Here is a 57,671-nt window from a genome sequence, read left to right as displayed (position 1 = left end):
GGCGGCCGGGCGCGGGGCCCCTCCCCAAGGGCGGCCTCGCGCGGGTTGCCCTCACAGCGGTGTGGCGGAAGGACTGCGGGAGCAGCCCCTTGTCGCACCCGGAGGGCGGCAGCTGGAATCCACAGATCGGAGAGTGGTCCCAGCAGGTCTCGGCGGGAGATTCACGGCTCGGGGGGCTGGGAGCCATCGTTCTGTACCTGTTCAGGCTAGGAGGCGGAGACGGTGAGCGGTAGGTGGCCCGGCGAATGTCAGCCGTTCGGGGAGCTGGTGGCGCTGCGGCTGGTGAGGGAGTAGTTCCGCACACCTAACCTGGTAAGCGGCGTGGGGCTGTCGATGGGACGTCCTTCGTGGGTCTGCACGCTTTCCTTACTGATGCCTGGTCGTGGCTGAACTACAAGCCCTCTATGGCTTCTGCGCTCGACCGGCGGCCCCACCGGGTGTTGTCTCCGGAGGCGTACGCCTCCTGGGTTCCTGACGATGCGGTCCGGCGGCTGGCCGCGTACAAGCTGCTCGCGGCCTACGACTCGAACCAGGCGGGCGAACTCGCGACCCTCACCGGCAACGAGGCTGCGTCCGAGCGGCGTGAGTTCGGTGATCCGGCAACGTTCGTGGATACGGCGTTGGCGCATCTGCTGGGGAAGTCGCAGCAGATCACGGTCCCCGGTGCTGAACACGCCGGCGACGAAGACGCACCGCCGGAGGCAGTGGCGGCGGCCGACGCCCAAGAGCGGCTGCGGAGCTGGGCAGAGGCGGAGCTGCTGCCGTTGCGGATGCAGACCGCTGAGCGGAAAGCTGTGCTGCTGGGTGACGGGGTGTACCTGCTGGCGTGGGACCCGGTGAAGGGGCGGGTGCGGCTGAAGACGTACGACCCCGGGTTCTACTTCCCTGTCCTCGATGACGACGCCGATCCGGGCGACTACCCGAACCGGGTGCATCTGGCCTGGGAGATACCCGAGGACCCCAGGCGGGGCGTGAAGGCCAGGGTGCGGCGGATCACGTACGAGCTGGGTCCGCTCGATGTTGCCCTCCGGGTCGTGCAGGACAAGGACGGCCGTAGCCGTCGGGTCGCGGTGGAGACCAGCGAGGGCATCATGCTCTCCCCCGGTGACGTCTACCGGCCGGAGACCAACCGCATCGAGCGCACCTATCCGTGGACACCGGATCAGGTTTCGGCGACCACCTGCTACCTCACCGATGCCGAGTGGGACGTGGACGACCTGCGTCACGGGCAGTCCCTTGATGATCTGCCGCTGGAGAAGGCCCGGTTCCGCACCCGGGTTGACGGTGAAGTTCTTCACCGCTTGGACGTGCGTCTGGACTTCATCCCCGTCGTCCACATCAGCAACACCGTCGCGGACGGGGAGCACTTCGGGCAGTCGTCGCTGGCGAAGGTCATGCAGGCCCTTGATGAGCTGGCGGAGACCGACACCGACTCGGCGCGCGCCTCCGCGACCACCGGGGCGCCGATCATCGGACTTGCCGGGGCGCGCGCGGAGGTCGACCGGGTCACCGGCCGCCCGAAGCCACTGTCCGTGGAGCCGGGCACTGTGTTCCAGCTGGCCGACGGGGGCCGTATGGATGTCCTCGACACCTCGGGGCAGCTCGCTGAGCTGCGGGCGCGGGTAGAGGAGATCCGAGACAGGGCTGCCGTCAACGCCCGTCTGCCTGCGGTGAGCTTGGGGACGGTGGACCCGTCGAAGGTGCCCAGCGGGTACGCGCTTCAGCTGTCGCTCGGCCCTCTGGACTCCCTGGTGGACACACTGCGTCTGGCACGGGCCCACAAGTACAGCCTGCTGTTGAAGATGGTGCAGCGCATCCATCAGGCCGGGCAGGCCCCGGGCTGGCCTGTCGGCGGGTGCTTTCCGGCGCGCCTCGTGTTCGGCCCGCATACCCCGACGGACCGCACGGCCGTCCTGGACGAGGTCGTGAAGGGCGTCACCGCAGGGGTGTTCTCCCTGGAGACCGGCATCCGGATGTTGCAGGATGCGGGCTATCCCATCGAAGACGCGAGGGGAGAGGCCCAGCGCATCGTGCGCCTGCGTGGGGCCGAGTCTCGTGACACGCCCGCTGGAGGCGTCGCTACAAAGTCCGGCACCCGATCCGTCAGGGACGTGGAGGTCACCGAAGAGGCACGTACGGCGGAGGTCAGCCCTTCTGCCTCCTCGTCGTCTTGATGTCTTCCAGCTGGTCGTCGATGGAGCGGTACAGGTCGCTCTCGTCACGGGTGAGGCAGTTCCCACCGCCCCACTGGGACACGTCGGTGCCAAGGTCGATGCAGGCGGTGATCGCGCAGCACCCGCCGACGTCGTTGTACTCGGGGCCGAGGAGTTTCCCTTGCTTCTCTGTCCGTCCGGCGGCCAGCCGTGTACCGCCTTCGCCGAAGAGGACGGTTTCATCCCCGGAGGGCTCTGCGCGGATGCAGGAACCGATGCACTCGGACCGCGCAGGGCAAGGGTGCCAACCGATCACGGGGAAGGTTCAGGCCCGGTTCGGGGTGAAGTCCTGAGCCAGCACTTCAGAAGTAGAATGGTGCCCGTAACCGCTCTCCTGCGCGTGGCCGGATGCCGCGGTGAAACTTCCCATAATGGCAGCTGCGGCCAGCGCGATAGCCGCCACGGTCCTCTGCAGATTCATCAAGTTCCCCCGTGGATCGGATGAGCACGTCCTGCAGATCTTGGCAGCAATCCCGACGGCTGACAACGGCTGTCGGGTACGGCGAGCACCGTCGAAACATCCCTGGCCGTACACGCTGCGATTACCTCGCACGCATAGGAGACCGGGAAGCCCCACAAAGGGGTCGAGATGGCATTGAAGCAGCACATCCGGCACCCCGAGCCCGCCTGAGCCTTCCTGCTCCACCCCGTAGGGCGCATGCCCCCTCTGGGTTCGGATGAAGTGGTTGGCGGGTCCTCCGCACATTCAGGTGGCGACGTTTCAGGACCGGTGTTCAAGTGCTGGAGCAGCCGCAGCCTTGGCGTCCGTAGACTCACTCGTGGCGCGGGGCCATCGTGGGAGCAGCACTCTTTTGATGACCCGCAGCCTGCCCGCCCCGCACACCGTGCTCGGCTACCGCCGTGACGGGCGCCCCATCTTCCCGGTCCTCGGTGCTTCGCCTGAGGACGAGTCCAACGACGAGCACACCGTCACGCTCACCCAGGCGAAGCTGAACACCCTCCTCGCCCGCGAGAAGGACCAGGGCGGCCGGGCCGCACTGCGCACCCTGGCCGACAAGCTCGGCTTCCCCAGCACCACCGACCTGACCGAGTACGTGACCGGGCAGCGGCAGGCCGAGCAGGAGCAGCTGACCGAATCCCAGCGGCGCGAGCAACTTCTTGTGGAACGGGAGAAGACTGCCGTCGCCCGGGAGGCGCAGGCCCTGTCTCGGGAGAGGGATGCAGCCCGTCGTGCTCTGCTCGCCGGCGTCGGTGCGCTGGGCCGTGACCTCGACGACGCGGTGGCGCTCCTGCGGGTATCTGACGACGCCGACGAGACAGCGGTGGGTGAGGCGGTAGCGGACCTGAAGTCCCGTCGCCCGGAGCTGTTCGGCCCGGCACAGCCCGGTTCTCCCGTCCTCCCGGCGGCCCCTGGTGGTGCCCCTGCTTCGGTGCCGCCTGCGCGTCCGGGTGCGGTGGACCGCAAGCCGGGTGCGGCCGGTGTGGAGATGGCCCGCCGCCGGGGCCTGCTTCCCGCCAACGACTGATCTGACCAACGCTTTTGGGGACCACGCCCCGCCTCTTCTCGTGGACGACGCCACCGCCCGGTGAGTGTGTGCAGCTTCAAGCACCACCAGGAGACGCGGCGTGATCCAGCCGTACACGACCTCCGTGACGGTGACCGCTGACCGGGACTGGCTCGCCTCCCGGCACGGCACCGACAGCACGGAGACCATCACCCTTGATCTGAACAAGTTCACCAAGGGCACCCACTACGTCGAGCCGTCGCCGGGCAACATCCACGGCTTCGTTCGCTCCGGTGTCCCGGTCGGCCGCATCACTACGTCGGGCCTGTACGGGGTCTACGACCCGGCGGCCACCGACGGGCGCGCTGTGCTCGCCGGTCTGGTATACGCCGAGGCCGCGTACACGCCGGGCACGACGAAGGTCCCGGCTGCCCTGTTCTGGCACGGCACGGCCAAGGTCCAGAAGATCCCCGGCGGCATCGACCCGTCGAAGATCGTCGCCAATCCGGCAGGTGCGCAGATCCGCTTCCTGGCGGTGGGCGCGTGAGCATCGCCGACCTCCTGAAGAACGTGTCCGTCGCCGACCTGACGGCGTACGCGCGGGCCGTGCCCACCCCGGCCGACTTCCTCCTGACCAAGTCGGTGTTCGCGGAGACCCGCGTCAAGGACGTGAAGTGGCGGGTGCGGCAGTCGAAGCGGCGCGTGAACACGGCGTCCTACCGTGCCTACGACACGAGCGTGCCGTTCGCGAAGCGCCAGGTCGAGACCACCCAGACCGAGGGCACCCTCCCGGCCCTGGGCCAGAAGCTCCTGGTCGGCGAGATGGAGCAGCTGCTCCTCGACGCGTCGCGGGGTGCGGACGACGACCGGCTGGTGGAACTCCTCTACGACGACACCGAACGGCACGTCGAGGCGATCCGCTCCCGCCTCGAACTCGCCGCCGGAGACGTCCTGGCGGATGGCAAGTTCTCCCTCCAGGGGGAGAACGGTCTGACCGTCGAGGTCGACTACGGGGTGCCGTCGGCGAACATGCCGACCGCGCCGAAGCCGTGGTCGGCCGTGGACGCGGACCCGATCGCGGACGAACTGCGGTGGATCGAGTACCTCGACTCCATCGGCGCACCGGCCCCCGAACAGGTCCTCACCAGCCGCAAGGCGTACTCGCACCTGGCGTCGAACTCGGCGTACCGGGCGGCATATTACGGCACCCCGGTGGGCGGTCAGACGCCGACGGCGACGCTGAACCCGGAGCAGGTGAACTCGGTGCGCGGTACGTACGGTCTGCCGCCGGTGACCCTGTACAAGGCGCAGGTGTGGCAGGACGACGTGTCCAAGCGGGTCCTGCCCGAGGACCGGTGGATCATGCTGCCCCCGGACCGGGCGAAGTGGGGTCAGACCCAGTACGGCACCACCGCCGAGTCCCTGGCCCTCTCCCGGGGGACGAACCCGCAGATCGAGCGGCAGGAAGCCCCGGGCATCGTCATCACCCGTGATGTACAGGACGACCCGGTGCAGGTATGGACGAAGGGCGCCGCCGCGGCGATGCCGGTCCTGTACTCCCCGGACTGCCACATCACCGCGACCGTCCTGTGAGCGCCGCCGTCCGCGCACTCGGCACCCTAGCCTGCGCTGTGCACGTCCTGGAGCCGGTCGAGCGCGTCCCCGTGGTGCTCCTGCCGGGCACGGAAGTGAAGGACCCGGCGGTCGCCGAGCAGATCACCAACCCGCGTTGCTGGGAGTCGGGCGTACCGCCCGCCCCGAAGGCAGCCCCCAGTACGTCCGCCCGGAAGGCGAAGACCGCCTAGGACCGACCCCCGCACGGCGGGGAGCAACCGACACCGGATGCTCCCCGCCGTCACCCTTCCCACCTCATCTGGAACCCCTTGTGAACAGCGACGTACAGAGCTGGCTTGTCTCCCAGCTCGGCCCCGATACCGACCTCACCGACCTCGCTCACCGATACGACCGGCTGCACTCCGCCCGCGCGGTCGCCCTGGAGGTGCTGCACGAGCGGATCGCAGCCCTACTCGCCGAACCGCTGAAGGTCACCGTCAACGGGGTCGTCACGATCGACAACTCCGCCAACGTGACCGCCCTCGAACGACGTGCCACCCAGCTCCTCAGCGAACCGGCTCCCGATGACGTGCCGTCCGGCGGCCACGACCTGGTGGCGGCCATCCAGCTGTGCGCGAGGCCCCGCCGATGACCTTGCCCGCCCATCACCCGCAGAGCTGGCAGAACACCTACCCGACCCCGCCACCGGTCTTCCCTGTCGGCCGGACGCTGGGGTGGCTGGCCGCCTACGCGGGGGCGCTCGTGGGCGCGAATGCCCTGACTGCTTCGTACGGGATGATCCCGGTCGGGTTCGGGCAGACGGCGACCGCCGGAACGGTCCTCGCCGGGGTCGCGCTCATGGTCCGCAACACCCTTCAGGACCTCTTGGGGCGTCGCGGTGTCATGACAGCGGTCCTCATCGGCTCTCTGCTGTCCGCCCTGGTCGCCCCACCTGCCCTGGCGTTCGCGAGCGCGGCGTCCGTGCTCGTCGCCGAGAGCGCGGACATGAGCCTGTACACCCCGCTGCGGCGACGCGGCTGGGTGCGGGCAGTGGTCCCCGCTACCCTCCTCGGCGCATTCCTCGACACCCTCGTGTTCCTCACGATTGCCGGGTTCCCCGTCTGGGCCGCTGTGCCGGGGCAGATGACCGGCAAGGCGTGGGCTGTCGCCGTTCCCGTGCTGCTGGTGCTGCTCTGCCGCAGCGTGGGCCCGCGTGCGGGTCGGGTGCGCCGCCTGGCACGGAACTGGGTGTCACGCTCATGAGCGCAGGCGCCTGGTGCTGTACCTGAGCACCCCTTCCAGCCCGGCCGTCCGGGAGGCGATGGCCGCCGGCCTCCTGGGGTGGATGAACACTCCCCGGCAGGGCAACCGGCTCCCGCCCGGGGTGGTGTGGGCTGCCGACAACGGGCGCTTCGGGAAGGGCTGGCCCGGCTACGACAAGTGGCTGGGCTGGCTGGAGCGGCATGCGGACCGCGCCCAGTGGTGTCTGTTCGCGGTCGCCCCGGACGTTCCCATGGACGCTGAAGCCACCCTGGCCGAGTCGCTGCCGTGGCTGCCTCGCATCCGTGCGCTCGGTTACCCCGCCGCGTTCGCCGCGCAGGACGGTGCCGAGGATACGCCACTGCCCAGGGACGACTTCGATGTGCTGTTCTTGGCGGGCAGCACCACATGGAAGCTCGGCCAGGCAGCCGCCACACTCGTCGCGGAGGCGGTCCGCCGGGGGAAGAAGGTCCACATGGGCCGGGTCAACTCCGGGCGCCGCTTCCAGTACGCGCAGGGGCTGGGCTGCGCTTCCAGCGACGGGACGTTCATCGCGTTCGCCCCCAAAACCAACCTGTCCAGGTGTCTTCGCTGGGCCGACCGCAGCTCCGTGGCACCGTGAAATCGTCGGGCTGAGTCACTGCTCGGCGTCGCGACTGTCCGGAGGGGCGACCTGCTGCCAGTCCTCGTAGGGCTTCGTCACGAACAGTCCCCGTACGACGCTTCGGGTGAGGACGACGGCGCCCTCGCCATACTCCGGCAGCTCAGCGACGGCTTCGGCTGCCGAGTCGTAGGAGAACTGCTTGCCCTTTGCGTTCTGGATGACCCACTCTCTGTCATCGCTCACGCCGACTCCAGTAGGCACCGACATCAGCACCACACCTCCTTGATTGGAGCTTTTCGCATTTTTTATCTCAAAAGCCCCACGGGAGATCCACTGTACTGCACCACGAACAGAGGGAAAACGCACCATGCCCCGCCCCTCAGATGACCGAGGGGCGGGGCATATCCAGCAGCACCAAGAAGCAGCCAGCAGCTCAGTTGATTGGATGTTGCACACGCTACGGCACCCAAGGCAACGCCTCTGCTGACCAAAGGGAAGATTTCCCCTGTGGATTGATCCAGCACCCCATTTCCGGTCGATTCCGCGGACTCGGCACCGACTCTTTCTTGCCCGCCGTTAATGCTCGTTCGGTCTAGGGCGGTCAAGTCCATGCAGCCGAGGCGGGATTTCGCTGTCGCCGCTCTGCGGCACATGCTCTTGGCGGAAACGGGAGGCACGGGAGCTTCCTCACGAGCTGTTTCGGACGGTGGGTCCCTGCGGCAGGCCGTCTGGCGCTGTCCCCGATTCGCAGGCACTGGTCATTCTTGCCTTTGCCACATCCTGGGGGTCAGCGCCCAACCGCGCAGCGATGTCGATCAAAGGAGGAGTCTCGCCAGTACGCTTGAGGTCGCACAGTAGGTAGACCAAGAACAGGGCGCACTCTGGGTCTCCCAAGGCAATCCCCTGATGGCAGTACGCCTCAGCCTCGGGATACTGCTCCAGGTCGGTGGCTACGTAGGCACAGCGCAGTGCCGCATCGGTGTCTCCCGCAACCAACGCTGCCTGGTAATAGCGCAGTGCTTCGGGCAGGCGGTGTTCTTCTTCGAGCCAGGCTGCGTAGCGATAGGACGCATCTTCGTCATCTGCTTCGAGGGCAATATGGAATGCGGCTTCCACCACGCGCGGGGATCTATCTCCGGCGCTGAGGTGGCGTGCGTATCCGGTGCGCGCTCCGGACAAGCCGAGCCTGATTGCTTCCTGCCACTGGCTAGCGGCCGCGGTGTGTTCTCCCGTCTCATCGAGGAGTTCGGCCAGGACTGCGGTGAGTTCGTGTTGGCCGTCAGACACTGCGATACGCAGCCAGCGGAGTGCCTCAGCCAGGTGCTCCTGTCTCCAGAACAATCGGCCGAGGTTGCCCGCGGCCAGTCTGTCGCCTTCTAGGTAGGCGCGAGTGAGGAGCTGCACGGCTTCATCGACGCGGCCGGGGATCTCTTCGAGCAGCAGAGCCAGGTCGTTGAGGGTCTTGGGGTCGCCGTCTTCGACCGCTTTGCGGTACCAGTACTCCGCCTCGACCCGATCATCACGCTCATCGGCCAGCAGGTTCGCAAGGTGCCGGGCCAGATAGAGACGGCCTGCAGCCAGCCGCTTCCTGAGGAGGGTTTCCGCCTCGTCCACGCGTCCGCTGAAGCGCAGGAGGACGGAGAGATGCTCGTCGGCGTTCCAATCCTCGCCCTGGTCGAGGGAGGCCCGCAACAGCCTTTCCGCCTCCTCTGGTCGTTCTTCCCACTCCATCAAAGCGGCTGCATACTCCACTCCTGCACCCAGCACACCGAGGGCCATCGCCTCCAGGTACAGCTCTCTGGCCTCCTCTCGGCGGCCTTCGCACGCAAGCTGCTCGGCACGTCGCCACGCCTCGTAACTACTCACCGATCACTCATTCCCGTGTGCTGTCGAAACGACTGTTCAGAACCTTCCACCGCCGCCACGTCGGTTGGGATTCTCCGGGATGTTTCTTCTACCACCATGCCTATCCCCCTTTTCGTGTTTGCCCTTTGTCCTCTGACCCTCGCCTCGGTGCCCCTTCCTGTTCGCCTGGTTCAGGGGCTTCTTGGCCTTTCTGGCCCCCTTCCCTGCCTTGCTGGCAAGTGTGGCGACCCTGATGACCACGATGATGGCGCACCAAGGGCATTGGCCACCGAGGTCGGTCTGATTCACAGGCTCATGGCGGACATAGTCGTAGCGGTTGGCGCTGCCGCCGGGGACGGGGTCGGTCTGGAGGAAGCGGCCGAGTGTGGGTTGGTAGAGGCGGGCTCCCATGAGGAGTTGGCCGGCGGGGGTGCGGCTAGAGCGTTGTTTGCTGCCGAGGTACCCGTAGGTGGTGCTGCCCTGGTCGGGGTGGGGGATGCCGAAGGGGTCGTAGCCGGTGACCAGGGCTGTGCTGGTGTTGTCGATCGTGGTGACGATGTCGTCGTGGAGGTCGGCGAACTGCCATTCCACGCTGTCGCCGGTGGCGGTGGCCAGGAGGTCGCCGTTGAGGCCGGTGACGTGGCGTGTGCGGCTGCTCCCGCCCTTGGTCTCGGTCCAGGAGGGTGTGTCCTCATCGTCGCCGAAGTGGACGAGGCGGGCGTCCGTCGGCAGCCAGCCGGCGCTGATGCTGGTTTCCTCGGAAGAGGAGTGGCGGCGGCCTGACGGATCGATGTCCCAGGTCGTCCGCAAGCCCTGAGCCGTCTGCTGACGGACGAGGTCGTTGGTGTAGTAGGCCGTCTGCTCGTTGGCGGGGCTGACGGTGGTGCGACCGAAGGCGTCGAAGACGGTGCCGTCGGCGAGACGATCCGCGCTGTCGTAGGCGTGGCGCTGGATGTCAGCGGTGCCAGGGGCGGCGGCGCAGGTGTCGTCGTCGGAGCGGGCGGTGGTCTTCTCCGTGCGGTTGGTGTTGCGGTCCAGGGTGTACTGCTGGCGGGTGCAGGTCCCGTCGTGGGCGCGGTCGTCGTGAGTGAGGCGGCCGTTACGGTCGTAGCCGTAGGCGAGGGCGCTGTTGTGCGCGGTTCGGCGGGTCCATTCACCGTGCGGGTTGCTGGTCTGGCTGTCGGAGACGATCGTGAGGGCGTCTTCGCCGTTGCCCCGCTGCGTGGTGCGGCTGGTGGTGTCGCCGGTGGGGTCGATGTGGTCGGTGAGGGTGAAGTCGCCGGGGAGTTTCTGTTCGGTCAAGGTGCCGTCCACGTCGTAGCGGCCTGTAATGCGGCCAGTAGTGCTGTCGGTGACAGCGGTGGCCAGACCCCGGGGCTCCTCGGTGTGGTCGTAGGTGTAGGTGCGACTGCCGCTGTCATCGGTGACCGAGGACGGACGGTCGAGCTGGTCGTACTGGGTGCGGGTGATCGCACCGTGGGCGTCGGTGTAACTGAGGGTGCGGCCAAGAGAGTCGTACGCGGTGCGCAGTGCTCCGCCGGTGGTGAATCGCTGGACGGTTCTGCGGCCGGTGGCCGGGTCGTACTCAGTGAGCACGTCGCGCACCTTCTCGCCGACGCCGACGGGAATGACGGTGCGGACGGGCCGTCCGGCGGTGTCGTAGGTGCGGATGACGGTGCGGGTGGCACCGTTCGCGGTTTCGACGGTCTTGGCGCTCTGGCCTTCGCGGGCGTACTCGATGGTGGTGGTTGGGAGTTCGCGCATGGTGCCCGCGTCGGCGGGGGTCGCGGCACGGACCCGGCAGGTGAGGGCGGCCCACTCGGGGCGTCCCGCGCAGTCTCCGGTGCCGGTGGCCTTCCAGTATTCGGTGAGGGTGGTGCCGGCGTCGTTGCCGTTGGAGGCGGGCTGGGTGGTCTTGGTAATGCGCCCCTGGTCGTCGTAGGCGTTGGTGGTGGTCAGGGCGAGTCCACTGGGGTCACTCACGGTGGTGGTCGGCAGGCCCTTGGACCAGTCGTAGGCGGTGGTCGTGGTCCGCAGGTCCAGGGCCATTCCGGGGTGGTCGGGGAGTTCACCGGCGGTCGTCTCGGTGGTGACCAGGTCCTTGGCCTTGGCCCTGCCGCCGGTGGGGCGCCCCTGGTCGAATTCGCGGTGCACCCAGGTCCGGGCCGCCACTGCGGTCCCGGCGGTGGCCAAGGTGTTCCCACCGTTCGTGAGATCAGTTTCGGGGACGGTGGTGCGCAGCGGCTGACGGCTGTCGGTCTCCCTGAGTCCGTCGTCGCTGTAGGTGGACCCGGTGGACAGGAGCTGGGCGCGCTCGTCCGGCGCAGTGTCGGTGAGTCCGAGGGTGCGGAGGGTCTCTTCCGTGACCTCGTCGTTCTCGCCCTGGCCGAGGGCCAGGGTCCGGTTGGCGGCGGTGAGCTGCTGGACGATGTTGCCGTACTCGTCGTACTGCGTGGTGGTGATGCCCCCCTTGGGGTCGGCGGTGTTGACCTGTCGGCCGGAGGCGTTGATGTAGGTGAGGGCGGCGCGGCGGTAACCGTCCTTGCCCAGGTTGGTGCCATCGCTGGTGGCAGGCACGCTGTCAGCGGGGAAGAGAGCGGCCGCGTCCGTGGGGGCGTCGCTCTGGCCCCACTGGCTGACGTCCTTGTTGCCCATGGGGTGCGGGGCGTTGTCACCGGTGAGGGGGACGCCATAGACGAGGGTGGTCTGGGCGGTGCCGTTGGTCTCGTTCTGGGTGCCGGGGGTGAGGGTGGCGCGGCGGACGGCCTGGAGTGCGCCGTCGTCGCTGTCCGGGGCGTTGGCCACGCGTCCGTAGACCATGGTCCAGGGCTGGTCGCTGCCGCTCTGGTGGGTGGTGACGTGTCCGGCCTGGTCGTAGGTGTAGCGAGTGGTGACGGCGGGGGTGATGCGGGGGTCCCACTGCGCGGTGAGGCGCTGCTTGTCGTCGTAGGCGTACGCGGAGATCGTGCTCGCCGTCGCTGTCCTGGTGCCCGGGTCGGTGGCCCACAGGCGCAGTTCGCGCACCTGCCCGGTAACGTCGCCGGGTTTGCCTGCGGTTGCGGTGGTGGCGGTGGCGTAGACGTACTCGATCAGGCGGCATCCGGCGGTGGCCGGAGCGGTCTCGCACGTGGCCTGGGGTACGGCAGTGGTGGGCGCGATGAGGTACTTCGGCCGTACCAGGGCCTTGCCGCCGACGGCCGTCTTCTCGTAGGTCTGGCGAGTAGTGGAGTTGGATGAGGGAAGGTAGCTTGAGGCAAGCTGCCACGTGGCCCCATCGCCTGTCACGTCGGTGAAGGTGGTGACGGTGCCGTCGGTGTCGGTCAGGGTGAAGTTGCTGTTCAGGGAACCGGTGAGGGTGTAGTCCTCGGCCCCGGGTTCCGGGGTCCACTTGCCGCCGGGTGCGGCGTTGAACCCGATGCCGGCGACTCCGTCCTCGTCGGCGAAGTTGACCTCGACGGAGGTCGCGGAGGTCTTGCGCACCGCGGTGAAGTCCGACTCGCTGATGTCCGAAACCGTCCCGGGCAGCCAGCCGGGGCCGAAGACCGGGGCGTAGCCCTGGTGCTGCGTGTCTGCACTGGTACGACGCGAGCCGAGGGTGCGGGTGACGTTCAGCTCCCAGGCCGAGGCGTCGGTCTCGGAGAGGGTGTAGTTGCCGGTGAGCATGTTGACCGAGCCCGCGCCGACGGCTTCACTCGGAGCCTGGCCCGCGTCCTTGTCCAGCGTCACTTCGTTCGCCGGGGAGATACGGGTCCGTCCCTCGGAGGTGAAGTAGGCCCGCACCTCGACGGTGCTGTTGTCCTTGAGAGTGGCCGACAGGTTCCAGTTCAGGGCCGGGGGCCTGCCGCCGGGCGCGGCCAGCGGCCAGGACTGAACCGGGCCTCCCCCGGCGGTGAGGGCGACGTCCCCGACGGGCACGTCTTGCCAGTCGTCCGTCGCACCGCGTCGCCACTGATAGCGCACGCCGGTGTCCTGCTCCGAACCCCGGGAGGCCAGCACCGTGCGGCGGGCCGACCGGGCGCCCTGCGACGGCGAGAGCAGGGCTGCGCCCTTACCGGCCAGGAACGGGTAGGAGACGATGGTGGATTCGAGGCCGGATGCGTTGCGGGTCTTGGCTTGCAGGGTGTGTTCGCCGGGCTTCACCGACACTGCCAGCGGCACCGTCGGCTTCCACGCGGTCTCTCGCCAGGGCTGTCCGTCGATACGCCAGATGACCGTGCGCGTGAAGGCACTCACCGGGACGGCGTTGATGGTGCCGGTGAGGTTGCCCTTGCCGTCCTCCGTGCCGCCCCAGGTGTTCTGGGGGAAGTCGGTGGAGGACAGGTTGGGCGGGCCGGGCGGGGTGGTCAGGACGGAGTACACCTGCTGCCAGGGGCTGCACCAGCCGGACCATGCGTGCCCGTCCCATACCCGAACGCGGATCGAATAGCGGCCGCGCTCCTTCATATGGTCGGCGGGGACCCGCCAGCTCTGACTGCGCCCGGAGGTGCCCCGGGACTGGCCGGAGACGATCGGCTGTTTGCCTCCGTACTCCCACACCTCCCACTGGGCAGTGAGGTTTCCCCCGTCCGCGTCGTGCGGTGTCACCGAGAGGGTGGGTGTGGTGGTCGGAATGAAAGTGCCCACCGAGTCGGTGCGTGAAGGGGTGATGGAGGGAGTGGCGGGAGTGTTGGGGACGGTGTTGTACGTGACGGCGAGGACCGGGGGGCGGGGGCCTTCGGCGGAGGAGACGCGCTTCCAGCCGTAGGGGTCGTTCTCGTTGGCGGCCTGGATGCCGAGGTAGTGGCGGACGTTGTCCTTCCACCCCGCGAATTGCCGCATCAGGGTGGTGACGTCTGAACTGATCCAGCCCGGGCCACATGGAGAGGGCCCGCGGGTCTCGGGCGAGGAGTGGAACTTGCTGATCCAGCGCGGCTGGTTCGTCCACCGGGCACCGGAACCTGCCGGGGCGGTCCACCACACGTCCCAGCTACGGTCCTGGCAGGACCAGGAGTGGTGGTTGAACAGGCTCAGCTTCGCCGACAGGATCTGACGGCCTTTCACCTTGCCGGTGTCGAAGCCCAGATAGGAGCGGGCGACCTGGCCGGAGCCGTTGTTGCCCCACTTCAGTTCCTCGGCACGGGACTGGTCCGTGGTGTAACCCTGCTGCACGAACGCATCGAAGGCGGGCCCGAAGCTGATCGCCGGGTCAAGGGTGAGGGGATACTTCGTGTCGGCGTCGGCCAGGAATGCGGTGCTCACGTCGTAACTCAGCTCGACACCGTCGCCCGTGGGCTTCGCCTGGGAGTCGACTTCCTCGACGTCTTCGGGGTCGCCGGACCGCTTGTCGAACTCGTTGTCCCACAAAGTCGCCTCGCCCATCGTGGCGAGCACCCGGCCGGCCCCGTCGACAAGCTCGTGGCCGTCCGGGCCCTCCGTCAGCTTCCCTCCGCGCGCCCTCAGCGGCACGTCGAGTTTCTCCAACTCCCGCACGGCCTTGCGGTTGTGGGCGATGAAGGTTTCCTCAACGCCGGTGCGAGAGACCTCCAGCACGAGATCCAGGCCCGGACGGACCGAGGGGTAGACCGCGCGGTCCCCGGTCACGACGGGCTTGGGCAGCCTGCCCTCCCAGCCGAGCGCGAGTCGCCGGGAGCCTTCACCCAGCGAGACGAGTTCCTGCCCCTCGCCTGGGCCCGCCAGCCGCATGTCCAAGGGGTGAGCGGCGGGGTGCAGGGAGCCGTCAGCTCCTTCGACGAGGCGGGTGTCGATGTCCTGCCACTGACCCTTGGCACGGAAGCGCAGCGGACCCGCCGACTGCTCGACCGAGCGGGTCCCGTCGGGGTTGGCCCATACCGTGGCGAACTCGGTTCGCTGCGAGAGCACTTCGATACGGCGGTTCTGCAACCGGGCCGTCAGCGCCGCCGACGCCTCATCGGGTGCCTCCGCAGGCCCCTGGCTCTTACCCGCGAGAGGGGCTGCCGTCATGGCTGCCTGCGCCGGGCCGAGCAGGGGTACTGCTCCCGCGTCCGTCATGATGGCGCACTCCCCGGCCAGCGTCACGGCAAGACTCAGTGCTGTACGCGCCGACCACCGCACCCACGCAGGCGAACGCAGAGATCGCCGTTCTTCTTGGGGAGCCCACTCCATGACGGTTCCTCACATGATGTTACGAAGCACTCTCGAACATCACCTAGAGTCACCATTGCCAAAGTGAATAAATCCTTAAGCCCAAAAATGTGCACATATGCAGCAACATCACGTGGCATTCACTCTGGAAGAGGCTGCCTGCCCCGCGGAAGCCGAAAGCACGGACGGCCCGACCCACACGAAGAGCGAGCACCCTCCTCCCAGCAACAGGATTCCGGCTTCTTGGCACACCTACGCTCAAAATCATGAGCACGAATAAGGACCCCCGCCAGGTACGGGTCGCCGCGAGCCAACGCGACGGTGCGGTCATCGAAGTCGACGGTCACAACGTCGCATCAGCGGTCGAGGCGTACCGGATCACACAGACGGTGGACGAGGGCCCCGAGCTGACCCTCTATGTCCAGTCCGGGTGGAAGGGCTTGGAGTTCGACGGCCTGGCCGATGTGGTCGTGGAGCCTGCGGGCGTGCGGCAGGTCGTGATCGGGTTCCTGGACTCGGTGGATGCCGCGAAGCTCGATGCGGCGGTCCTTGACCGCGACGATCTCGACGGCGCTCCTGGTGAGCTGACGCGCGGCCTGCTGGCGCAGCTGAGGGACTGGGCGGTCGAGGGTGCTGCTTGATCAGCAGGGCATTGCCCGGTTCGCGCAGCGGCACCTGATGCCGGACACCGTGCGGGTCACGCGGGAAGCCGACGGCGAGGTCCTGGACCCGGAGTCGGGTGCCCTCGTCCCCGTCGACCGGCTGGTGGTGCACTCCGGGCAGGCGGGTTTGTACGGGCACCAAGAGCGCATCCGCAGCCGTGGTGGAGCGGAGGGGGCGTGGGTGCATGAGGTGCGCCCGGGATACCGGATGCTGCTTCCCCTCTCGGCCCCCGAACTCTGCGAAGGGGACGAGGTACGGGTGGTCGAGGCGCGGGACGTGCAGGCGGTCGGTCGTACGTACCGGGTGACGGCGCTGCCCGAGGTGTCGTCGTTCCCTGTGCTGCGGACGGTATGGCTGGAGGAACACAACCGGGAGGCCACAGCATGAACGGCGGATCGTTCACTTCTCCTGGTGCCCTCGCGGCGGCTCTGGAGCGTGGCGCGCAGCGGTCGGTGGTCGCTGCGGAAACGGTGATGCAGTACAGCGCGCAGTCCCTCGTGCAGCAGGTCCAGCAAAACGCCTCTGGGCATCCCGGCCCCCGTGTGATCACTGGCCGCTACCGGGCATCCTGGCGCTCCGAAGTCCACCGTGCGGGCCCAGTCGTTGTGGCTGAGGTCGGCTCTGCCGCCCCGCAGGCGCGCAGGCTGGAGTTCGGGTTCGTCGGCGTCGACTCCCTCGGTCGGCACTACGCGCAGCGCCCGTTCCCGCACCTGGGACCGGCAGTCGAGCAGGCCGGGCCTGCGCTGGCGCGCACCCTTGGCCAGGCTGTGGAGGTGGTGCTGTGAGTCTGACCGGCGACCTGGAAGAGGCCCTGGCCGAGGTGCTGGCCGGGCACGAACGCGGGATGCTCGCCCGCGCCGTGGTGATTGCGGAACTCCTCGATGGCGACGGAGACCGGTCATTGAATGTCCTGGCTACCCCTGGGGTTCCGGAGTGGGATGCGCTGGGGCTGTGCCGGTACGGCGTGCTGTCCATCGAAGGCCCTGCCGCCGCCCAGTTCGTTGAGGACGAAGAGTGATCGACCGCTCCCCCATGAACCGGGCCGTGCAGGAGTTGTTGGCCAAGGTGACCGGCAAGCCGTGCGGACTCGGAGCCCTGCCCCTGGCCGGCGGGAAACCTGCCCCGCTCCCGTACACGGTGCTCTACCCGCTCGGCGGGTCGGTCAGCGGCGCACCTCTCGCCGACCTGGGCGAGGACGCCGTCTTCGTGTATCAGGTGACGGCGGTCGGCGCGCGCACCGATCAGGCGGAGTGGCTTGCCGACAAGGTGCGCCGGGCGATCCTCGGACGTACCTCAACCGGTGCATGGGCCAACGGCCTTGGCGTACCCGGTGTAGATGTGTGGGCGCGAGACCTGGACGCCGACGCCGGTACGGACGACACGGGAGCTTCGGACGGGGTAGTGACCAGCAGCCAGCGGTACCGGATATCTGCCACCAGCACCCCGGAAGCGTCGTCTTGACGAACGTAGTGTCGGAGAAGAGAGCAACGCTCCAGCCCGCCTGACCCAACTGGTAGAGGCGCGCGGTACCGGCCCCCGATGGGGAGATCCGCAAACAATCCGCAGAGTTCCCGGTTCGATCCCGGGGGTGGGCACCGATAGCTAACAGGTGGCAGCAACCATCGGGGTTTCAAATTCTCCACCACTCCCTCACGACACCTTGCCGACCATACGTACAACCGTGTCAATGATCACATTCGATACAGGTTGATGGAGGTAAACGTCACGATTTGTGAGCGTTGCTTGATGGTCAGCTCGACGTAAAAGCTCGACGGGCGTCATTGCACTGGCCATCCAGTTCGGAGAGAGGTCAAGAACTTGAGCCCTACGCATCGAATGAGGCTTTTCCGAAGAGTGGCTGTTGGTGCTGCTCTGGCTCTGCTCTTAGGGGTAAGTCCGGCCCATGCGGACGGTGCACCTATTGCGGTGGACCCTAATGCGGCACCATCTACGCGCCCAGCCGCAGGGCCAGAACTCCGCGCCACAGCCGCCGCCAGCCGTCCAGTTTCAGGGAAAAACCCCCAAGCTGGCCCCTTGTTCGCTCAGGCGGGCGGAGTCTGGAACGTCAACAACACGAACGCAGTCTTGCGCAACACGGTGACTGACGCAGACGGCAACAAGAGCAACTTGTCTTTCGAGGTATTCACTACCGATGCCCAGGGAAACGCGAAAGATCGAGTTAAGCTCACCGACGCCAATTCCTATGGGATCCTGGTTTCGCCGTTCGTGGATTCTGGGAAGGTTGCAGAAGTAACTGTCCCCTATGGCAAGCTGAAGCCTGGGGTCACATACACCTTCCACACTTCCGGCTACAACGGAAGCCTGTATGAGACCACTTGGTCACCTTGGGCAAAGTTCCGCATCCGTAACCGAGCGGTGGACATCACGCTTCCCGAACCGGACAAGAACGCTCCATCGGTCAACCTGGAGAGCTATCAGGAGCCCCAGGAAGCGAAGCGAAGTGTGCCTGCCTCAGCAGGCGCGAGTGCTCGTGGCGGGGCAAACGAGAACTGTGCCGACGTGGACAGCAACACTGTCGACTGTGTCGAGGTTGGTGAGCCCGGCAGTTTGACGGCAGAGCAGCTTTCCGCGGTGAAGAATCGTCTCGGCGGCGTGCGCGCAGATGCTGACCTCGTGAAGTGGTGCAGCGGTTCCAGTGTCGGGTATGACTGGATCAAGCGCACTGAGGCGTGTCTACTGAAAGCGCAGCCTATCAAGGCCATCAGGTATGACACGGTGAATGGGCAACGCGTCCTGGTCGGGACCGCCACATTCGCCTCGGTGATCCAGATCAAGCTGGACCCGCAGTCCACCTCGTTCCTTCAGGAGTGGACAGTTTCGCCCATCAGCTTCGTAGCCGGCCCCGGTGGGGCAGCCGGGTGGGGGCCGGTGACATTGAGCCCCGTCTTCTCTTGTGCACCGCAGTGCTCTACCAGTTCACCTACTTGGCGAGGCTTCCCTACATGGGACGCCAAGGGGTCAGATCTTCATGTCGCTACCGCCGTAATCAGCAACACGGCGTCGGGCACAAGCTCAAGCAACATCACTAACGTCACCATGACATGGAAGTACAAGGCCACCATGGGTGATGCTGGCGCGGTCCACGTCGAGGGCGACATGGGTACCTCGGCACCGGACGTGAACGTTCGCTGCGACAAGGTGCTGGACCCGGTGAAACCCGGGTGCGTGTTCGACGAGTACAGGCCGACCTGGGTGATGAACTTCAAGAAGACCCCGGCTGCCATTGCCCACGCCTGGCTGATCCAGTCGAAGTTGCCCACTCACCCCGGCAGCAAAAAGTCCGGCAAGCCAATGTTCTTCCTGCCGAAAACCAACAACCTTCACAATCGGGACCCGCAGAAGAACCGCGACGTGATCTGTCCTACGGGATGGGCTGCCAAGTACGGAAACCCGAACACCACTGCCCTCCCAGATTTCGCTGAGAAGGACGTGGCCTCCTGTGACGAATTTGCCTATGCCGCCTCGTACAACAGTGGCGGAATGCCGAAGGCATTGGGCGGACTGAATGAGGTTTCCAGCGGCAACCAGTGCGCACAGACCTACGCGACTCGCGTCAAGGCGGGCGAGTGGCATCTGTATGACGAGGAGCGACAGGCTGCACCCACGTGGACGGAGGTCTGCGGGCGCTCCAGCATGTCGAGCTGGATCAACACCACTTCGATGGCGGGCTTCTCCGGAACCTTCTCCGCTGCGGGCAAGTATCACCTGCTTGACTCGGATGAGTACTGGGTTCGCTTCCCTGAGATGGAACACTGCGACGCCAGCAAGGCGACCGTGACGTGCACCGTACCGAAGGTGTAGGGCCCATGTGACAGTGGGCGGTGCATCAGAAGGAATAACTCTGCTGCACCGCCCACTGTGCTTCGGGTCAGAGATCGCCGAGGTAGCGCATACCGTCCTTGAAGCCATCGCGGCTGTCGATCCATTTCAATCCGCCCTGGTAGATGACGGGTTGGTTGCCGAGATCCTCGCTGCCATCCGGCTGGCGAAGACACCGACGCTGTTCCAACGCCGAGGCCAGCTCTTCCAGCCACTCTTCCAAGGGCCAGCCCACACTATGGACGGGCATAGGCTCATTCGCTTGGTCAACTGCCCACGTACCCAAGTTTCCATACGTTGGCTCACCCTGGCGGGCGTCGACATAGAGGCCGTACCAGCCATCGGCAGGATTGCACGCAATAGGAATCATTCCTGGCTCACGTTCCCAATCCTGCACGTGCAGGTTGTAGAACCGTTGAATCTCGTCCAGTCGCAGCCAGGTCTTGCTTGTCGGCAGCCAACCCGCCACGTCCCAATTGTCTACCGAGTCGGCATCCCCCGGGTGAGACCCCCAGGCTCCGTCGTGCAGCTGGTACCAAGTTCGCAACGTAGGTGGAAGACTCGCACCGAGGGTGTTCTCAATGGCAGTCAGATGCTCTTCAGAGGCGGGTGGGCGCAGCAGAACGGCAGATTCTGGAGCGTACTCGTGCAGCCACAACTCGATCCGGTCCCATGCTGCGGTCACGCTTTGTATGTGGTCACTCATGTTCGCCACCGTACTGCCACCCTCGCTGAGGCTGTGGAGTAATCCAGTAAAGATCGCGGTTGAAGGAGCAGCCTGTACGCCGATTGTCCAGATGCTTGTGGTGCCCAGCAGCTACTGAGCTTGAAAGCGTGATGTCGTGCGGTACTGACGGTTCTTCATCAGGGGCGGCAGCGTTCAGATCGTGAGCCTCGTCCGCACAGGGCCGCACAGTGGCTGGTTAATCACCGTGCCGTGGCATCGCACTCCGCCCGGCACCGGGGAGTCGCAGCCCTTTCCCAGCCTGATGCCGCACCAGACCACAGTCAGGTCTCGCTGCCGACAGTAGGGTGATCGTCGTGCAGTGATTCATGCCCGGAGCCCTCTCCTTGGCCTGTCCAGCACCCTTACCGCGAAGGCCCCGCGCGGACGCCCTTCTCCCTTGAGGTGGGCCGGTTCCCCGACACGACGTCGAGGGACGGGGCCACCTTCGACCGTAGGCCGCCGTCCCGGAATCGGACGGATGACCTTGCAGGTCAAGAAGTATTCGAGGCGCGGTGTCACCCGCGTCCTGTGGCTCAAGACGGTGGTCAATGAGGGTCACGTGCCGACCCGACCGGAGCTGACCGCCGGCACGGATCTGACGAACGCGATCGCGGCGATCGACGGCTGGTCCCTGTCGAACCAGGCGATCGAGACCCCCGACCTCGGCAGCACCTTCGAGTCGAAGATCCCTGGCACTGACCAGGCCGACGACTCCAGCCTCGGCTTCTACGAGGACAAGGTCTCGGACGAGATCGAGCAGCTGCTGAAGAAGGACGACACCGGCTGGATCGTCTTCCTCCGCAAGGGCGACGTCCCGGCATCGAAGTCGATGGACATCTTCCCGGTACGCATCGGTTCCCGGTCGCCGAACTACTCGACCGACAACGAGGCAGCCAAGTTCACCGTGAACTTCTCGATCACGGAGAAGCCGACGCAGGACGCGGAGATTCCCGCACTGCCGAAGTCGCCGTCGCAGTAGCCCGGCCCCGAACCGCCCGGCCGGGCGGACGCGAACAGCGCCCCCTCTCTCGCCACGCGGCGCGCAGCGCACGCCCGGCCGGGCTCCCCTTACTTTCCCCTCTCGCCTGTGTGGAGCCTTGAATGCCCAGCACCACCCACCCTGTCCCGACCCCGCCGGCCTCCGCCGTCTCACGTGATTCTCACTGGGCTGCGAAGCTGGCCCGCCTGCGGGCCCGGCAGCTCCCGGAGCAGGTCCTCCAGCTGTGTGACGACCTGGCGGCTAAGAAGCGTCTGGACCAGGCGAAGGTGAACGCCGCCCGCCTTCGCATTGCGTCCGCCGAGGCGGACTCCCCCGAACTGGCCTCGGAGATTGAGGCGGCGGAGGGGGAGCTGCGGGAGGCACAGGAGGCGTTCGATGCGGTGTCGCTGACGCTGACGTTCAAGGCGCTGCCGCGCCCGGTCCTGGACGGGCTGATCAAGCGGTTCCCGCCGACGGAGGAGCAGGCGGAGGAGGGCGACACGTGGAATCCGGAGACGTTCCCCGCCTCTCTGGTGGCCGCCGCGCACATAGAGCGCGACGACACCGGTCAGGTCGTTGAGGGGTTGTCGGAGGAAGACGCCCAGGGCCTCCTGGACTCGTGGTCGGTGTCGGAGTCCAACGCCCTGTTCGCTGCCGCGTGGCAGGCCCAGCAGATCACGCGGGCGAGCACCGCGGAGCTGGGAAAAGACTGATCGCGGACGCGCAGCTCCGGGCGGAGCTGGAGCTGTGCGACCGCTTCCGCATCCCGCACAGCCTTTTCCTCGGCGCTGGTGACGGCCGGTGGTCGGAGACGGACCGGGCAAAGGCCCTCGCCTTCGAGGCGTACCGGCGGAGCGTGTGCGACCAGTGCGGGACGCGGGCAGCGGAGTGGGATGAGGAGCACGGTGGCGACCGGTACGCGTATGTCACGACCACCGTGCGGTGTGTGGGCTGTGAGCTGATCACCGCCGAGCAGGACCAGGTCCCCGAGGGGGCTGATGGGTACGGCGTGCGGATCGGCTTGGTGCCGCGCACGCAGCGGGAACAGCAGAAACGTTCCGCCTGAATATGCCGAGGGGTCGGCCGGAGATAGGGGTGCGGGGAGTAAGGGCACCGCCCGGTGTCGAGCTACACGCTCAGCGTGCAGATGCGCGCGGACGCGTCGCACCTCCTGTCGTCGGTACGGCAGGCGTCCCGTGCTGTCCGCGACTTCGGCCGGGACGTCACCTCCCTCAATCGCAGACTCGGCCAGATCGACACCGGTGCCCGCACCGCCGGGGCCGGGCTGCGTGGCCTGGGCCGGGATGCCGACGGTGCCCGTGCGGGGCTGCGCCGGATTGGCTCCGACGGCCACGCCTCGATGCGGCAGCTCCGCCACGGGCTGCTCTCGGCCCGGCAGGAGATGCACCACTTGCGCGGCCTGGTTGTCGGTGGCGGCATCGTTGCCGGGCTGGCGGAGATCGCCAAGGAGGGCAACGAGTACCAGCGCGCCATCAACAAGTGGGGCGCGGTCACCGGGGCGTCCGGGCAGGAGATGGTGCAGGCGGCGGCGAAGGCCCGCCAGCTCGGCGCCGACCTGAACATCCCCGGCACGTCCGCGTCGAAGGCCGCAGACGCCATGCTGGAGTTGGCCAAGGCGGGCCAGACGTCCACGTCGTCGATCGCGAACGCCCGCGCGGCCATGCAGTTGGCGGCGGCCGATAACCTTTCGGCTGCCGACGCCTCCCGCTACCTGGGCGACGTGATGGACCAGTTCGGTCTGTCGTCGAACAATGCCGGACGCGCCGCCGACGTCCTCGCGGCCGGGGCGAACGCCGCCTCTGGTGGGCTCCAGGACATCTACTACGCGATGTCGTACACCGGGCCGGTTGCCGCCCAGCTCGGCATCTCGCTGGAGGACACCGCTGCGGCGGTGGCGATGCTCGCCCGGTCCGGCATCCTCGGGTCCAAGGCAGGAACGTCCCTGCGCGGGATGCTGACCAACCTGGCGAAGCCCACCAAGCTGATGAAGCGGGGCCTCGCCGAGCTCGGGATCGAGGCGTGGGACGCGCAGGGCAACTTCAAGGGCCTGCGCACGGTGATCGACGGGTTCGAGAAGGCCCAGCACCGGATGTCCCAGAAGGATTTCCTCGGCAACCTCGCGATGGTCGTCGGGAAACCGGCCCTGGCCGGTGCGGCAGCCCTGGCCCATCAGGGTGCCGAGTCGTACGACCAGATGCACACGGCGATCGCCCGTACTGGTGCGGCAGGTGAGATCGCCGCCTCGCAGACCAAGGGGCTCGCGGGTGCAGTCACCCAGCTGAAGACCACGGCGAAGAACACGGGCCAGGTCCTCTTTACGGCTGCCGCGCCCGCGATGGAGAAGGTCACCCGGCTCCTCACCGCCGGCATGAGTGCTGCGACGCCGCCCCTGGCGAAGGCTCTCGACTACGTCCAGGACCTGTGGACGCTGGCGAGCCCCGGGGTGTCGAAGGCGGTGGCGTCCGGGTTCGACGACATTGCCGACTCCTTCGACGGGCTGGGCGGTTCCGCGAAGGACATTGCGTTCGACGTCGTCGCCGCCGGGGTGAACGTCCTGGCCAACGCAGGCCGGGCCGCGTTGGAGATCCTGCGGAACATCGGCTCCGTCGTCTCCCCCGTGGTCCAGGAACTCGGGAAGCTGGGCGACGAGGGTGCGGCCGGGTCCACGGCCCTCGACATGGTCGTCACCGCCCTCAATCTAGTGTCCTCGGCGGCGGCCACCGTGTCCGGGGTCCTGGTGCCGGTGGGTCAGACCGTGGCGTGGCTGGTGCGCGGGTTCAGTGCCCTGCCGGGCCCGGTCCAGACGGCAATCATGGCAATGCTTCTTGCCCGCCGGGTCACCCCGATCCTGACGCAGCAAGCGCGCACCGTCGCCGGGCCGCTCACGGGGGCGTACCGGGCCTTCGGGCAGGAGATGCGCGTCCAGCAGTCCTTGGCCGCCGCGTCCGGGCAGTCGGTCGGCCGGGTCGGGCAGGCGTTGGCCGTCCTCCAGACCCGGATCCCCATCGTGGGGCAGATGACGGCGGCGTTCAGGGCTGCGAACGGTCCCGTCACCGGGCTTGCCCGCGCGATGGGAACCGGGCTCGGCGGCGCGGCACGCGGGCTGATGGGTGCGCTCGGTGGCCCGTGGGGTGTCGCGATCGCCGCTGCGGGTGTGGGGCTGTCGCTGTTGGCGTCCCACCAGCAGAAGGCGGCTCAGGCGGCGGCAGAACACCAGTCGCGAATCAACTCCCTGTCCCAGGCGCTGCGGGATTCCAACGGTGCGGTCAACGAGAGCGTTCGCGCGGTGGCCGCTCAGTCGATCATGGACACCAAGGTCCTCGACGGTAAGGACCGTCTGGTCGACGTTATGTCGAAGGCGGGCATCACCGTCCGGGATCTCACCACCGCCTACCTCGGGCAGGACGGCGGACTGAAGACGCTGGAGCAGCGCCTGGACGCGACGGCCACCGCGAACGAGAAGTGGTCCTACAGCATGGCTGGTGCGGCCAAGGGCTACAAGGACCCGGGCATCGCTGCGCTGCGCGCCAAGAAGGCACTCGGCGAGGTCTCGGGCGAGATGTCGCAGGCCGTGAAGGACGCCAAGGACCTTGCCGAGGCCACCGGCTCGGGGGGCAAGTCGGCGGCGGATGCGGTGGGTCCGTTCGGGAAGTTCTCCGACGCGATGCGGACCCTGTCCGACAGCACCGCCGACGCCGACACCCGGGCCCGTGCCCTGCACGACGCGCTGACCGTCCTGGCCGGAGGGTCGGTGAACCTGTCGGCGGCCGAAGCCCGGCTGAACCGGTCGGTGTCCGATGCGGCGGAGTCGTTGAAGGGCGGGGTGCAGCACGCCGACGGGTACGGCAAGTCTCTTCTCAACATGGATGGTTCGCTGTCCACGGTCACCCGCAACGGACAGAAGCTGTACGACCTCCTTCAGGGGTTGTCGACGAACTCGGCGGACGCCGCTCTGGTCGCCTACCAGTACGCGGAGGCGAACGGGAAGACCCTCCCGGAGGCTCTGAGTGCCGCCCAGGCCCAGATGCAGACGGCCCGCGACGCAGCGATATCCACCGCTCAGGGCTACGGCGTGGGCGCGGAGGCAGCAGGGCGGCTGGCGGATGCGGCCGGGCTGATCCCCGAGCAGGTGTCGATCCTTCTCCAGACCGCTGGCATGGACGAGTCCGTGGCCGAACTCATGGCGGTACAGCAGACGTTGAAGGCGACCCCGGACAAGAAGACCGTCACCATCGCCACCCTCAGCAACGAGGCCCGCGAGGACCTGGACAAGCTCGGGTTCAAGGTGCAGGACCTCAAGGACCGGCGGGTGCAGATCACCGCCCCCACCGACCTTGCCCGCTCTGAACTGGATGCGCTGATCGCGAGGATCAGCCAGACCCCGGGGGCGAAGCACGTCACCGTCACCTCGTCGACGGCGGCGACGATCGCCAGCCTGGAAGCCGTGCGGCAGAAGATCGCCAACGTGCCCGGCGGGAAAACCGTCACGGTGAGCGCACCCACGGAGGCGGCGCGGGACCAGCTCACCCAGCTCGGCTTCAAGATCACGGCCATTCCGGGCAGCAAGAACGTCGCGGTGACCGTGCCGACCGGGACACCGGTCAGCAACGCCAACACCATCCAGAACGCGATCGACAACATCCGCAGCAAGTCCGTCAGCATCTCGATCTTCAAGAACGAGTACCTGACGCAGAACCGGCAGCCGGGCCCGTGGAAGGACGGTTACGTCTTCCCCAAGGCGGACGGCGGGATCGTCACGTACGCCGACGGCGGTGTCCGCACCGAGAACCACGTCGCGCAGATCGCGCGGGGCGGTGACTGGCGGGTGTGGGCGGAGGACGAGACGCACGGGGAGGCTTACATCCCTTTCGCCTCGTCGAAGCGTGCCCGCTCCAAGACGATCCTCGACCAGGTCGCCGCACGGTTCGGCGGACAAGTCACCTACAACGCCAACGGCGGCCTCTCCGACTGGTCTTACCAGCCGGTCGGCGGGGCCGGGATCTCCGTCTCCGACGTGGTGTCGAAGTCGCAGCGCAAGGACAAGAAGGGCAACGAGCACTTCGACCTGGGCATGTTCGAACGCAACCTCCGCAAGTCAGCCTCCATAGCGGAAAGTTGGCGCAAGGACCTCGCGACAGTCGCCCAGCGTGCCGGTACGGACGTGGCGAAGGCGCTGGAGGACATGGGCGAGGACGGCATCGCCCTCACCCGGAAGATGGCGCGCGGCTCCACCCGGTACGTGCAGGACATGGCGGCGCAGCTCACCAAGCTCTCCGGCACCGCGAAGGCGTCGCTGGGTGACTACACCGGCCAGCTGAAGATCGCGGTGAAGAACACCACCGCCTTCCAGAACAACCTGACCGCCCTGTCCGCGCAGGGATACGGGTCACTCGCCTCCCGCCTCGCCGAGCAGGGCGACGCGAACGCCGAAGCCCTAGCCGCGCAGGCAGTGAAGGACCCCAAGAAGGCCAAGCAAGCCGACGACGCCTCGAAGGCCGCGTCGAAGGTACTGGAGGACAGCCAGCTCACCGACCTCCTGAAGATCATCGGGGTGTTGGCAAAGGACCGGGGCATCCACCAGGTCGCCGACCTGACCGGGCTGGACGAAGACCGGCTGATCGAGGTCGCGAACCAGTCGACGGGCCACCTGCGGAAGTCGGGCCCCAAAGCGGACCGGTTCCTGTCGGACCTGGTGAAGGCAAACGCGGGCCGAGCGTACGCGGATGGCGGGCTGTGGGAGCCGGGCGTGTACGCGTCGCAGCCGAACGGGCTGATCAAGTTCGCCGAACGCTCTACCGGCGGCGAAGCCTATTTGCCGATGGGGCAGGCCAAGCGCGGCCGGTCCACAGCTGTGCTCTCCCAGGTCGCCGACAAGTTCGGGTACGGGCTCACCCCGAAGACCCTGGTGGGCGCGACGGACGGGCGGACCCGTGTCGTCATCGTGAACCAGGCCCCCGCGATCGGCACTCAGACCATCAACGTCACCCGCAGCAACGCGACCCCGGACGGCATCGCGTCCGCGGTGGCGTACCAGATGCGGCGGGCTAAGCGCGGAGGCGTCCTTCGATGAGCGAACTCGAAGACTGGCAGTTGGAGTTCGGCGGCATTCGCCTCGGGCACAACACCCGCATCCCGGTCGCGGAGGTCGAAGGGCTCGGTCTGGCGGACATGCGCGGTGACACCGTTCCGCAACCCGGGGCGGACGGGGTATGGCCTGCGGCTGACTGGTACGGCACCCGCACGCTGCGGATCGACTGCGGCATCAAGACCCCCGGCGACCCTGCGGCGGGCGGACGTCTCCTCGGCGCCCTCCAGCGGGCGGCGGACACCGCCGCTGTACGGACGACTGGCGGGGCGGTGATGCCGCTGCGCATCAAGTGGCCCGGCGCCCCGCTGCGGGTGTTGTTCGGGCGGATGCGGAAGCTCGACCCGGTGTGGGCGGAAGCAGCCCACGGGTGGATACCCCTGGATGTCGAGTTCCTGGTCACCGACCCCCGGTTCTATGCCGACAACGAGCAGCAGGCGACGTTGCGGTTGGCGTGGCTGTCCGGCGGCGGGTTCACCGCCCCCGTGAAGGCGCCCATCCGGGTCACCGACGGTGTGGACCCGGACGACCGGCCGGGCTGGGTGTTCAACCGTGGTGACACCGACTCCCACCCGGTGCTCACCGTGCACGGGCCCTGCGCAAGCCCGACGATCCGGCATGTCGGGTCGGGCCGGACGCTGAGTCTGCCGTCGCTGAACCTCGCCGCCGGGGAGCGCGTGGAACTCGACACGCGGCCGGACCGCATGACGGTGCTCCGCGAGAACGCGGGCTCCGCCGCCGGCGCCCTCACGTCGGCTTCCCGGATGGACGAATTCGTGCTGCCGCCGGGCCGCTCCGAGATCCGGTGGGCTGCCACCGACCCCACCTCTTCCGCCCGCCTCACCGTGCGCTGGCGTGACGCCCACGTGGCCCTCTACGACAAGGAACCTCCTCGATGACGCTCGCCCAGGCCCCGCTGCTCGTGAACGGCGCCACCCACTCCGCCCAGACGTTCCGGGCGATGATCAAGGACCTCTCCAGGGGGGCGGAAGGCATCACCGAGGCCGCCGACCTGAAGGTAACCCCGCTGCCGAACCCGGGGGCAGGGGTACAGGTCGCGGACGGGTCCGCCGTCATCCGGGGCAAGTCGTCGGCCTGGCAAGGCTCGTACACGGCGTACAACATCGGCACGGCGTCGGTGCCGATCGCCCCGACCGGCGCCACACCGCGTTCGGACCTGATCGTGCTGCGCATCATCGACCCGGAGTACGAGGGCAACCTCGACCCGGCACGCGATCAGCTGACCATCTTCCACGTGGTGCCCAATGTGGCCTCCACGGCCACCACTGTGCCGTCCGGGATGACGGGGGTGGCGCTGGCACGGGTGGACCTCCCCGCGAACACGAGCACCATCACTGCGGGCATGATCCGCGACGTCCGTACGGTCGCGAACCCGCGCCGCGAGCGCATCCTCTACACGGCGTACCCGACGAAGCTGACGAAGGCGTGGAAGGACGACGAGAAGTGGTACGACTGGCCCGCTGAGGCCCGGTGGATGATCCCTGTCCCTGCGTGGGCGACAAAGATGATCTGCACGGTCACTCTGGCCGGGCTGCGCCTGGATCTCGGGAACGTCTTCGGTTCCCTCGCTGCGGTCCTCGGTACACAGCAGGGCCAGAACGTGGTGGTCGATGACGACCAGGGCAAGGGGGTGCGCCGTCAGTCGTTCGTCCTGGCCGAGACGCTGACCCTGCCTGCCGCCTACCGGGGCACCCGGCAGCCGCTGTTCCTGCGGGCCATGCTCGCCAAGGGGTCCACCGGTGATCTGAGTGTCGATGTCGCCAGCACGCTGATCACGGATGTTGAGTTCACCGAGGGTCCGGTGTGAGCTACCGCTACCTCACCCAGCACGCCCTGACCGGACAGTGGCTCTCCCACCACCTGCCGCTGACCGATGTGGAGTTCGGCCCGGACCTGAACGGGCCCGGCTCGTTCAAGGGGTCGCTGAAGCCGCACCTGCTGGGCCAGTTCCCGGAGCTCACCGAACCGGGCACAACCCTGCTGTACGCGGAGCGGGATGGCCTGCTGCGGTGGGGTGGCCTCATCTGGCAGGCCGAGCCGGAAGACGGGGAGCGGAAGATCGAGGCCGCGGGCTGGACCTCGTACTTCGAGAAGCGGCACGACCTTGACGGGGAACTCGGTGGGCGCGGTCCGTACGTGAACACCGACCCGTGCAAGATCTTCCGCGACGTCGTGGCGTACGCCCAGGCTGTTCCGGACGGGAACCTCGGCATCACCGTGGACAACACGGTGTCGAAGGCGATGGCGGGCACCCCGAAGGAGCCGTGGCGCTCCCTGTGGTGGGAGACGCCCAAGCTCGGCGATCACCTTGACGACCTGGTGAAGGGCCCGGACTCCCCCGACTACACCTGTGATGTGTGGTGGGACGCCGACCACAACCCGGTGCGCCGTATCCGGCTCGGCTACCCGCGCCTTGGGGCCCGGCGCACCGACATCGCCTTCGCGACCGGGGTCAACATCGTCACCGCGCCGCCGGTCACCTACAGCGCCGACGAGTACGCCCAAGTGGTCATCGCCACGGGCAGCGGTGAAGGGCGAGCCCAGCAGCGGTCCATCGACGCGGTCCGCAACAACCGGCTCCGCCTGGAGCACCACCTCGAACTCCCCGAAGTACGGGGCAAAGACGTCCTCGCCCAGCGCGCCAAGACCGAACGCGGGTGGCGGCAGAGCCTCGGCCACGTCGAGGAGATCACCGTCCGCGACCACCCGTCCGCACCGATCGGCTCCTGGCAGATCGGCGACGACGTACGGGTCACCGTCCGCAACGAGTCCACCGACTGGGCGGGGTGGTGCCGCATCAGCGGGTGGACGATCCGCCCGGACACCGACGCCGGCGAGACGGCAACGCTCCAGCTCGACCGTGCGGACGCCTTCCACTACGGCTCGGCCTGACCTCTATCCGCCTGACCTCTCAAGGAACCCTTGTGCCCACAGATATCGGTGCCCGGCTGGTGCGCCTGGAGAAGCTGCTGCGTGCCTCGGTGCGCGCCCCGAAGCTGGCGAACGCATCCGTGGAGGGCGGCAGCATCGAGGTGTACGACGACGACGGGTCGTTGCGTGTAGTGGTCGGGCAGCAGCCGGACGGCACCAGCGGAGTGATCGCGGTGAACGGGCCGCCCCCGCCGCAGCCGAGCCCGCCGCTGGTGGTGTCGCGGCTCGGCGGCGCGGGCGCCACATGGGACGGCACGTTCGTGGGCGGGGCGAGGCTACCGATGGATTTCGCCCGCATCGAGGTGCACGCCTCCCCCACCGCGAGCTTCGAGCCGGGGCCGGGGACGCTGGTGTCGACGTGGGAGTCCCCACGCGGCGGTACCTGCCTCATCCCCACCGAGCAGCCACTGTTCGTACGGCTCGTCGCGCGCAACACGTCCGGGGCCGGGTCAGTGCCGTCCGACGTTGCGGGACCGGTGGAGGCGTCGAAGGTGGTGGCGCAGGAGGTCCTGGACGGGATTGTCACCGAGACGAAGCTCGCCGAGGGTGCGGTGACGGCGGCGAAGGTCGCGCTGGCCGCGATCGACAAGAACGCGCTCGCGGCGGGTGCGATCACGGCGGAGAAGATCGGCCAGCTGGCGGTGGAGGCAGGGAAGATCGCCGCCGGGGCTGTGGACCTGTCCACGTTGGGCGGTGCCCTCTCGGACAGTGCCGTGCAGCGGTACACGGATGCCATGGGCGACGCTGCCGCGTGGCAGATTGTCCAGACCGGCCCCGGGGCCTCCTGGGCGCACCGGTCCGGGGTGACGGATGCGCCGACGGGGCAGACGGTGGGGCAGGCTAACGGGCACATAAGGGTGCGTGGCAACACTCTCGTTCCGTACGACCCGGGAACCCTCTATCGAGTCAGTGCCCGTATCCGGGCTACGGCACAGCCCACAGCGGGCCCGGACAACGTGTACGTCGGTATCCTGGGTGTAGGGGCGGACAAGACCACGCTGGTGAACCGGCAGGGGGCGAACTCGGCGTCCGGCCACTACTACGTGGGCGCATCCGGGCGGACGATCGCGGCGGCGGACGGCTGGGTGACGATCGTCGGCTACCTCAAGGACCGTGTTCCCGGCGGCGCTATGGGGTCGGCCGGACCGAACCCGGACGCCCGGGCCCCGGGCATGGTGCACCAAGAAGTCAGGTTCATCAGCCCCTACCTGTGGTTGAACTTCGGCTCCGCCGAGACGCCGGGCGCACCGTCGGTCATGCAGGTCGACCTGGTGACGGTGGAGGCGTTGCGGACCGGTGTCGTCGACGGCACGAACCTGGTGTCGGGGGCGGTGACGACGGCGGCTCTGGCTGCTGATGCCGTGACGGCGGGGAAGATCGCTGCGGGAGCGGTGTCGGCGCGGGAGATCACCGTGAACACAATCACGGCCGCTCAGATCGCTGTGGGTGGTATCACGGCCAGTTCGCTCGCCGCCGGGTCGGTGACGGCCGGGGCGATTGCTGCCGGATCCGTGCACACTGCCCACCTGGTGGCGGGTGCGGTGCAGGCTGGTTCTTTGGCCGTGGATTCGGTGTCTGCGGGGAAGATCGCCGCCGAGACGGTGACCGGCCGGGAGCTGAAGGCCCTGTCGGTGTCGACGGACAAGCTCGCGGCGAACGCTGTAACGGCGGGGAAGATCAGCGCGGGGGCGATCCAGACGGCGCACCTGGCCGTAGGGTCGGTGACCCCGGAGCAACTGGCTGTGGGGCAGGGCACGAACCTCATCCCGGACGCCGGGTTCGAGGGGGCGGGCACAGCGAACAGCCTGGCCGCCGCCGGGGCCGCCTGGTCTTTCGCCCCCGGTAATCGGACCGGTGTGGGCGTCCGAGTGGACGCGACCGCCGACACCCCGGCGTACTTCACGCTGCCGTTGGCGACGGCCCCGATCCTGGCCGCCTCTCAACTGTTCCTGGGAGTGGACGTCCTCACGTCACAGGACCTGGTCGCCCAGGCGGTGAAGATCCTCGCCCGGTGGGAGGACAGCGCGGGCAACATCCTCGGATACGGGGTCGCGGAGACCACCGAGTACGTGCCGGGCGAGTGGCGGCGCATCACCGGGCAGGTAGCAGCCCCACAGGGCACCACCCGGGTGGTGCTGTGCCTGGAGGTGTCGGCGGGCACACGGGGTTGGTGTGTCTTCGACAACTCGGAGTGCCACACCATCTTCGGTGACGCCACCGGCGGGGCGCGGGCGGAGATTGGCCCGCGCGGGATGCGGCTGTTCGACGACGACGGCGACGAGGTCGTCTCGCTCCTGTCGGGGCAGCCGAACGCGCTGACGTTCCGCGACGGCGCATCCCGTGTCGCGGCGATCGGGTCGACGGGCGATGCGTCGTTCCAGAACCTGAACGTCGCCGGGACGCTCAGCATCGGCGGAGACGACCTCAGCTCTCTCTACAACGGGCCCCGCGGGATGATCGCGGTCGACTGGATGGCCACCCCGGTACAGACAGCTGCGGGCACCGAGATGGGGTACGTCGAGCTGGCTTTCGACGCCTCCCCGGATCGCATGTACCGGATCGAGTTCAACGGGTCCGCCGAGTGCACGGCTGCGGGCGGTTCGCTGGTGCTGCGGTTGCGGTCGGGGTACGAGGGTGCCCCGCTGGTGTCGTCGCCGCAGATTCAAGAGGCGCGGTTTCCGCTGGTGCAGACGGCCCGCAGGCAGGTGGAATTGCGGTTGGTCAGCCATTGCAGCCCGGAGAACTACATCCGGCCGGGCCGGAACCGGCTGCTGCTTACGTTCACGTCCGACAGCGGCGCACCGGCCGGGCAGCAGGTCACCCTGGCCGGGGCCTCCGGCCGTCTGGGGCACCTGACGGTGGAAGACGTCGGGGAGCGGATTCCAGAGACTGGGGCGTACAACACGGGTGGTGCGGTGGTGCCGGACTCCCCGGTGAAGATGACCCGCACCTACAAGGCCGCCTGGTCCGGGAGTTACGCGAACCGGGCTGGGTTCAACGCCTACCACGGCAACGCCCTGGCCGCTGGCTTCTTCTCCGCGAACAACGGTGTGCAGGCCGCGTTGACTGGGTTCGCCGGGAACATCGCCGCTGATCTGGCGGGGGCGAAGGTCCTCAAGGTGGAGGTCTACCTGTACGCGAATCACTGGTACTTCGCATCCGGTGGCACCGCCGTCGTCAAGACCCACACCCACGGAGCCCGTCCCACGAAGTTCGCCACCCAGGGCGCGGCCAAGACGGTCGGCAACTGGGCGCGCTCCAGCGGGAAGTGGGTCGACATCACGTCGATCTTCGACCCGAAGACGTTCCGGGGGATCTCCCTGGACCCCAACACCACCAACAAGACGTTCTACGGCAAGTTCGACGGTGTGGGCTCCGCCCGCCCGCCGCAGCTGCGCGTCTCCTACGTCAAGTAACCCAAGAGAGCAGAGCACCTGATGGCCGCCGTGTACGCGGATCTCGTTTCCAACTCCAACTTCACTAACGGCACCACGGGTTGGTGGGCGGGCGATCCCGCCATGGTCACCCTCGCAGCCCCCGGAACCGGGGCGGAGGCCACCGCGACCACGGAGGCGGTGAACCTGTGGGATGCCCCGTTCGGGCAGGACGGCATCGTGCTGCGGAAGGGCTGCACGTACACGTTCTCGTTCACCGCACGGGCCAGCCAGCCGGGCACCGCACTGCGAGCCCAGGTCGGCCTGGGTACGGACCCGTGGACGGTCACTCTGGACAAGAGGGTGACCTTGTCTGCGGTCGACAAGCACTTCTACTACTCGTTCGTCTCCGAACTCGACACCGAGAAGGGGCAGGTGAGCTTCCAGATCGGGCAGGGCACCAGCGTCACCGTGCACCTGACCGAGGTCCGTCTGACCTGCTCCACGCCGAGGGAGGGGTTCTTCGTTGACGCGGACTCGAACGCGGCGAAGTGGGTGCGTGACTATCCGAAGGACCCGCGCGTCGACAAGATCACCCGTGGGCTGGTGCGGCGGCCGACGGCGAAGTGGTTCGGCGACTGGAACAAGGACGTGCAGGCTGACGTGGACACCTACGTGTCCGCTGCTGCGGCGGCCGGGCTGCTGCCGATCCTCGCCGTCTACAACGTGTTCAACCGGGACAACGGTGGGGAGAGCCACGGCGGCGCGAAGTCCGCTGAGCTGTACCGCACGTGGGTTGATGCCGTGGCGGCCGGCATCGGAGACCGTCCCGCGCTAGTGATCGTCGAACCTGACGCGCTTGCCCAGATCCAGGGACTGCGGGACGACACGGCGCGGGCTGAACGGCTAGGGCTGATCAAGTACGCCGCGGAGGCGTTGGGGAAGCTGCCGCACGTGCGGGCCTACCTCGACGGCGGGAATGCCACGTGGATCAAGCCGCAGGAGATGTCCGCCCGGCTGGCCGCTGCCGGAGTGGCCGCGACGAAGGGCTTCGCGGTGGGGGTGTCGAACTTCGACGCGACCGACATCTCGGCGACGTACGGGACGCAGGTTTCCCAGGCGCTGGCAGGGCTGGGCGTGCCAGGGGTGCGGTTCGTGATCGACACGTCCCGCAACGGGAACGGTGCGATGGACGGAGCCGGGCAGCACGTCGACTACTGCAACCCGGGCGGGCGGCGTCTCGGGGTGCCGAGCAGCATCGGGGTAGGCGGGGCCGAGTACCTGCTGTGGATCAAGGTGCCGGGCGACTCCGATGGCATGTGCGGCACAGCCCCGGACGTGCCTGCGGGAACGTTCTCTCCGTTCCTCGCGGAACAGCTGATCGACGGCCGATAGGGGGTAACACGGACAACCAAATCAACCCGTCCCTTTATCAGGAATCCCCTAGCCCTGCATTCCCTTTTACTGAATCATGGCGTGCCGAAAATTTAGATACCGCAGATGTCGGCATACACCAGACGTCACTGACATCAGCTCATAGAATTCGCAGGTGCCTTGCACTCGGCGCCCTCTCTCGCCATTTGTCCTTGGCTTGTCCAAGGCTTGAGCTGAGAGGATCACCATGCGCAAGCACATCAAGGAGCTGCCCCGAAAGCTTGGGCGCCGCAATCTCGCTCTGATCGTTGTAGCGGCAGTCGTCTCTACGCTGATCGGCAAGCTCGCGGACGTCCTGCTGTAGCTGGCGACCACGGTGGTCTCAACACCGTGGTCGCCAGCCGTACGGTGCCCGCTCCCGGAAGCCCTGCTCCAGCCTGAGCCGGAGCAGGGCTTTCTACCGGGATTGAAGGCAGCTCTGTTGGCGGTCAGAGATGCATAAATTGATGAGAAGTTGATGCTGAACTTCACATCTGTTGTTGGCGGGTGACTCCCAATCTACTAGACGGGACACCCCCCCGGGGGGGGAACCCTTCAAGTTATAAGGGTCAAAGCTAGTATTGATTTCGATGTTGGGGTGGGCTAGCACACCTAAACGTTCAGGTGTGGTCCCCGCCCCCGTAGGCTGACGTGCAGGCGTGGGGCTGTTGGAGGACTGCGGTGTCCGTGCCGCCAAGCGCCGAACCCACCCTGTGGGAGCTGCACCGCGCCGTCTCACAACTGCGCGAGGACCTGCGCGGTGACCTCGCCCAGCTCGCCGCCCGCCTGGACCAGGTGGTCACGCAGGACGTCTACCGGGCCGACCAGCGGGCAACCGAGCAACGCATCGGACAGGTCGAGGCTGGGCTCGCCGGCCTGCGGAGCGAGCACGACCAGATCACCGAGCGCGGCGAGGGGCAGCGGCGCGAGGACCAAGCCGCGGCTGCGGCAACACGTCGTCTGGTGATCAGCTCGTTCGTCGCGCCGCTGCTGCTGATGGCGTTGCAGCTGTGGCTGCTCTCGGCGGGCACCGCGAAGTAGGGACCACCAGCAAGCACCACGGGACGACTCGGGCGCGGGGAGATTCGAGTACCAAGGTGGCGACACCACTAACTGCTGACCGTCTGGTCGCAGCACTACAGGCCGAAGGCGTCCGCGTGATCGAGCGGCCCGGCTGGCAAACCCACAACCGCAACGCGAAGGGTCCATGGGGGCCGACGCACGGGGTGATGATCCACCACACCGTCACGTCTGGAACGAACAGCACGGTCAGCATCTGCGAGAACGGGTACTCGGACCTGCCGGGCCCTCTGTGCCATGGGGTTATCGCGAAGGACGGCACGGTCTACCTGATCGGCCACGGCCGGGCGAATCATGCGGGCAAGGGCGACAGCGCGGTCCTCCAGGCGGTCATCGCCGAGAAGCCGCTGCCCCGCGCGGCGAGGGCCGACAAAGACGGCAATCCGCACTTTTACGGTTGGGAATGCGAAAACCTCGGCGACGGCCGTGACCCGTGGACGGCGGCCCAGCTGGAGGCCATCGAGCGTGTCTCGACGGCCCTGTGCCGGGCGCACGGCTGGGGTGCGGCGAGCGTCATCGGTCACCTGGAGTGGCAGCCGGGGAAGGTCGATCCGAAGGGCTTCGCCATGAGCGGGCTCCGTCAGCACGTCGCCGCCCGGCTCAAGGGCAAGCCGGGTGCTTCCGGTTCTTCGACGTACACGGTGCGCGGCGGCGACACCCTCTCCGGAATCGGTGAGCGGCTCGGCGTGAACTGGCAGGCCCTCGCCCGCGAGAACAACATCGTCAAGCCATTCACCATCCACCCGGGCCAGACCCTCAAGATTCCCGCGAAGTAGGAGACACCCTCATGTCCGACGCCAACCAGAGAACCCTTCGTACCGGCCTTCAGACCCTCCTGGGTGTCGCGGCTGCACTGCCGCTGATCATCGACGCGTCCGGGATTCCGCAGTCCACTGCCGGTGTGGCGGTGGCAGTGGCGGTCGCGGCAGGCATCACCCGAGTGATGGCCTTGCCGGTCGTCCACCAGCTGCTCCCGGAGTGGCTCTACCGCAGCGAGTCCGCGCCTGAGCCCTCTGTCCGTCATGCAGAACCGGCAGAACCAGCAGACATCACTACGCTCCAGGGCTAATACCACCGGGGAACGTTCCCCGCTCCTGCCGCCTTGCGGCCGGTGGGCCGAGTGGAACGTTCCACTCGGGGCCGACCGGTGCGGCAGCTGTGGCCAGTGCTCACCACCGACTCACGTGAGGCGGTGGTGAGCACTGCCCTGCGCTCAACCAGTGGTGGGTGGGCTCTGGGGCCGGGCCTCCGTGGGCTAAAGGATGTTCCATCGCAAGTGATGATCGCCAGAACGGTCTGCTGCGATCCTGCTCCGAATTTCCGCCGCCTTTGCGGGCTCATGGGTGGCTTTGCGGGCGTTTGTGGTGATCATGCGAAGTTCCCTCAGGTCGCGAAGTACCCGGTACCCCGCCCACTGCCGGATGTCCCAGCCGTAGGCGTCAGCGAAACTGGCGTAGTGGGCAGTGTCGTAGCCGAAGCGGCGGCAATGCACTTCGACGGTAACGAGATCCCATTCCGGATGTCCGATGGTGGCGCTGTCCCAGTCGCAGAGGACTGCTCGATCTCCGTCGTGGAGTGCGTTGCCGTGCTGGGGGTCGCCCTGGAGAACTGAACGGGGCATCTCGAAGCGGACTTCGGCGAGTTGGCGGTCGAGGGTGTCGACGCGCTTGTGTAGGTAGTCCAAGTCATCTTGCGGCAGGGTGGTGGTCGCGTTCAGGGAGCGGCGGATCGCTGTGCAGACGTCGAGGTGAGGAAGCTGGACGGGTGGGTTTCCGAGGCTGTGCAGGGTGCTGAGGGGTTTCGCGAGGGCTTGCGCGGCGACGGGGTGGCTGGGCTGGTGCAGGTACGTCCACAGGGTGGCCGACTGTTCACCGAGAGAAACTGGTTGAAGGTCGGGGCGGTGTAGGGGGACGGTGGGGAAGCCGAGTTCCATGAGCCACTGCACGAAGCGCACGGTGCGGGTGACGGTGGTTGCCGGGGTTCCCTTTCTGGCGATCTTCACCACGACGGGGTCGTGTGCGAGTCGCAGGACGGCGTTTGTCTGTCCTCTCAGGAGGACGGCCCCGGTGGCGTCGAGACCTGCTGCTTCACAGGTGCGGGTCAACAGGTCGGTCATCTCGTGTTCGGTGTAGCCGCCGTGGATCGGTGCTGTCATAGGGACAGGCTGCGGGATGTCGAGCAGGTGTGTCACTGGCTTCCGCGGGGCAGGGCCAGGATCTCCTGGAGTTCAATGCCTGCTCGGACGGTGCGCATCTGCTGTGGTGCGGCGTTCAGGACGTCTTGGGCTCTGGCCCCGAGGATCTGTGTGCGGTGGTCGGCGGGTACGTCGAGGTAGGCGCGGCCGGCGAGGGTGAAGGCTTCGCTGAGGTGATGATCCCTGGCGAGGCAGAGTGCGCGCTCGATGTTCAGCAGTGCGGGGTCGATGCTGCCTTGCTGGGCGGCGTAGAGGCTGAGGGCGCGATTCTGGATCTTTTCCGCCTCGCGGGTGTGGTTGAGGTAGGTGAGGATGCCGCTGAGGTAGAGCAGGAAACGGCGTTCGGGGAAGGCCCATGCGTCTGTCGCCTGTGTGGGGGCGGCGGATGCGAAGGCGTCCTCGGCGAGATGCATGATGCGCAAGGCGCCCTCTGTGTCGCCGTTTCGGGCGCGGGCGCGGGCCTCGGCCGCTGCGGCGAAGGCAAGGGTGGATGCGCCGCTTCCTTGTTCTTGGAGGAGGGTGCGGGCTTCTGCCGCCAGTCGGACGGCTTCGTCGAGGGGCCCGTAGTAGTACGGGAGCATGGCGGCTTGAACCCGGACTCGCGCCCTCATGTCAAGGTTCCGGCTGTCGTCCGCGGCAGTCAGCGCGGTGGCGTACCAGTCGCTGGCCTGGCGGAGGCTGCCGAGTTTCATCAGGGCGTCGGCGACGAGGGTCGCGAGGACTGACGTCATCTCGGAGAGCCGCAGTTGGGTTGCGGCGGGCTGCCGCTCGGAGGCGAGCAGTTGTACTTCTCGGAGGTCTTCCAGCAGTGCCATGAGCATTTCGCGCGGGGGGCGGCTTATGTACTGGTGGCGGTGGAGGAGGAGTCGTTCGTCAAGGAGGTCGAGTTGACGGGAACTGACGCTTCCGGCGGCAAGGGTCCTGTCGACGCGGCGTCGGAACATGTCGATCCAGTCGTCTTCGCGGTGGAAGACGGGCGCAGGAGAAGTGCCGAACTGCTGGGCCCGCTCGTCGCTTGGGCCACGGTAGGGGCCAGCCGTCTCAGCGCCCGGGACTCCGGACGTATACCGGTGCGGTGTGGACTCCGCCGGAGGCAGAAGAGGGCCAGTGCCTCCATAGGGCGCAGGTGCGTGATGCATTTCCACAGCGTGGGTTCGAGCCGGGGATTCTGGGGTGTCGAGGAGTTGCCGCGCGGTGCAGCCGGGGAACATGCGGGCGAGAACGAGCGGTGCTGGCTGTGCGGGGAGCGTCTGGATGTTCCCGGATGTCCATCGGCGGTAGGTCTGCTCCGAGACGGTGGCGGATCGGAGGGTCTGGTCGCCGGAGTCTCGGGCCATTTCCCGCGCGGTGCGCTCGTAGGCGTGCTTGAACATCTTGTAGGTCGTGCCCGTGGCCGTGGTGAGTGACCAGAGCAGTGTCTTCCCCGCCATGGCGACAGGTTCCTTTCGGCCTGCTCGGCAGGTGGCTGCGAGCTCAAACAGGACGCTTCCGTCGCGTTCATGAATACCTCAAGCGGCTTGTTGTGCAGGCCAGTTGTGGCGAGATGGCGCGAAGGTGTCATCCCAGTGGTATCCCCGCGGCACTACCAGGTGGTCTCTGCGGTGTTCACCGCCTGCGTCGGGTCGGTTGAGGGCGTCTTCCATACTGCGAGCTTCTCGGGGATAGGCACGGAGTTCTCACCCGCTCGGGGACTCTGACCACCTGGATCAGTGCCCGACCGGTTGCGCTGGAGCCCCCGTCACGCACTCCACCCGAGCACCTGTGTGTCTGCGGCACGCGGATGAGATGCGGGTGGCACCCGTCGTGCGATGGCGGTGATACCTGCGGAAGCAGCACGCTGTCGAACCTTCCGAACGTCACATGCCGCCCGTAACAGCGCCTGCCGTCAGGAACTCTCATGTTGACCGAAGTAACCAGATTCGACACCGCGTTCGACCCTGATGCACCTGGGCCGCTGGGCGCGAAGCACCAGTTGGACCAGCAGACGGAGCTGGTGGACAAGCAGGCCGGGTCGGGCAGCGTCTTTGCCAGTGTCCGGAGAGCGGTGCCGGTTGCCCTACGCGGCCATCTCGCGCCGTATGCCGTCAAGGGCCGTCCCTGCTGCGTCCCGTACGTCGGGAAGGTGGTCGGCGGCCGTGCGGATGATGCGTTGCAGTTGGTGCGGGAGGCGTTGGCGGACTGCTTCGGTGAGGGCTGCTGTGAGGGAGTCTTCGGCTCCGGTGTGGTCCCCGCCGAGGAGTCGTACGCGGGCGCAGGTGATGCGGGCGATCACGGCCCACTGCGCGCCGGTTCCCACGTGGTCCGGTGTCTGGTCGACGAGCCTTATGGCGATGTCCTGCCGTCCGGTCGAGACGAGGCCGCGGAGTCGGATCTCGTGGAGGGCGAACGGGTTGAACAGCGACGTGTGCTCGGCCCGCTCCAGGAGCCGGTCCGTCTCGCGCACCACCGTGTCGAACAGGTTCTGGTCGTGGAGGGCGCCGGCGGCGCGGGCGAGAAGAGGCAGGGCGGCGGCGCGGGCGGTGTCGTCCGGGGCGAGGGTGACGGCCTGTTGCAGGCGGTGGACTGCGGCCCCGGTCAGGTGGGCTTTGCGGAGTTCGTTGCCGTGCATCCGCAGGATTTGGGAGGTGAAGGCGGGGTCGTCGAAGTAGTGGGCGATCTGGAGGCTCTTGCCGGTCCAGCTCGCTGCGGTGGGCAGGCGTTCCTCGGGCAGTACGTTGCCGAGGGCGACGCCGAGTCCGACGCGTGCTTCGGCGAGGAGGCGCAGGACGTCGCGTTCGGTGTGTCCGTCTTCGACGCGGGCTTCCAGGCGGGCCACCAGCGGCCACAGTTCGGCGACGGCTTCGGAGGCGTGGCCGGACTGACGGGCGATCTCGGCGAGGCGGACGGTGGACTGCCCGAACTGGAGCATCGCCCGGTGGTCGGTGTCGGCGGGGTCGGTGATGCCAAGGACGTGCGGGGGAATCCGCAGTCTTTCTGCAACGTGGCGGCGGGCGGTGGTGTCGTTCAGGGCGCGTTTGCCCAGCTCCATGGCCGAGACCATCGTCTTGTCGTAGCCGAGCAGGGTGCCAAGTTCGGTCTGGTTGATGCCGTGCACAGCCCGGTAGAACCGCAGGATGGGCCCGAGTTCACGGGCCGCGAGGAGCAGTTGAGCCTGGGGTGTTGCCCAGTGCCACAGGGCGTGGCGGGCCGACGGCCCCCTCGCTTCCTGGCGGTCGCTCATAGGTCGCTACTCCTGAGTCTGGTACCAGGTGGCGATGGACTGCTTGTAGCCGTCGGGCATGCGCAGTGCGGAGACTTCGCCCGCGGTGAAGAGGCCGATCTGCTTATGTTCGTGGCTCAGGACGGGTGCGGTGTCGGGGGTGAGGACGGTGCACCCGTAGGTGACGATCACGACGCGGCGGTCCGGGTTCGTTTCCGGGAGCGGCTGGTAGATCCAGACGTCCAGCAGGGGCCCGGCTTTGACCACCCACCCGGATTCTTCGCTGACCTCGCGGACCACCGTCTCCTCCGGGGAGAGGTCGGTGGGTTCCAGGCGTCCGCCGGGCAGCTCCCACTCTTCGCGTTCGTTCTTCAGCAGCAGCACCCGGCCATGTGCGTCCAGGGCGACACCCTTGACGGAGACGGGCCAGGTGGGAGGCGTGTAGGCCATCGCGGTCCCTCACGGTCACAGCGGTTGGGGAGTCTTCGGAACGTAGCACGCAAGCGGCAACAGGCGTGCGTTGTGGGCGATTTGGCCGAGTCGACAATCTGTCGCTTTACCCCCGGCCGACACCGTTCCAGGTTGGTGTTCCAACCCACGCCAAGGAGTCACGTGATGCGCCGTCTTCCCCCGCAGCAGACGCAAGCAGCTCTGGCCCACCACTGCGTCAACGCTTCCCTTCCCGGCGCGACAGACCGCATCACTGCGGGGCTGCGCGACAGCGGTCTCGTGGTGCTGACGGGGGTCGCTTCGCGTACCGATGTCCTGGCGCTGGCCGCCCGGATCATGACGGTCGCCGCGCATCGCGACTCCGACTCCGACGGCCTCACCACCCTGCGCGACACCCGCCGACATGCGGGGCGTGCCGGGTTCGCGGGGCTCGGGAACGGTGGCCTGGAACCGCACACCGAACGCTCCGGTATCCCGGTTCCGCCCCGGCTGATGCTGCTGGTCTGCGGGCAGGCCGCCGAAAGCGGCGGCGACAGCATTCTCGTTGACGGGCGTGCTGTGCACGCCGACCTCCTCACGCGCTCCCCCACGTCGGTCCGGGTGCTCAGCCAGCGGTGCACCGCCTACTTCGGCGGTGGTGACGGGCATCCGTCTCAGGTCTTCACCGTCTACGACGACCATCGGGTGGCCGTACGGCTGCGGCTGGACGGACTGGCCCGGTTCAGCCCGATCGTGCAACCTCACCTCCCGGTGCTCCGTACCGCGCTCCAGCGCCAGCAGGTGCGGTTGCCGCTCCTGCCGGGGCAGGGGTACGTGCTGGACAACAGCCGGTGGCTCCACGCACGGACGGCGTTCACCGGGGACCGGGTGTGCTGGCGGGCACTGGGCCAGCCCCGGTTCGTCCTCCCTGAAGGGTTCGTTCCGGACGCGGCGGCCCGACGTGCGGTCCCGGTGGGCGGGAGCGGGCAGTGGTGAGTGCACCGGCGACCACGCTCGCCTCGACCTTCATACCGCTCAGACGAGACGTACGAGACGGCTTCGCCGTGGCCTTTGCCCCCGAGGAGTCTCGCGTCGGGCAGATGCGGCGGATCACGACCGCAAAACTGCGTCACTGGAGGCTCGACGATTTGGTCGATGTTGCCACGCTGGTCGTGTCGGAGCTGGTCACCAATGCCATCCGGCACGGGAAGGCGCAGCACCCTGTCGAACTGCGGGTGTCGTACTCCGCCGACAAGCTGCATGTCCAGGTGACCGACGGCTCCTCGACTCCGGCACGGCTGCGCCCCGTGAGTGACGACGATGAAAGCGGTCGGGGTCTGTATCTGGTTGATGGCCTTGCGGACGACTGGGGTGTCAGCGAGTGCGGCACGCGGACATGGTGTTCCTTCCAGCTCCCCGCGGGGAGGTCGTGATGGTGGCCGTCACCGACGTAGCCGCGCACTCGCCGCTGGGTCAGCGGTTCGCGACCGACGACGCGACGCTGGACACGCTCCTGACGTCGCTGCGCCGTTCCGTCAGGAGCGAGCCGATCGGCGACCACGTCTACGACGCGTTGAACGCCGTACTCGATGAGGACGTACACCTCTCCCCGGCCGACGTCGATTCGCTTGCCGAGGAGTTCCGGCAGGCCGCTGTGCTGCTCGCCCGGGTCGTGCGGCACAGCGGACTCCCCTTCCCGACTGACGAGATGCGTCGGCTGTTCGCGGTGAGCGACGAACTGCCTTCCCCCTCGCATGCTCGCGGTCATGTCGTCCGCCTGGCCACCACTCTCCTGGACGTTCTGGACCTGGTGGTTGACGACACCGGGACGCCTCTCCCCTACACGCTGCCGCCGAACGGAATCCGACGATGAACACGACACCCCACCGGCCCGACATCGCCCGTGACCTCCAGGAGCGAGCGGACGCCTCCCGCGCCTTCCGGGAACGGTTCGCACGGGGTCAACTCAGCGACGAGGAAACCCGGTTAGGTATCCATCGGACCCGGGCGAATGCGGGGGTGCTGCGGCGTCTGCTCGGCGGTCACGGGTGGCTCGGCCGTTCCCTCGTCGGCGCGGCCGGTGCGAAGGCGGCCTGGAGACTGGCCCTGCACGCCGATCATGACCCTGAACTTCAACGGCTGGCCCTGCGCCTGCTGACGGAGGCCGTGAGGCGGCAGGAAGCGCCGATTCAGCAGTGGGCTCACCTGCACGACCGCTGTCTCGTGGGCGCCGGACACCTCCAGTTGTATGGGACGCAGCACCGCCTGGACGCGGGCGGTCAGCTGGTGCGGCTGCCGGTGAGTGTGCCGGAGGAGTTGGATTCCCGGCGGGCCACTGTGGGCCTGCCGCCCGCCGCCGTCGCGTACGACGCACTGCGCCGCCGGTACGTCCCCGTCCCGAACGGCACCCCAGGCGGGGACGATCCGCCGGGCGACGAAGAGCCGGTGCTCTTGGGGCAACTGGTCGGGAGCGCGGCATGAGCCAGCTCATCGACGGCGGGGCTCCCGGGCTCCCGGCAGTTCCGTCCGCGACGCCCGTGCTGGCCGCTCGTGAGGTCGACGTCCTGAGCCTGGCCGCCTTGGGTCTGACGAACCGTGCCATCGCCCGGCGGCTCGGCATGACCATGCACACGGTCAAGGTGCACCTGCGCCGGGTCCGGGACCGGGTCGGTGCCCGGCCCCGCCCGGCGGTGGTCGGCGTCTCCTACCGGCTCGGGCTGCTGCCGCTGCCGCCACTGCCGGACGGTGAGCGCCCGGTCCTGCCCGCCCAGAAGCTCCGCATCATGAGCATCCTGGCCGCTGGCGGTGACATCTACGACGCCGCCAAGGCCCTGGGGATCTCCGCCTCAACGGCCCGCACATACGCGTACAGGACGCTCCAGAACCTGGGTACGCACGACCGGACGCACGCGGTGCACCTGCTGTACGCGTGGCGCTTCCTCCCCGTCGACGGACACCCGCCGCACTCCGCCACCCGCCCTCGCAGCCCGTCCCTCCCTGCGACAGCGGCCACACCACAGTTTTGGGGCTGTCCACCTGACCGCCTCGGGTGCCGTCCTTCCGACGGCACCACCGCAGAAATGGCCTCTTGGCCATCGAAAACGAAGGAGAGAACGGCACATGAACACGGACAACGACGCGTTTGACCTCGACATCAGCGTCCTGGAATCCGGCGACGGAGCTGCCGCGCTGATCAACCTCACCGACGACAACTGCGGCAGCACCTGCTCCAGCCCCTGCGCGACGAACGTCGCCTGACCTATCCGCCCGTCCTCTCAATCCCCGAGGAGATCCCGATGGACGGCACAACCTCCCGAACCACCCGCCCGGCGCCCGACGACGCCTTCGATCTGGACATCAGCGTCCTGGAGTCCGGTGACGGCTCCGCGAGCTTGATCAACCTGACCGACGACGGATGCAAGCCGAGCTGCAAGGGGTCCTGCGCCACGAACGTGGCCTGACCCGCACGCATCACCTGGTGCTGGCCGAGCGGATCTGCTCCGCCCGGCCAGCACCAGCACCCGAATCGGAAGCAGGAGGGCTCAAGAGCATGAGGCGCGACGTGTTGTACCAGAGCGCAGGTCCCGCGCTCGTCCGTGCGGCCCGCTATGCCCGTCTGCCGCTGCCGCCTCTGCCGGAGGTATCCGACGGCTCTCCGGCTGAAGTACAGCGGTGGCATGAGTGGTTGCGGGCGGTGTGGGCGCACAAGGAGGTCGCCGAGCTGGTGGAGCAGTCCAGTCCGGGCTTCGCCCGGCACCTGGACACCCTGTGCGCCGAGTCGGCGCGGGACGCGCGGCAGGTCCGCCGCACGTTGGTGTCGCTGATGCGATACGTGCAGCGGATCACGGGGCGGGCGACACCGAACGGGGTGGCCGCCGGCGTTGCCCCCGCCACGTTCGGTACACGTACTCAGGTGCGTTGGGGGGCGTGGCACCGCGCTGTGGCCGTGGTGGATGACGTGTGGGTCACCGGTCTCGTTCGCCGTCTTGAGGACGATCCGGCTCTGTTGCTCGGCCTTCCTGTAGTGGCGAACATGGCGGCCTTCGTCCGGGGGCGCCGGTTGGTCGTTCCCTATCCGCCCTCGAACCTCCCGGGCTGTCGTCCGCCTGCTGAGGTGTCCTTGCGGTACACCTCCGCGGTTCGGGCTGCGGTGGAGGAGGCCCAGTCGCCGATCGTGTTCGAGGTTCTCGCGCAGAAGATGCGCGCCGAGTTCGACCAGGTTCCTGTGGAGCGTTTTCAGGGTTTGCTGGCGAACCTTGTGCGCAGCGGAGTGCTCGTGACGGCGCTCCATGCTCCGTCCACCACGCTCGACCCGCTCGGTCACCTCCTCCAGACCGTCGCATCCGCAGAAGCTCAGGAACTCGGCGGCGTTGCAGCGCAGTTCGAGGAGGCTCGGGCGATGTGGAGGGGGGTGCGGCAGCACAACCAGGCCCTCGCCGCGTCCGACGGGCGGCGTCTGCGGGGTGCGCTCCACCACAGGATGGTGCGGCGAGGCGCCGAGCGGCCTTTGGCGGTGAACCTGCGTCTGGACAGTTCGGTGGTTCTGCCCCAACAGGTTCTCCGCGAGGCCGAGTCGGCGGCGACCGTGCTGGCCCGGCTGTCGCCGGCGCCCTTTGGTACGCCGGGCTGGAAGGCGTACCACGTGCGCTTCTTCGAGAAGTACGGCATCGGTTCATTGGTCCCACTGCGCGACGTCGTCGACCCGGATGTAGGGCTGGGCTTTCCTCCCGGCTATCTGGACAGTGAGGTCGAGCCGCGCGAACCCCTGACGAAGCGGGAACAGCTCCTGCTGGCCCTCGCCCAGACCGCTGTCCTGACAGGTGGGCAGGAAGTCGTCCTGGATGACCGGCAGGTGGCTGAGATCGGCGGCGATCGGGACGAGATGCGGGTGCCGCCGCATATGGAAGTCGTCTTCGAGATCGGGGCAGATTCGGAAGTCGCTTTGGACCAGGGGGACTTCGTGCTCTCCGCCGTGCATCCGACGCGGGGCATCGGCACGACGAGTGGTCGCTTCCTCGACCTCCTGGAGGGCGGCGACCGTGCCCGTGCCGCAACGGTTCTGGGGAACCTGCCGACGAACACCCCGGGGGCGCTGCCGGTGCAGCTGTCCTTCCCGCCACTCAACCGCAATCACGCCACGGTCGCCCGGGTACCGCAGGTGTTGTCCTGCGTGGTCAGCGTCGCCGAGTACCGGCCCGACGGGGCGGAGTCGATCAGCCTGGATGATCTGGCGGTGGGCTGTGACCGCAGCCGCCTGTACGTGGTGTCGTTGTCCCGCAGGCGGGTGGTCGAGCCGCACGTGCTGCACGCGCTCGATCTTCGGGCGCACACTCCGCCGCTCGTACGGTTCCTTGCCGAGATCAGCCGGGCCCAGTCGGCGGTGGTGACGGACTTCGCGTGGGGGGCCGCTGCGGCGCTGCCGTACCTGCCGCGGGTGCGGTACGGGCGTGCGGTGCTCTCCCGGGCTCGGTGGCTGCTGCACACCCAGGACGTTCCCGGCCCGTCGGCGTCATGGGCGCAGTGGCATACGGCGGTGGAGGAGTGGCGGGGTCTCCGGCGTGTGCCTTCGGCGGTGTCGCTGACGGAGGGAGACCAGTGCCTGCCGCTGGATCTTTCGCAGAGTGCCCACCGTGCGATCCTGCGCGCCCACCTCGCGTCATCCCCGACCGCCGTCCTGACCGAATCCGCCGTGCGCGGGAGCGGCTGGTTCGGTGGGCGTGCTCACGAAGTCGTCGTTCCCCTTTCCGCGACCCGGGTCCCAGCCTGGCCGGTGGTGCCGCCGGTGGCCGAGGAGCGGATGCTCTCCCGTGATCATGGGCACCTGCCCGGTTCGTCCCCGTGGCTGCTCGTCCAGCTCTACGGGCATCCGGAGCGGCAGGCTGAAATTCTGGGCCACCACCTGCCGGATCTGCTGGCCAGGTGGGAGAGCGCACCGGCCTGGTGGTTTCTGCGCTACCAGGACCCGCGCCCGCACCTTCGGCTGCGTCTCGCCGTCCCCCAGGACACCGACGTCGGGGTGGCAGTCACACGGGTCAGCGAGTGGGTAGCCCGACTACGGGGTGCCGGTCTCGTCAGTGATCTGAAGTTCGCCACCACCTATCCGGAGACCGGTCGGTGGGGGCGCGGTCCTCTGATGGCCGCTGCGGAAGAGGTCTTCGCCGCCGATTCCCGGGTCCTGGCCGTGCAGTTCACGCACCCGCACGGGCGTACTCCGCGGGCGCTCACCGCCGCGAACTTCTGCGCGATTGCCGCCGCGTTCACAGGGAGCCTGGCCGAGGGCATGGAGTGGCTGATCAAGTACGGAAAGGTCGCCGGGCCCCGGGCGTTGAACCGTGCCGAAGTCGACGAGGTTGCACGGCTGGCCAGTCCGGGAACGGGCCGGGCCGTGCTGGAGGCGCTGCCCGGCGGGGCCGCCCTCGTGCACGCGTGGGACGAGCGTGCCCGCGTGCTGGCCGCGTATCGGGCCTTGGTGGACGGGGACGACAGTCTTCGGTCGGAGGCCGTGCTCGGTTCCCTTCTGCACGCCCACCACATCCGGGCCGCCGGGATCAACAAGGACGACGAACGCACCTGTATGCGGCTCGCTCGCGCTGCCGCCCGCGCATCGGAGGCCAGGCAGCGATGACGACACAGACCACCGACCTTCGCCAAGAGGCCCGCGCAGCGGCCGATGTTCTCGCCGACCGCCTCGCGTCGCCCACCGAGGTGCGTCACCTCCCGCTGTCCCAGGGGTGGTGGCCCCAGTCGCTGGCGCACGGTGCGCTCGGCGTGGCCCTGCTGCACATCGAGCGGGCCCGCAGCGGTGACGGCACCTGGCAGCGTGCCCACGACTGGCTCGCCTGTGCCGCAGCGGAGCAGGCGGTGGGCGGCGACGACAGCCACCTCTACTACGGGGTCCCCGCGCTCGCCTTCGTCGTGCACCTGGCCGCCGAGGACCGTCCCGGGCAGTACGGACGTGCCCTCGCCACGCTCGACAAACACGTACGTGCGCTGGTCCGCAGCCGGCTGGAGAAGGCGCACGCCCGGATGGATGCGGGACGGTGGCCTGCGCTCGCGGAGTTCGACACCATCCGCGGGCTGACCGGTCTCGGTGCTCTGCTGCTGCGGCGAGAGGAGCACGCCGACCTGGCACGTGACGTCCTCGCCTACCTGGTGCGGCTCACGGAGCCGGTGCGCCACGGAGGGGAAAGCCTGCCGGGGTGGTGGAGCGACCTGGCGCCATCCGGGAAGCCGTCCCCGGCAGAGTTCCCGGGCGGCCACGCCAACAACGGGGTCGCGCACGGCATCAGCGGGCCGCTCGCCCTCCTGTCCCTGGCCGCACTGCGGGGCATCACCGTCCCCGGGCAGATGGAGGCGATCGGCCGGATCTGCTCCTGGCTCGACCGGTGGCAGCAACACCCGTCGACGGGAGTGTGGTGGCCGCACTGGATCACCCGGGCACAGCTGGGGAACGAGCTCCCAGGGGCTGGACCTGCACGCCCTTCCTGGTGCTACGGGACGGCCGGGTTCGCACGCACCCAGCAGCTTGCCGCGCTGGCCACCGACGACCTTGCCCGGCAGCGCAACGCCGAACAAGCCTTGCTCCAGGCCATGACGCACCCTGCCCAGCGCCATCAGACCGCAGACCTGTCGTTGTGCCACGGGTTCGCCGGGCTCGCCTACCTCACGCAACGCTCAGCCGAGGACGCCGTCACCGCCGGGCTTCAGGAATGCCTGCCGGAGCTGATCTCGCCGATCACCGCGCATCCGCCCACGGTTCTCGCCGACCAGTTGCTTGCCACACCCGGCGGAGGGGACATCGGGCTCCTCGAAGGGGCGGCCGGCATAGCCCTCGCGCTCCACAGCTACCAGGCCCAACGCCCCGCCGTTTCCGGCTGGGACGCCTGCCTGCTCATCCACTGACGACACGGAGAAGGGGCCCCGTGACCACCACCGCCTGGCCACAGCGCGTCATCGAGTTCACTCACTGGGAGAACGCCGAGGACATCGCTGCGGCTCACCTGCTGCCCGCCTTCACGGACTTGGGTCTCACCCAGTGGTCCTTCGTCCGCAAACACCCCACGTGGCGGCTGCGCTTCCAGCCCACCGACAGCGAAACCGTGCACGGTCTGGACGTCACACTTCACCGCCTGGCCGGCGCGGGAGACCTGCGTACCTGGACCACGGGCATCTACGAGCCGGAAACACACGCCTTCGGCGGCCCGGCCGGAACGGAGATCGGGCACGCCTTCTTCCACGACGACAGTCTCCTCGTCCTTCAGGACCGGACACGTGCGAAGGCCGGACGCCTCGGGCGCCGTGAGCTCGCGCTCCTGCTGCCCAGCGTGGCCATGCGCGCGGCCGGGCTTGACTGGTACGAGCAGGGCGACGTGTGGGCGAAGGTCGCCGCCGAACGTCTCCCCGCCCCGGGCTCGCTGCCGGAGAGCACGCGGACGGCTGCACATCGGCTGATGACGGTCGACTGCGGCCCGGCGACCGGATTGGTGGCGGGCGGCCGACTCGCCTACCTGGCCGAGTGGATAGCCGCTTGCGAGCGGCTCGGCCAGGGCCTCGCCCACCTCAACCAGCAAGGTGAGCTGGGGCGAGGGATACGGGCTGTCCTGGCCCATCACGTGATCTTCCACTGGAACCGCCTGGGCCTCGTACGTGAGGACCAGAACACCCTGTCCACTCTCGCGAAAGAAGCAGTCATGGGAATGAGTGAGCACACCGCGTCCACCCCGAAGTCGGGGGCCGAGAACACTACGGTCGGCGACGTGAACGGCACCACCGTGGATGAGACGGCCGCCGACCGGCTGCGCACCAAGTTGGTCGACGAGCTGGTGACGGAGGGGAACGTGCACAGCCCTCAGATCGAACAGGCCATGCGGACCGTTCCGCGCCACCTCTTCGTACCGGACGCCCCGCTGGAAGCGGCGTACTCCAACGCCCCGGTGAACACCAAACTCGATGAGACCGGCGCCCCGATCAGCTGTGCGTCCCAGCCCGACATCGTCGGCATGATGCTCGAACAGCTCGACGTCCAACCCGGCCAGAACGTACTGGAGTTGGGTGCGGGCACCGGCTTCAACGCCGCGCTCCTCGGCCACCTGGTCGGCGAGAAGGGACGTGTCACGACCATCGACGTCGACGAGGACATCGTGGCCGGTGCCCGCGCCGGACTCGCCGCCGCCGGCATCACGAACGTGACCGTCATCCTCGGCGACGGAGCTGTCGGCCACCTCAAGAACGCACCGTATGACCGCATCGAAGCGACCGTCGGTGCGCACGCCATCCCCGGGGCCTGGCTCGACCAACTCGCCCCCGGCGGAAGGCTGCTCACCCCGATCCGGCTGCGCGGAAGCGTCTCCCGCTCCATCGCCTTCGAACGGCAGCAGGGTGCGTGGCGCAGCGTCGGCAGCGCGATGAACACCTTCATGCCGCTGCGACGGGGCATCGCCGACGATCCGCGGGTGTTCGTGCCGCTGGTGGCAGACGGCTCGGTGCAGCTGGTCACCAACGGCGATCAGAAGGCCGACGCCGAGGCGCTCGCCGACGTCCTGCACCAGCCCCGCACAGAGACGTGGACGGGGGTGAACTTCCGGGGTCCGGAGTCCGCCGAGTGGCTGGAGCTCTGGCTGACCTGCACCATGCCGAACGGACTCAGCCGGATGCCCGCCCAGCCTGCGGCCCTCCGGGACAGTCTCCTCAGCAACCCCTACCCGAGCTCGACGGCCGTCTTCGAAGGCGGCACCCTGACCTACCTCACCCGCCGCAAGGCAACGGCGACAGCCTCCGACGGGGCCACACTCCACGAGTTCGGTGTCATCGGCCACGGCCCCGGAGCCACCGATCTCACGGAGCGTGTGGTGGAGGAGGTCAGGTGGTGGGACCGTGAGTTCCGCGGGCGCGAGGTCGTCTTCGAAATCCAGGCCCTCACCACCGAACTGCCCGCCGCTCGGCCGGGCCGGTTCGCCCTCGACAACGGCCTCAACCGGCTCGTGATCGAGTGGCAGTGACATGGACGCTGACGGGATAGCCCAGCGTTTCCCGCTGGTCGCACGTCCACGCCCGGTGTGTGCCACGCTCGCGGCACGCATCCGGGAAGTCAGCACACTGGCTGAGGCCGCCCGCCACGACGGCGGCCTCAGCTCCGGTGCCGCGGCACTGAACCGGGCAGCTCTCATCGCCAGCGACTGCGGGCTGCCCGGCCTCGCCCGTGACCTGTGCTGGACCCACGCCGACCTCTACCTCAACGCCCCACCGCTCACCGGACAGACAGCGCGGTACGCCCTCGAACCCCTCGTCAACCTCGCCCGCCTCCTCATCCGGGACGGGCAGGGCCTGAAGGGATACCAGCTGCTGACCGGGTTGTACGAGGCCGTACGGAACCGGCAAATCGCGACCATCGCGTCCCGCTCTGTGTCCTTCGAGGCCCTGACCGCCACGGCGGACGAGCACCGGCAGGTCTGCGAATGGCTGTGGACCGTCCTGCTGGGCGACGGGACACGGGCCCTGGTCAAGGATCGGCTGTGGAGCGAAGCCCGAGCCCATGCCACCGAGTGCAGAGGGATCGGCAAGAGGCTGCTCGACGGGCGTCAGGTCGTCGTTGTCAGCGCCTGCCTTGGTGGGTATCCCGATCGGGCACTTCGCGTTCTGCGCCAAACCCACCTGGGCGAGGAGTGGGAGGGTCCAGTGAATGCCTGCCTGACCACGCTGTGCCTCGCTCTGGCTGAAGAGCCTACCGCGGCCGCCGAAGCGGCGATGGTGGAGCAGTACCTAGCCCTGGATGGAGAGCCCGAACTCGCCGTTTTCCGGGCCCGCGTCGGGCTGACCGTCCTCGCGCTCGCACCGAACGCGGGCGCGCATGTCGTTGCTCGCCTCGTCAACGATGCGACAACCGCGCAGGACGGCTACGTCGCCCGAGACGTTCTGGCTACCAAGTCGTACTCCCCGGTCGTGACTGACCGGGAGCGCAGGGGGCTGACCTCTGTTGTGGTCTCGGCAGGTCTCGACCTAGGACACCTGCCAACCGCGCTGGCAGACCTTCTTGACGCGGCGGTGTGCACAGCTGCGACGGCGATCCAACACCACCTCGCACTGCGGCGCCTGGTGGGCGGTTGAACGTCAAGGGTAGAACTGCCCCCGGAGTGCCGTCAGGCAGCGGTGTTCGGTCCAGCACCTTTACGGATGCATCAGCCGTTCCGAACCACCGGCAGCATGTCATCGCTCCGGAACAGCAGCTTCTGCTCTCATAGGCCGCCGCGATGCACCTTTGGTTAACACTTCTCGGGTACCAACCAGACCCTGCGCCACCGCGCCGGCGCGCGTCCGAGTTAACGGATCACGCGGCACGGCGCGGCGGAGTCGAGCGAGCGATGTATCTCCCGCGGTTCGGTAGTCATTGCGCTGTTCGGTTACCGCGGGAAGCTCTTGCGGCAGGGGTCACCACAGGTGAAGCGGAGTGGCCGAGTCAGCTCTGTGCAGGTTGCAGGCTCGCGTGGCGTCGTTTGGATCCGAGGGTCTGCACGCCCAGGACGCCGGTTGCAAGGATGGCGAAGATGGCACCGGTCCACATGGCGGGGGCTGAGCTGCTGTCGCCCGTCCCGCTGATGGCAGCTCCGCCGATGGCGCTGCCGGCTACGACGCCCAGGGTGATGACGGACGTGTGCACGGTGTTGACCAGGTTTCCGGCTCCGGATACTTCGACGACCCGGAAGACGAGTGCGGGGTTCATCGTGACGCCGACGAGGCCGACCAGGAGCACACCGGGCAGAGCGGCCCACGGCAGGTGGGCGAAGGCCGCGAGAAGCACCAGCGAAGCGGCCAGGACGAGATGGCCGATGCGCAGCAGGGTGACCGCGTGGCGGTCTGCATAGCGGCCTACCAGGTTGTTGCCGATGACGGTGCACAGGCCGTAGCCGAAGAGGATCGCAGTGGTCGCGTTGGAGGAGAAACCTGCGTCTTGTTCCAGCAGCGGGGTGAAGTAGGAGAAGGCGCCGTAGGTCGCGCCGATGGTGAGCAGGCTGACGAGGAAGCGGCTCCACAGGCGGGGTGAGCGGAGTTGCTGGAGTTCGTCGGCGGTGGTCTGTGCGGAGGCCGCAGGCAGGACGGGAAGGGTGCGAAGGTCAAGCAGGACGATGAGCAGGCCGGCGGCGCCGAGGATGACGAAGCTCGTCTGCCAGTTCCATGCGGTGGCGATGGCGTGGCTGATGGGCAGGCCGAGGACGGCGCCGAGCATGAGTCCGTTGAGCACGATGGAGATCGAGGACGCAATGCGGTCGGGGGTGGGGGCGAGCCTGGCGGCCATGGTCAGGGTGAGGCCGAACACGGCGCCGCCGAGAGTTCCGGTGAGCAGTCGCAGGGCTGCGATCCACCAGTAGTTGTGAATCAGAGGGACGGCCGCTTCGAGTACCGCGTAGGTGGTGACGACGCCCAGGAGCGCGGCCTTGGGCGGAACCTTACGCAGAACCCACGCGATGAGCGGGCCGCCGAGGGCCATGCCGAAGGAGTAGATCGAGATGAAGGCACCGATCGCGGCGGTCGAAGCACCGAGGCTACGGGCCATGTCGGGCAGCATGCCCATCGTCTGCAGCTCGCTCATCGCGACGAGGAGCAGCGTAAGCATGAGCCAGTAGAGAGGTCGTTTGTTCACGGGAGAAGCTCTTTCTGTATTTCAGAATCCAAAATTTGGGCAAGCGGAACCACGCAAGTGCCGCACACAGTCGCTCACGCCAGCAGAGAACGGAGTCCGTCGAGCGCGATCCGATGCAGCGTCTCAGGAGTGATTCCGCTCTGCGCCGTCACACGGAGGCCCGCGATGAGGGTGTTGATCAGGAGTGCACCTTCACCGGCATCAGGGCCTTCGGGGACACTCCCGTCGATGCGACCTGCCCGGATGGCACCTTCGAGCAGGTCGAGACGCTTCCGCAGGTCTCGGTCGAGAATGCGCGCGATACGTTCGTCGCGCGCCCTCAAGTCGGGATTCATCAGCGCGTGCACACCCATACAGCCGGCGGCGCGCCCTTCGCTGCGAGCCACTCGCTCCTCATCGACGATGGCACCGATCAGCTTCTGGATCCGTTCGGCACCCGTAAGGGAAGTGTCCGTAAGGATCGACGCCTGACGTCCGCACATGGTGGCCGCGTAGTGTTCCAGGGCCTGCACGAACAGCTCATCTTTGGACGTAAAGGCGTTGTACAGGCTGCTGCGCCGCAGACCGGCGGCTTCACACAGCTGCTCGGTCGACGTGTCGGCATAGCCGTGGACGCGGAACTGCGCGGCAGCCGCCTCAAGGACCGCATTCTCGTCAAAGGCGCGTGGTCTGGCCATATGAGAACACTATCAGATTCTGGATTCCACAATCCACAACCATGAGTAGCAACTCCCATCAATCGCCCAGAGCAAGCTGCAGAGTTCCCACGGGCCCGGACCAACTCTCCTTCATGGGGGCGGCGTTCCCACCGAAGCCCGCCCAGGCACCGCCCCTCGCGTATCGGACATGAGGCCGTGTCCCCTTGGCAGTCGGCGTGGAAGGAGAGGCCGCCCCGAAGGAGGACCACGGTGATGAACTCAGCGAGCTGGGATGCTGGGAGCGCCCACGCGCCCTGCCCGCAGGGCGGCGATCAGCAGGAGTACCCCGGTAACCGCTGAGGTCGCAATGAGTTGCGGACGGGTCTCCGGGGTGACGGCCATGAGGAGCAGGGCACCGGCCAGGGCTGCCACGGCAAGCCACGACAGGTACGGATGCCACCACATGGCCACTCGCAGATTGACCCGCGGTGTGACGGCCTCCAGCTTGCCGCGCAGGACGAGTTGTGAGCCCGCGATGGCCAGCCACACGATCAGCATCGTCGCGCCGATTGTCTTTAGCAGGAAGGGAAAGACGGTCTGTGGCCACCAGTAGATGAGCAGGACCGCCAGGAACCCGAGCCCGGTAGAGCTCAGCACCGCGGCCCTTGGAACACCTTGGGTGGAACGGGAGGCCAGCCAGGCGGGACCCTGTTGACGCACGCCGAGGGACTGGGCCATGCGGGAAGCCGCGTACACATTCGCATTGAGAGCGGAGAACAGCGCGACAAGGACTACGACGTCCATCAGGCCAGCTGCGGCGGGCACACCCAGGCGATCCAACACCGCGACAAAAGGGCTGCGGACGACGGATGCCGCGTCCCACGGCAGGAGCGTGATCACGACGGTGATGCTGCCGACGAAGAACACCAGAACGCGCCACACCGTCGCACGAACGGCGCGGGCTACGGCAGACGGCGGGTCGCTGGTCTCGGCGGCGGCGATCGTGACGACTTCCATGCCGCCGAACGATGACAGGACCAAAATGAAGCCTGTGACTACTGCCCACCAACCATGCGGCAGGAATCCGCCGTGCCCGGTCAAGTTGGTGAGCCCGGGAACGTCGGTGTGCGGCAATGCTCCGCTCACCGCGAGGGCTCCGAGAACGAGAAAGGCCAAGATCGCCGCGACCTTGATGCCCGCGAACCAGAACTCGAATTCTCCGAACAGCCCCACCGCGGCGAGATTCAGTCCGGTGAACAAGGACATCACCATGAGGGCCATTGCCCACTGGGGAATCGAGGGGATCCAGGCGTGCAGGGTAGCCGCCGCCGCAGTCGCCTCGGCAGCGATGGCCACACAGAGGGTCCACCAGTGCAGCCACCCCACCGTGAAGCCGGCCCACGGTCCGAAAGCCTTCTGGGCGTAGGTGGAGAACGACCCCTGGTCGGGTGTGACCGCCGCTAGTTCGCCGAGCATGCGCATGACCAGGATCGTGACGCCGCCCGCGAGGAGGTAGGACAGGACGATGGCCGGTCCGGCATGAGCAATTCCCATGCCGGAGCCAACAAACAGACCGGAGCCGATCGCTCCGCCCAACCCCAACATGGTCAGGTGCCGGGTACGCAACACCGTTGAACCGCTATGCGCCGGTGCGGGCGTCATGAGCATTTTCTGTGTCTCCGCGAGTGAGGCCGGACGGTCGGTGATCGACGGCAAAATGAACGTCAACGCCCTACTGGCTGCGGCTGGATGTCCTCGGAGCTGCTGGGCCGACTCGTCGCCGCTGCCGCTTCGACGGATGGGGTCGTCTCCGGGTGACGTGGCTTGCTCCAGCGTTTCATTGCCGGGTTTTCCACCCCGGTGTGCAGCAGCCAGGCGAAGCCCAGGCTGACAGCCAGGTACAGCAGGATGACGGCGGCTCCTGCCGCCGAGCTGAAGGACGTGTCGAAACCGATCAGCTTGCGGACTTCAGTGAGCACCACGCCGTGCACCATGTAGAACGCGAACGACACCTCCCCCAGCCACAGCATCACGCGCCCGCGGAAGAGCGAGCTGTCACCGCGCAGATCCCGTACGGCCATGGTCGGGATGAGCAGGGCCAGCGGGATCACCACGGTGGCGTTGAGGCCATAGAGCCACGGCACCTGGAAGGAGAGCACGTACCCGGTCACCAGGAGCAGCACGACCGGTACCAGGGGGATCCGTATCCAGCGGCCGCTGAGCACCATGCGGGCCAGCAGGATGCCGAGGACGAATTCCAGTGTCCGTACCGGCGGCAGCATGTAGACGGCCCAGTACTGCACCTCGGACACGGGGAAGCCGGTAGGCATCGTGCCGCCGGGCAGCAGACCGTACCCGAGCGCGGGTACGACGATCACGGCCGCGACCACACCGGCGGC

Annotated in this window: 50 protein-coding genes (1 of these 50 only partly in view); 37 read left to right on the top strand and 13 right to left on the bottom strand. The window is 67.8% G+C overall.

Annotation, left to right across the window (positions count from 1 at the left end; translation table 11 throughout):
• Positions 1–404: 404 nt before the first annotated feature.
• Positions 405–2,174, top strand: a complete 1,770-nt coding sequence (locus OG897_RS35845; protein WP_266663662.1) for a hypothetical protein — start codon at positions 405–407, stop codon at positions 2,172–2,174.
• On the opposite strand, the gene OG897_RS35840 is transcribed toward OG897_RS35845, so the two are convergent.
• A complete protein-coding gene (locus OG897_RS35840; protein ID WP_266663661.1) occupies positions 2,146–2,469 on the bottom strand; it encodes a hypothetical protein in 324 nt (107 codons plus the stop codon). The two genes, OG897_RS35845 and OG897_RS35840, sit on opposite strands and share 29 nt — an antisense overlap.
• 559 nt (positions 2,470–3,028) lie before the next feature.
• Here OG897_RS35840 and OG897_RS35835 point away from each other — a divergent pair.
• From OG897_RS35835 to OG897_RS35805, 7 genes are all read left to right on the top strand, one after another.
• Positions 3,029–3,700: a hypothetical protein gene (locus tag OG897_RS35835; RefSeq protein WP_266663659.1), complete on the top strand. Its 672-nt coding sequence runs from the start codon at positions 3,029–3,031 to the stop codon at positions 3,698–3,700.
• A 100-nt stretch (positions 3,701–3,800) separates the two neighbouring features.
• Positions 3,801–4,226 (top strand): head decoration protein, encoded by a 426-nt coding sequence (locus OG897_RS35830; protein WP_266663657.1) that lies wholly within the window; start codon positions 3,801–3,803, stop codon positions 4,224–4,226.
• Positions 4,223–5,272 carry a major capsid protein gene (locus tag OG897_RS35825; RefSeq protein WP_266663655.1) on the top strand — a complete coding sequence of 350 codons (1,050 nt, stop codon included), beginning with the start codon at positions 4,223–4,225 and terminating at the stop codon, positions 5,270–5,272. The genes OG897_RS35830 and OG897_RS35825 overlap by 4 nt, the downstream gene beginning before the upstream one ends.
• Positions 5,273–5,310: 38 nt before the next feature.
• Positions 5,311–5,484, top strand: a complete 174-nt coding sequence (locus OG897_RS35820; protein WP_266663653.1) for a hypothetical protein — start codon at positions 5,311–5,313, stop codon at positions 5,482–5,484.
• A gap of 80 nt (positions 5,485–5,564) precedes the next feature.
• Positions 5,565–5,885, top strand: coding sequence for a hypothetical protein (locus OG897_RS35815; RefSeq protein WP_266663651.1), 321 nt, complete (start codon positions 5,565–5,567; stop codon positions 5,883–5,885).
• The gene (locus OG897_RS35810) at positions 5,882–6,496 is read left to right on the top strand and encodes a VUT family protein (RefSeq protein ID WP_266663649.1); all 615 of its coding nucleotides are present in this window, start codon (positions 5,882–5,884) and stop codon (positions 6,494–6,496) included. The genes OG897_RS35815 and OG897_RS35810 overlap by 4 nt, the downstream gene beginning before the upstream one ends.
• An 82-nt stretch (positions 6,497–6,578) precedes the next feature.
• On the top strand, positions 6,579–7,115 hold the full coding sequence (locus OG897_RS35805; protein ID WP_266663648.1) for a hypothetical protein: 537 nt from the start codon (positions 6,579–6,581) through the stop codon (positions 7,113–7,115).
• A gap of 15 nt (positions 7,116–7,130) precedes the next feature.
• On the opposite strand, the gene OG897_RS35800 is transcribed toward OG897_RS35805, so the two are convergent.
• From OG897_RS35800 to OG897_RS35790, 3 genes are all read right to left on the bottom strand, one after another.
• A complete protein-coding gene (locus OG897_RS35800) occupies positions 7,131–7,340 on the bottom strand; it encodes a hypothetical protein (protein WP_266663646.1) in 210 nt (69 codons plus the stop codon).
• Positions 7,341–7,784: 444 nt separating this feature from the next.
• Complete coding sequence (locus tag OG897_RS35795; RefSeq protein ID WP_266663645.1) at positions 7,785–8,963, bottom strand: hypothetical protein; 1,179 nt, start codon at positions 8,961–8,963, stop codon at positions 7,785–7,787.
• A 36-nt stretch (positions 8,964–8,999) separates the two neighbouring features.
• Entirely contained in the window at positions 9,000–14,951 is a 5,952-nt protein-coding gene (locus OG897_RS35790; RefSeq protein WP_266663643.1) for a DNRLRE domain-containing protein, read from the bottom strand.
• 359 nt (positions 14,952–15,310) lie between these two features.
• Here OG897_RS35790 and OG897_RS35785 point away from each other — a divergent pair, with 359 nt between their 5' ends.
• The 6 genes from OG897_RS35785 (at position 15,311) to OG897_RS35760 (ending at position 19,529) form a co-directional block, all read left to right on the top strand.
• Positions 15,311–15,685: a hypothetical protein gene (locus tag OG897_RS35785; protein ID WP_266663641.1), complete on the top strand. Its 375-nt coding sequence runs from the start codon at positions 15,311–15,313 to the stop codon at positions 15,683–15,685.
• Positions 15,675–16,094, top strand: coding sequence for a DUF6093 family protein (locus tag OG897_RS35780; protein WP_266663639.1), 420 nt, complete (start codon positions 15,675–15,677; stop codon positions 16,092–16,094). Before OG897_RS35785 ends, OG897_RS35780 begins: the two co-directional genes overlap by 11 nt.
• A complete protein-coding gene (locus tag OG897_RS35775) occupies positions 16,091–16,492 on the top strand; it encodes an HK97 gp10 family phage protein (protein ID WP_266663637.1) in 402 nt (133 codons plus the stop codon). The genes OG897_RS35780 and OG897_RS35775 overlap by 4 nt, the downstream gene beginning before the upstream one ends.
• On the top strand, positions 16,489–16,725 hold the full coding sequence (locus tag OG897_RS35770; RefSeq protein WP_266663636.1) for a hypothetical protein: 237 nt from the start codon (positions 16,489–16,491) through the stop codon (positions 16,723–16,725). The genes OG897_RS35775 and OG897_RS35770 overlap by 4 nt, the downstream gene beginning before the upstream one ends.
• Positions 16,722–17,168: a hypothetical protein gene (locus OG897_RS35765; protein WP_266663634.1), complete on the top strand. Its 447-nt coding sequence runs from the start codon at positions 16,722–16,724 to the stop codon at positions 17,166–17,168. The genes OG897_RS35770 and OG897_RS35765 overlap by 4 nt, the downstream gene beginning before the upstream one ends.
• 573 nt (positions 17,169–17,741) lie before the next feature.
• Positions 17,742–19,529, top strand: a complete 1,788-nt coding sequence (locus OG897_RS35760) for a hypothetical protein (protein ID WP_266663632.1) — start codon at positions 17,742–17,744, stop codon at positions 19,527–19,529.
• Between the two features lie 67 nt (positions 19,530–19,596).
• Here OG897_RS35760 and OG897_RS35755 read toward each other — a convergent pair whose 3' ends face one another.
• Entirely contained in the window at positions 19,597–20,253 is a 657-nt protein-coding gene (locus tag OG897_RS35755; RefSeq protein WP_266663630.1) for an SMI1/KNR4 family protein, read from the bottom strand.
• A gap of 499 nt (positions 20,254–20,752) precedes the next feature.
• On the opposite strand from OG897_RS35755, the gene OG897_RS35750 reads away from it, so the two are divergent.
• The 12 genes from OG897_RS35750 to OG897_RS35695 all read left to right on the top strand — a co-directional run bounded on the left by OG897_RS35750 (position 20,753) and on the right by OG897_RS35695 (position 37,247).
• Positions 20,753–21,253 (top strand): hypothetical protein, encoded by a 501-nt coding sequence (locus OG897_RS35750; protein ID WP_266663628.1) that lies wholly within the window; start codon positions 20,753–20,755, stop codon positions 21,251–21,253.
• Between the two features lie 122 nt (positions 21,254–21,375).
• On the top strand, positions 21,376–21,966 hold the full coding sequence (locus OG897_RS35745) for a hypothetical protein (RefSeq protein ID WP_266663626.1): 591 nt from the start codon (positions 21,376–21,378) through the stop codon (positions 21,964–21,966).
• The gene (locus tag OG897_RS35740; protein WP_266663624.1) at positions 21,912–22,319 is read left to right on the top strand and encodes a hypothetical protein; all 408 of its coding nucleotides are present in this window, start codon (positions 21,912–21,914) and stop codon (positions 22,317–22,319) included. Before OG897_RS35745 ends, OG897_RS35740 begins: the two co-directional genes overlap by 55 nt.
• Positions 22,320–22,373: 54 nt before the next feature.
• Positions 22,374–27,344, top strand: a complete 4,971-nt coding sequence (locus OG897_RS35735; RefSeq protein WP_266663622.1) for a phage tail tape measure protein — start codon at positions 22,374–22,376, stop codon at positions 27,342–27,344.
• A complete protein-coding gene (locus OG897_RS35730) occupies positions 27,341–28,258 on the top strand; it encodes a hypothetical protein (RefSeq protein WP_266663620.1) in 918 nt (305 codons plus the stop codon). The genes OG897_RS35735 and OG897_RS35730 overlap by 4 nt, the downstream gene beginning before the upstream one ends.
• On the top strand, positions 28,255–29,187 hold the full coding sequence (locus tag OG897_RS35725) for a hypothetical protein (RefSeq protein WP_266663618.1): 933 nt from the start codon (positions 28,255–28,257) through the stop codon (positions 29,185–29,187). Before OG897_RS35730 ends, OG897_RS35725 begins: the two co-directional genes overlap by 4 nt.
• The gene (locus tag OG897_RS35720; RefSeq protein WP_266663616.1) at positions 29,184–30,272 is read left to right on the top strand and encodes a hypothetical protein; all 1,089 of its coding nucleotides are present in this window, start codon (positions 29,184–29,186) and stop codon (positions 30,270–30,272) included. The genes OG897_RS35725 and OG897_RS35720 overlap by 4 nt, the downstream gene beginning before the upstream one ends.
• 32 nt (positions 30,273–30,304) lie before the next feature.
• The gene (locus OG897_RS35715) at positions 30,305–33,727 is read left to right on the top strand and encodes a hypothetical protein (protein ID WP_266663614.1); all 3,423 of its coding nucleotides are present in this window, start codon (positions 30,305–30,307) and stop codon (positions 33,725–33,727) included.
• 21 nt (positions 33,728–33,748) lie between these two features.
• Positions 33,749–35,080 carry a glycoside hydrolase family 6 protein gene (locus OG897_RS35710; RefSeq protein WP_266663612.1) on the top strand — a complete coding sequence of 444 codons (1,332 nt, stop codon included), beginning with the start codon at positions 33,749–33,751 and terminating at the stop codon, positions 35,078–35,080.
• A 699-nt stretch (positions 35,081–35,779) separates the two neighbouring features.
• Positions 35,780–36,139, top strand: a complete 360-nt coding sequence (locus tag OG897_RS35705; protein WP_266663611.1) for a hypothetical protein — start codon at positions 35,780–35,782, stop codon at positions 36,137–36,139.
• 56 nt (positions 36,140–36,195) lie between these two features.
• Positions 36,196–36,954, top strand: a complete 759-nt coding sequence (locus OG897_RS35700) for an N-acetylmuramoyl-L-alanine amidase (RefSeq protein WP_266663610.1) — start codon at positions 36,196–36,198, stop codon at positions 36,952–36,954.
• Positions 36,955–36,965: 11 nt separating this feature from the next.
• A complete protein-coding gene (locus tag OG897_RS35695; RefSeq protein WP_266663609.1) occupies positions 36,966–37,247 on the top strand; it encodes a hypothetical protein in 282 nt (93 codons plus the stop codon).
• Between the two features lie 186 nt (positions 37,248–37,433).
• On the opposite strand, the gene OG897_RS35690 is transcribed toward OG897_RS35695, so the two are convergent.
• From OG897_RS35690 to OG897_RS35675, 4 genes are all read right to left on the bottom strand, one after another.
• Complete coding sequence (locus OG897_RS35690; RefSeq protein WP_266663608.1) at positions 37,434–38,333, bottom strand: phosphotransferase; 900 nt, start codon at positions 38,331–38,333, stop codon at positions 37,434–37,436.
• A 32-nt stretch (positions 38,334–38,365) separates the two neighbouring features.
• A complete protein-coding gene (locus OG897_RS35685; RefSeq protein ID WP_266663607.1) occupies positions 38,366–39,187 on the bottom strand; it encodes a hypothetical protein in 822 nt (273 codons plus the stop codon).
• Positions 39,188–40,428: 1,241 nt separating this feature from the next.
• Positions 40,429–41,592: a helix-turn-helix transcriptional regulator gene (locus OG897_RS35680; RefSeq protein ID WP_266663605.1), complete on the bottom strand. Its 1,164-nt coding sequence runs from the start codon at positions 41,590–41,592 to the stop codon at positions 40,429–40,431.
• Between the two features lie 6 nt (positions 41,593–41,598).
• The gene (locus OG897_RS35675) at positions 41,599–42,021 is read right to left on the bottom strand and encodes an NUDIX domain-containing protein (protein ID WP_266663603.1); all 423 of its coding nucleotides are present in this window, start codon (positions 42,019–42,021) and stop codon (positions 41,599–41,601) included.
• A 165-nt stretch (positions 42,022–42,186) separates the two neighbouring features.
• Here OG897_RS35675 and OG897_RS35670 point away from each other — a divergent pair, with 165 nt between their 5' ends.
• From OG897_RS35670 to OG897_RS35620, 11 genes are all read left to right on the top strand, one after another.
• Entirely contained in the window at positions 42,187–42,996 is an 810-nt protein-coding gene (locus OG897_RS35670; RefSeq protein WP_266663601.1) for a TauD/TfdA family dioxygenase, read from the top strand.
• On the top strand, positions 42,990–43,433 hold the full coding sequence (locus OG897_RS35665) for an ATP-binding protein (RefSeq protein ID WP_266663599.1): 444 nt from the start codon (positions 42,990–42,992) through the stop codon (positions 43,431–43,433). Before OG897_RS35670 ends, OG897_RS35665 begins: the two co-directional genes overlap by 7 nt.
• Positions 43,433–43,873, top strand: a complete 441-nt coding sequence (locus OG897_RS35660; protein ID WP_266663597.1) for a hypothetical protein — start codon at positions 43,433–43,435, stop codon at positions 43,871–43,873. Before OG897_RS35665 ends, OG897_RS35660 begins: the two co-directional genes overlap by 1 nt.
• Positions 43,870–44,481 (top strand): DUF6624 domain-containing protein, encoded by a 612-nt coding sequence (locus tag OG897_RS35655; protein ID WP_266663595.1) that lies wholly within the window; start codon positions 43,870–43,872, stop codon positions 44,479–44,481. Before OG897_RS35660 ends, OG897_RS35655 begins: the two co-directional genes overlap by 4 nt.
• On the top strand, positions 44,478–45,146 hold the full coding sequence (locus tag OG897_RS35650) for a LuxR C-terminal-related transcriptional regulator (RefSeq protein WP_266663593.1): 669 nt from the start codon (positions 44,478–44,480) through the stop codon (positions 45,144–45,146). Before OG897_RS35655 ends, OG897_RS35650 begins: the two co-directional genes overlap by 4 nt.
• Positions 45,121–45,258 carry an FxLD family lanthipeptide gene (locus OG897_RS35645; protein WP_266663591.1) on the top strand — a complete coding sequence of 46 codons (138 nt, stop codon included), beginning with the start codon at positions 45,121–45,123 and terminating at the stop codon, positions 45,256–45,258. Before OG897_RS35650 ends, OG897_RS35645 begins: the two co-directional genes overlap by 26 nt.
• A gap of 38 nt (positions 45,259–45,296) precedes the next feature.
• A complete protein-coding gene (locus OG897_RS35640; RefSeq protein WP_266663589.1) occupies positions 45,297–45,461 on the top strand; it encodes an FxLD family lanthipeptide in 165 nt (54 codons plus the stop codon).
• An 89-nt stretch (positions 45,462–45,550) separates the two neighbouring features.
• On the top strand, positions 45,551–48,625 hold the full coding sequence (locus OG897_RS35635) for a lantibiotic dehydratase (RefSeq protein WP_266663587.1): 3,075 nt from the start codon (positions 45,551–45,553) through the stop codon (positions 48,623–48,625).
• Positions 48,622–49,902, top strand: coding sequence for a lanthionine synthetase C family protein (locus tag OG897_RS35630; protein ID WP_266663585.1), 1,281 nt, complete (start codon positions 48,622–48,624; stop codon positions 49,900–49,902). Before OG897_RS35635 ends, OG897_RS35630 begins: the two co-directional genes overlap by 4 nt.
• A gap of 20 nt (positions 49,903–49,922) precedes the next feature.
• Positions 49,923–51,998 carry a methyltransferase, FxLD system gene (fxlM, locus tag OG897_RS35625; protein WP_266663583.1) on the top strand — a complete coding sequence of 692 codons (2,076 nt, stop codon included), beginning with the start codon at positions 49,923–49,925 and terminating at the stop codon, positions 51,996–51,998.
• A 1-nt stretch (position 51,999) separates the two neighbouring features.
• The gene (locus OG897_RS35620; protein ID WP_266663581.1) at positions 52,000–53,103 is read left to right on the top strand and encodes a hypothetical protein; all 1,104 of its coding nucleotides are present in this window, start codon (positions 52,000–52,002) and stop codon (positions 53,101–53,103) included.
• Between the two features lie 349 nt (positions 53,104–53,452).
• Here OG897_RS35620 and OG897_RS35615 read toward each other — a convergent pair whose 3' ends face one another.
• The 4 genes from OG897_RS35615 to OG897_RS35600 all read right to left on the bottom strand — a co-directional run.
• Positions 53,453–54,634, bottom strand: a complete 1,182-nt coding sequence (locus tag OG897_RS35615) for an MFS transporter (RefSeq protein ID WP_266663579.1) — start codon at positions 54,632–54,634, stop codon at positions 53,453–53,455.
• A 74-nt stretch (positions 54,635–54,708) separates the two neighbouring features.
• Entirely contained in the window at positions 54,709–55,311 is a 603-nt protein-coding gene (locus tag OG897_RS35610) for a TetR/AcrR family transcriptional regulator (RefSeq protein WP_266663578.1), read from the bottom strand.
• Between the two features lie 240 nt (positions 55,312–55,551).
• Positions 55,552–56,934 carry an amino acid permease gene (locus OG897_RS35605; RefSeq protein ID WP_266663577.1) on the bottom strand — a complete coding sequence of 461 codons (1,383 nt, stop codon included), beginning with the start codon at positions 56,932–56,934 and terminating at the stop codon, positions 55,552–55,554.
• Positions 56,935–56,996: 62 nt separating this feature from the next.
• Positions 56,997–57,671, bottom strand: partial view of an acyltransferase gene (locus OG897_RS35600; RefSeq protein WP_266663576.1) — the 3' portion only. The gene runs 543 nt beyond the window's last position; the window shows 675 of its 1,218 coding nt (coding positions 544–1,218); the start codon falls outside the window, past its right edge; it ends in the stop codon at positions 56,997–56,999.

The sequence above is a fragment of the Streptomyces sp. NBC_00237 genome (assembly GCF_026342435.1).
GTDB lineage: Bacteria > Actinomycetota > Actinomycetes > Streptomycetales > Streptomycetaceae > Streptomyces.
The sequence above is the reverse complement of the archived record's forward strand: the minus strand, read 5'-3'. Positions and strand labels throughout refer to the sequence as shown.

Bases quoted from the DNA above. Each gene is read 5' to 3' on its own strand.
- OG897_RS35845 (WP_266663662.1), top strand. From the start codon at position 405: ATGGCTTCTGCGCTCGACCGGCGGCCCCACCGGGTGTTGTCTCCGGAG.
- OG897_RS35835 (WP_266663659.1), top strand. From the start codon at position 3,029: ATGACCCGCAGCCTGCCCGCCCCGCACACCGTGCTCGGCTACCGCCGT.
- OG897_RS35810 (WP_266663649.1), top strand. From the start codon at position 5,882: ATGACCTTGCCCGCCCATCACCCGCAGAGCTGGCAGAACACCTACCCG.
- OG897_RS35805 (WP_266663648.1), top strand. From the start codon at position 6,579: ATGAACACTCCCCGGCAGGGCAACCGGCTCCCGCCCGGGGTGGTGTGG.
- OG897_RS35790 (WP_266663643.1), bottom strand. From the start codon at position 14,951: ATGACGGACGCGGGAGCAGTACCCCTGCTCGGCCCGGCGCAGGCAGCC.
- OG897_RS35785 (WP_266663641.1), top strand. From the start codon at position 15,311: ATGAGCACGAATAAGGACCCCCGCCAGGTACGGGTCGCCGCGAGCCAA.
- OG897_RS35775 (WP_266663637.1), top strand. From the start codon at position 16,091: ATGAACGGCGGATCGTTCACTTCTCCTGGTGCCCTCGCGGCGGCTCTG.
- OG897_RS35755 (WP_266663630.1), bottom strand. From the start codon at position 20,253: ATGAGTGACCACATACAAAGCGTGACCGCAGCATGGGACCGGATCGAG.
- OG897_RS35750 (WP_266663628.1), top strand. From the start codon at position 20,753: ATGACCTTGCAGGTCAAGAAGTATTCGAGGCGCGGTGTCACCCGCGTC.
- OG897_RS35745 (WP_266663626.1), top strand. From the start codon at position 21,376: ATGCCCAGCACCACCCACCCTGTCCCGACCCCGCCGGCCTCCGCCGTC.
- OG897_RS35730 (WP_266663620.1), top strand. From the start codon at position 27,341: ATGAGCGAACTCGAAGACTGGCAGTTGGAGTTCGGCGGCATTCGCCTC.
- OG897_RS35725 (WP_266663618.1), top strand. From the start codon at position 28,255: ATGACGCTCGCCCAGGCCCCGCTGCTCGTGAACGGCGCCACCCACTCC.
- OG897_RS35710 (WP_266663612.1), top strand. From the start codon at position 33,749: ATGGCCGCCGTGTACGCGGATCTCGTTTCCAACTCCAACTTCACTAAC.
- OG897_RS35695 (WP_266663609.1), top strand. From the start codon at position 36,966: ATGTCCGACGCCAACCAGAGAACCCTTCGTACCGGCCTTCAGACCCTC.
- OG897_RS35690 (WP_266663608.1), bottom strand. From the start codon at position 38,333: ATGACAGCACCGATCCACGGCGGCTACACCGAACACGAGATGACCGAC.
- OG897_RS35685 (WP_266663607.1), bottom strand. From the start codon at position 39,187: ATGGCACTGCTGGAAGACCTCCGAGAAGTACAACTGCTCGCCTCCGAG.
- OG897_RS35680 (WP_266663605.1), bottom strand. From the start codon at position 41,592: ATGAGCGACCGCCAGGAAGCGAGGGGGCCGTCGGCCCGCCACGCCCTG.
- OG897_RS35675 (WP_266663603.1), bottom strand. From the start codon at position 42,021: ATGGCCTACACGCCTCCCACCTGGCCCGTCTCCGTCAAGGGTGTCGCC.
- OG897_RS35670 (WP_266663601.1), top strand. From the start codon at position 42,187: ATGCGCCGTCTTCCCCCGCAGCAGACGCAAGCAGCTCTGGCCCACCAC.
- OG897_RS35660 (WP_266663597.1), top strand. From the start codon at position 43,433: ATGGTGGCCGTCACCGACGTAGCCGCGCACTCGCCGCTGGGTCAGCGG.
- OG897_RS35655 (WP_266663595.1), top strand. From the start codon at position 43,870: ATGAACACGACACCCCACCGGCCCGACATCGCCCGTGACCTCCAGGAG.
- OG897_RS35650 (WP_266663593.1), top strand. From the start codon at position 44,478: ATGAGCCAGCTCATCGACGGCGGGGCTCCCGGGCTCCCGGCAGTTCCG.
- OG897_RS35645 (WP_266663591.1), top strand. From the start codon at position 45,121: ATGAACACGGACAACGACGCGTTTGACCTCGACATCAGCGTCCTGGAA.
- OG897_RS35640 (WP_266663589.1), top strand. From the start codon at position 45,297: ATGGACGGCACAACCTCCCGAACCACCCGCCCGGCGCCCGACGACGCC.
- OG897_RS35635 (WP_266663587.1), top strand. From the start codon at position 45,551: ATGAGGCGCGACGTGTTGTACCAGAGCGCAGGTCCCGCGCTCGTCCGT.
- OG897_RS35630 (WP_266663585.1), top strand. From the start codon at position 48,622: ATGACGACACAGACCACCGACCTTCGCCAAGAGGCCCGCGCAGCGGCC.
- OG897_RS35620 (WP_266663581.1), top strand. From the start codon at position 52,000: ATGGACGCTGACGGGATAGCCCAGCGTTTCCCGCTGGTCGCACGTCCA.
- OG897_RS35610 (WP_266663578.1), bottom strand. From the start codon at position 55,311: ATGGCCAGACCACGCGCCTTTGACGAGAATGCGGTCCTTGAGGCGGCT.
- OG897_RS35605 (WP_266663577.1), bottom strand. From the start codon at position 56,934: ATGACGCCCGCACCGGCGCATAGCGGTTCAACGGTGTTGCGTACCCGG.